Annotated in this window: 46 protein-coding genes and 14 pseudogenes (2 of these 60 only partly in view); 21 read left to right on the top strand and 39 right to left on the bottom strand. The window is 68.4% G+C overall.

What is annotated here, in order from left to right; genetic code table 11:
• Positions 1 to 390, bottom strand: the 5' portion of a protein-coding gene (locus CES90_RS47705) for a TetR/AcrR family transcriptional regulator (protein WP_189788603.1). Its footprint begins 198 nt before the window's first position; 390 of the gene's 588 nt are visible here — the first part of the coding sequence; the start codon lies at positions 388 to 390; its stop codon lies off the left edge, out of view.
• A 631-nt stretch (positions 391 to 1021) separates the two neighbouring features.
• Between CES90_RS47705 and CES90_RS47700 the strand changes: the two genes are divergently transcribed.
• Positions 1022 to 1402: a succinylglutamate desuccinylase/aspartoacylase family protein gene (locus CES90_RS47700; RefSeq protein ID WP_208921731.1), complete on the top strand. Its 381-nt coding sequence runs from the start codon at positions 1022 to 1024 to the stop codon at positions 1400 to 1402.
• 70 nt (positions 1403 to 1472) lie between these two features.
• A complete protein-coding gene (locus CES90_RS50970; RefSeq protein WP_229914424.1) occupies positions 1473 to 2426 on the top strand; it encodes an NAD-dependent epimerase/dehydratase family protein in 954 nt (317 codons plus the stop codon).
• Here the strand turns inward: CES90_RS50970 and CES90_RS47690 are convergent.
• The 4 genes from CES90_RS47690 to CES90_RS47675 form a co-directional block, all read right to left on the bottom strand.
• Positions 2405 to 2833 (bottom strand): hypothetical protein, encoded by a 429-nt coding sequence (locus tag CES90_RS47690; protein WP_189787933.1) that lies wholly within the window; start codon positions 2831 to 2833, stop codon positions 2405 to 2407. The genes CES90_RS50970 and CES90_RS47690 overlap by 22 nt on opposite strands.
• The gene (locus tag CES90_RS47685; RefSeq protein ID WP_189787954.1) at positions 2830 to 2982 is read right to left on the bottom strand and encodes a hypothetical protein; all 153 of its coding nucleotides are present in this window, start codon (positions 2980 to 2982) and stop codon (positions 2830 to 2832) included. The genes CES90_RS47690 and CES90_RS47685 overlap by 4 nt, the downstream gene beginning before the upstream one ends.
• A 449-nt stretch (positions 2983 to 3431) precedes the next feature.
• Positions 3432 to 4376, bottom strand: coding sequence for a prohibitin family protein (locus CES90_RS47680; protein ID WP_229914425.1), 945 nt, complete (start codon positions 4374 to 4376; stop codon positions 3432 to 3434).
• A gap of 339 nt (positions 4377 to 4715) precedes the next feature.
• Positions 4716 to 5675, bottom strand: a complete 960-nt coding sequence (locus CES90_RS47675; protein WP_189787934.1) for an ArsR/SmtB family transcription factor — start codon at positions 5673 to 5675, stop codon at positions 4716 to 4718.
• 301 nt (positions 5676 to 5976) lie between these two features.
• On the opposite strand from CES90_RS47675, the gene CES90_RS47670 reads away from it, so the two are divergent.
• Both CES90_RS47670 and CES90_RS47665 read left to right on the top strand, forming a co-directional pair.
• Positions 5977 to 6633 carry a hypothetical protein gene (locus tag CES90_RS47670; RefSeq protein WP_189787952.1) on the top strand — a complete coding sequence of 219 codons (657 nt, stop codon included), beginning with the start codon at positions 5977 to 5979 and terminating at the stop codon, positions 6631 to 6633.
• A 355-nt stretch (positions 6634 to 6988) separates the two neighbouring features.
• On the top strand, positions 6989 to 7705 hold the full coding sequence (locus CES90_RS47665; RefSeq protein WP_229914426.1) for a LysR family substrate-binding domain-containing protein: 717 nt from the start codon (positions 6989 to 6991) through the stop codon (positions 7703 to 7705).
• A gap of 161 nt (positions 7706 to 7866) precedes the next feature.
• Here the strand turns inward: CES90_RS47665 and CES90_RS52345 are convergent.
• The 10 genes and pseudogenes from CES90_RS52345 to CES90_RS47620 all read right to left on the bottom strand — a co-directional run.
• A pseudogene (locus CES90_RS52345) lies at positions 7867 to 8036 on the bottom strand (DUF4158 domain-containing protein); the annotation flags it as partial.
• A gap of 267 nt (positions 8037 to 8303) precedes the next feature.
• Entirely contained in the window at positions 8304 to 9215 is a 912-nt protein-coding gene (locus CES90_RS47660) for a helix-turn-helix domain-containing protein (RefSeq protein ID WP_189787935.1), read from the bottom strand.
• Between the two features lie 193 nt (positions 9216 to 9408).
• Positions 9409 to 10245, bottom strand: a pseudogene (locus CES90_RS47655) (IS256 family transposase); the annotation flags it as partial.
• Positions 10246 to 10408: 163 nt separating this feature from the next.
• Positions 10409 to 11497, bottom strand: coding sequence for a Zn-dependent alcohol dehydrogenase (locus CES90_RS47650; RefSeq protein ID WP_189785691.1), 1089 nt, complete (start codon positions 11495 to 11497; stop codon positions 10409 to 10411).
• A complete protein-coding gene (locus tag CES90_RS47645; RefSeq protein ID WP_189785690.1) occupies positions 11494 to 12954 on the bottom strand; it encodes an aldehyde dehydrogenase in 1461 nt (486 codons plus the stop codon). Before CES90_RS47645 ends, CES90_RS47650 begins: the two co-directional genes overlap by 4 nt.
• Before the next feature lie 67 nt (positions 12955 to 13021).
• A complete protein-coding gene (locus CES90_RS47640; RefSeq protein WP_189785689.1) occupies positions 13022 to 14311 on the bottom strand; it encodes an amidohydrolase family protein in 1290 nt (429 codons plus the stop codon).
• 54 nt (positions 14312 to 14365) lie between these two features.
• Positions 14366 to 16987: a CaiB/BaiF CoA transferase family protein gene (locus tag CES90_RS47635; RefSeq protein ID WP_229914135.1), complete on the bottom strand. Its 2622-nt coding sequence runs from the start codon at positions 16985 to 16987 to the stop codon at positions 14366 to 14368.
• A gap of 5 nt (positions 16988 to 16992) precedes the next feature.
• Entirely contained in the window at positions 16993 to 17508 is a 516-nt protein-coding gene (locus tag CES90_RS47630) for a DoxX family protein (protein ID WP_229914134.1), read from the bottom strand.
• On the bottom strand, positions 17505 to 17933 hold the full coding sequence (locus CES90_RS47625; RefSeq protein ID WP_189785687.1) for a Zn-ribbon domain-containing OB-fold protein: 429 nt from the start codon (positions 17931 to 17933) through the stop codon (positions 17505 to 17507). The genes CES90_RS47630 and CES90_RS47625 overlap by 4 nt, the downstream gene beginning before the upstream one ends.
• A gap of 23 nt (positions 17934 to 17956) precedes the next feature.
• Entirely contained in the window at positions 17957 to 19132 is a 1176-nt protein-coding gene (locus tag CES90_RS47620) for a thiolase C-terminal domain-containing protein (protein WP_189785686.1), read from the bottom strand.
• A gap of 207 nt (positions 19133 to 19339) precedes the next feature.
• Here CES90_RS47620 and CES90_RS52340 point away from each other — a divergent pair.
• Positions 19340 to 19546 (top strand): annotated as a pseudogene (locus CES90_RS52340) (TetR family transcriptional regulator); the annotation flags it as partial.
• On the opposite strand, the gene CES90_RS50965 reads toward CES90_RS52340, so the two are convergent.
• Positions 19507 to 19662, bottom strand: a complete 156-nt coding sequence (locus tag CES90_RS50965; RefSeq protein ID WP_232791398.1) for a hypothetical protein — start codon at positions 19660 to 19662, stop codon at positions 19507 to 19509. The pseudogene CES90_RS52340 and the gene CES90_RS50965 sit on opposite strands and share 40 nt — an antisense overlap.
• Positions 19663 to 19826: 164 nt before the next feature.
• Between CES90_RS50965 and CES90_RS47610 the strand changes: the two are divergent.
• Together CES90_RS47610 and CES90_RS47605 are read left to right on the top strand one after the other, a co-directional pair.
• Positions 19827 to 20387: pseudogene (locus CES90_RS47610) on the top strand (ricin-type beta-trefoil lectin domain protein); the annotation flags it as partial.
• A 46-nt stretch (positions 20388 to 20433) separates the two neighbouring features.
• Positions 20434 to 20658, top strand: coding sequence for a cellulose binding domain-containing protein (locus CES90_RS47605; protein ID WP_308437944.1), 225 nt, complete (start codon positions 20434 to 20436; stop codon positions 20656 to 20658).
• A gap of 101 nt (positions 20659 to 20759) precedes the next feature.
• Here the strand turns inward: CES90_RS47605 and CES90_RS47600 are convergent.
• Positions 20760 to 21195, bottom strand: a pseudogene (locus tag CES90_RS47600) (cellulose binding domain-containing protein); the annotation flags it as partial.
• A gap of 171 nt (positions 21196 to 21366) precedes the next feature.
• On the opposite strand from CES90_RS47600, the gene CES90_RS47595 reads away from it, so the two are divergent.
• Positions 21367 to 22347 carry a LacI family DNA-binding transcriptional regulator gene (locus CES90_RS47595; protein WP_189788323.1) on the top strand — a complete coding sequence of 327 codons (981 nt, stop codon included), beginning with the start codon at positions 21367 to 21369 and terminating at the stop codon, positions 22345 to 22347.
• A 125-nt stretch (positions 22348 to 22472) separates the two neighbouring features.
• On the opposite strand, the pseudogene CES90_RS47590 reads toward CES90_RS47595, so the two are convergent.
• The 5 genes and pseudogenes from CES90_RS47590 to CES90_RS47570 all read right to left on the bottom strand — a co-directional run.
• A pseudogene (locus CES90_RS47590) lies at positions 22473 to 22693 on the bottom strand (cellulase family glycosylhydrolase); the annotation flags it as partial.
• Positions 22694 to 22789: 96 nt separating this feature from the next.
• Entirely contained in the window at positions 22790 to 24301 is a 1512-nt protein-coding gene (locus CES90_RS47585) for a glycoside hydrolase family 43 protein (protein WP_189788305.1), read from the bottom strand.
• A 39-nt stretch (positions 24302 to 24340) separates the two neighbouring features.
• Entirely contained in the window at positions 24341 to 26476 is a 2136-nt protein-coding gene (locus tag CES90_RS47580) for an alpha-galactosidase (RefSeq protein ID WP_189788306.1), read from the bottom strand.
• Positions 26477 to 26492: 16 nt separating this feature from the next.
• On the bottom strand, positions 26493 to 27149 hold the full coding sequence (locus tag CES90_RS47575; protein WP_189788307.1) for a substrate-binding domain-containing protein: 657 nt from the start codon (positions 27147 to 27149) through the stop codon (positions 26493 to 26495).
• Positions 27150 to 27624: 475 nt separating this feature from the next.
• A complete protein-coding gene (locus CES90_RS47570) occupies positions 27625 to 28206 on the bottom strand; it encodes a GNAT family N-acetyltransferase (protein WP_189788324.1) in 582 nt (193 codons plus the stop codon).
• Between the two features lie 121 nt (positions 28207 to 28327).
• Between CES90_RS47570 and CES90_RS52335 the strand changes: the two genes are divergently transcribed.
• The 3 genes and pseudogenes from CES90_RS52335 to CES90_RS47560 form a co-directional block, all read left to right on the top strand.
• On the top strand, positions 28328 to 28978 hold the full coding sequence (locus tag CES90_RS52335) for a protein-arginine deiminase family protein (RefSeq protein ID WP_373313624.1): 651 nt from the start codon (positions 28328 to 28330) through the stop codon (positions 28976 to 28978).
• The gene (locus tag CES90_RS52330) at positions 28945 to 29424 is read left to right on the top strand and encodes an RICIN domain-containing protein (protein ID WP_408646666.1); all 480 of its coding nucleotides are present in this window, start codon (positions 28945 to 28947) and stop codon (positions 29422 to 29424) included. The genes CES90_RS52335 and CES90_RS52330 overlap by 34 nt, the downstream gene beginning before the upstream one ends.
• A gap of 24 nt (positions 29425 to 29448) precedes the next feature.
• A pseudogene (locus tag CES90_RS47560) lies at positions 29449 to 30060 on the top strand (transposase); the annotation flags it as partial.
• A 3-nt stretch (positions 30061 to 30063) separates the two neighbouring features.
• Here the strand turns inward: CES90_RS47560 and CES90_RS47555 are convergent.
• Positions 30064 to 30492: pseudogene (locus CES90_RS47555) on the bottom strand (transposase); the annotation flags it as partial.
• Between the two features lie 172 nt (positions 30493 to 30664).
• Positions 30665 to 31309 (bottom strand): TetR/AcrR family transcriptional regulator, encoded by a 645-nt coding sequence (locus CES90_RS47550; RefSeq protein WP_189788551.1) that lies wholly within the window; start codon positions 31307 to 31309, stop codon positions 30665 to 30667.
• A 312-nt stretch (positions 31310 to 31621) separates the two neighbouring features.
• Between CES90_RS47550 and CES90_RS47545 the strand changes: the two genes are divergently transcribed.
• The 4 genes from CES90_RS47545 to CES90_RS47530 all read left to right on the top strand — a co-directional run bounded on the left by CES90_RS47545 (position 31622) and on the right by CES90_RS47530 (position 38412).
• Positions 31622 to 32434, top strand: coding sequence for an SDR family NAD(P)-dependent oxidoreductase (locus CES90_RS47545; RefSeq protein ID WP_189788550.1), 813 nt, complete (start codon positions 31622 to 31624; stop codon positions 32432 to 32434).
• A gap of 61 nt (positions 32435 to 32495) precedes the next feature.
• Positions 32496 to 33929, top strand: coding sequence for an amidase (locus tag CES90_RS47540; protein ID WP_189788549.1), 1434 nt, complete (start codon positions 32496 to 32498; stop codon positions 33927 to 33929).
• Positions 33922 to 36951: an aminotransferase gene (locus CES90_RS47535; protein ID WP_189788548.1), complete on the top strand. Its 3030-nt coding sequence runs from the start codon at positions 33922 to 33924 to the stop codon at positions 36949 to 36951. Before CES90_RS47540 ends, CES90_RS47535 begins: the two co-directional genes overlap by 8 nt.
• Before the next feature lie 15 nt (positions 36952 to 36966).
• Complete coding sequence (locus tag CES90_RS47530) at positions 36967 to 38412, top strand: purine-cytosine permease family protein (RefSeq protein WP_189788547.1); 1446 nt, start codon at positions 36967 to 36969, stop codon at positions 38410 to 38412.
• An 823-nt stretch (positions 38413 to 39235) separates the two neighbouring features.
• On the opposite strand, the pseudogene CES90_RS47525 reads toward CES90_RS47530, so the two are convergent.
• The 3 genes and pseudogenes from CES90_RS47525 to CES90_RS47515 all read right to left on the bottom strand — a co-directional run.
• Positions 39236 to 39429: pseudogene (locus CES90_RS47525) on the bottom strand (transposase); the annotation flags it as partial.
• Between the two features lie 65 nt (positions 39430 to 39494).
• Positions 39495 to 39914, bottom strand: a complete 420-nt coding sequence (locus CES90_RS47520; protein WP_189788734.1) for a RacP protein — start codon at positions 39912 to 39914, stop codon at positions 39495 to 39497.
• 2 nt (positions 39915 to 39916) lie between these two features.
• A pseudogene (locus tag CES90_RS47515) lies at positions 39917 to 40219 on the bottom strand (DUF6192 family protein); the annotation flags it as partial.
• On the opposite strand from CES90_RS47515, the pseudogene CES90_RS47510 reads away from it, so the two are divergent.
• Positions 40212 to 40507 (top strand): annotated as a pseudogene (locus tag CES90_RS47510) (transposase); the annotation flags it as partial. The pseudogenes CES90_RS47515 and CES90_RS47510 sit on opposite strands and share 8 nt — an antisense overlap.
• Before the next feature lie 304 nt (positions 40508 to 40811).
• On the opposite strand, the gene CES90_RS47505 reads toward CES90_RS47510, so the two are convergent.
• From CES90_RS47505 to CES90_RS47495, 3 genes are all read right to left on the bottom strand, one after another.
• Entirely contained in the window at positions 40812 to 40979 is a 168-nt protein-coding gene (locus CES90_RS47505) for a hypothetical protein (protein WP_189788733.1), read from the bottom strand.
• Between the two features lie 1163 nt (positions 40980 to 42142).
• Positions 42143 to 43123, bottom strand: coding sequence for a COX15/CtaA family protein (locus CES90_RS47500; protein WP_189788732.1), 981 nt, complete (start codon positions 43121 to 43123; stop codon positions 42143 to 42145).
• Between the two features lie 15 nt (positions 43124 to 43138).
• A complete protein-coding gene (locus CES90_RS47495; protein WP_189788731.1) occupies positions 43139 to 43741 on the bottom strand; it encodes a TetR/AcrR family transcriptional regulator in 603 nt (200 codons plus the stop codon).
• An 83-nt stretch (positions 43742 to 43824) separates the two neighbouring features.
• Between CES90_RS47495 and CES90_RS47490 the strand changes: the two genes are divergently transcribed.
• Positions 43825 to 44526 carry an NAD(P)-dependent oxidoreductase gene (locus tag CES90_RS47490; RefSeq protein WP_189788730.1) on the top strand — a complete coding sequence of 234 codons (702 nt, stop codon included), beginning with the start codon at positions 43825 to 43827 and terminating at the stop codon, positions 44524 to 44526.
• Between the two features lie 117 nt (positions 44527 to 44643).
• On the opposite strand, the pseudogene CES90_RS47485 reads toward CES90_RS47490, so the two are convergent.
• The 8 genes and pseudogenes from CES90_RS47485 to CES90_RS47455 form a co-directional block, all read right to left on the bottom strand.
• A pseudogene (locus CES90_RS47485) lies at positions 44644 to 45246 on the bottom strand (response regulator); the annotation flags it as partial.
• Positions 45239 to 45484, bottom strand: a complete 246-nt coding sequence (locus tag CES90_RS47480; RefSeq protein ID WP_189788729.1) for a hypothetical protein — start codon at positions 45482 to 45484, stop codon at positions 45239 to 45241. The gene CES90_RS47480 and the pseudogene CES90_RS47485, both read right to left, overlap by 8 nt.
• Positions 45485 to 45988: 504 nt before the next feature.
• Positions 45989 to 46288, bottom strand: a complete 300-nt coding sequence (locus CES90_RS47475; RefSeq protein ID WP_189788728.1) for a hypothetical protein — start codon at positions 46286 to 46288, stop codon at positions 45989 to 45991.
• Between the two features lie 574 nt (positions 46289 to 46862).
• Positions 46863 to 47156: a hypothetical protein gene (locus CES90_RS50955; protein WP_229914553.1), complete on the bottom strand. Its 294-nt coding sequence runs from the start codon at positions 47154 to 47156 to the stop codon at positions 46863 to 46865.
• Positions 47157 to 47277: 121 nt separating this feature from the next.
• Positions 47278 to 48426 carry an ISL3 family transposase gene (locus CES90_RS47470; protein WP_229914554.1) on the bottom strand — a complete coding sequence of 383 codons (1149 nt, stop codon included), beginning with the start codon at positions 48424 to 48426 and terminating at the stop codon, positions 47278 to 47280.
• A gap of 371 nt (positions 48427 to 48797) precedes the next feature.
• Positions 48798 to 49562: pseudogene (locus CES90_RS47465) on the bottom strand (glycoside hydrolase family 27 protein); the annotation flags it as partial.
• Positions 49563 to 49649: 87 nt separating this feature from the next.
• Positions 49650 to 51062 carry a non-reducing end alpha-L-arabinofuranosidase family hydrolase gene (locus CES90_RS47460; protein WP_229914551.1) on the bottom strand — a complete coding sequence of 471 codons (1413 nt, stop codon included), beginning with the start codon at positions 51060 to 51062 and terminating at the stop codon, positions 49650 to 49652.
• A 163-nt stretch (positions 51063 to 51225) separates the two neighbouring features.
• Positions 51226 to 53532: a beta-L-arabinofuranosidase domain-containing protein gene (locus tag CES90_RS47455; RefSeq protein WP_189788725.1), complete on the bottom strand. Its 2307-nt coding sequence runs from the start codon at positions 53530 to 53532 to the stop codon at positions 51226 to 51228.
• Between the two features lie 640 nt (positions 53533 to 54172).
• Between CES90_RS47455 and CES90_RS47450 the strand changes: the two genes are divergently transcribed.
• The 4 genes and pseudogenes from CES90_RS47450 to CES90_RS47435 all read left to right on the top strand — a co-directional run bounded on the left by CES90_RS47450 (position 54173) and on the right by CES90_RS47435 (position 56090).
• Entirely contained in the window at positions 54173 to 54916 is a 744-nt protein-coding gene (locus CES90_RS47450) for a 2-phosphosulfolactate phosphatase (protein WP_189788724.1), read from the top strand.
• Between the two features lie 96 nt (positions 54917 to 55012).
• Positions 55013 to 55426 carry a hypothetical protein gene (locus tag CES90_RS47445; protein ID WP_189788723.1) on the top strand — a complete coding sequence of 138 codons (414 nt, stop codon included), beginning with the start codon at positions 55013 to 55015 and terminating at the stop codon, positions 55424 to 55426.
• Between the two features lie 326 nt (positions 55427 to 55752).
• Positions 55753 to 55899 (top strand): annotated as a pseudogene (locus CES90_RS50950) (XRE family transcriptional regulator); the annotation flags it as partial.
• Positions 55881 to 56090: a DUF397 domain-containing protein gene (locus CES90_RS47435; protein ID WP_189788722.1), complete on the top strand. Its 210-nt coding sequence runs from the start codon at positions 55881 to 55883 to the stop codon at positions 56088 to 56090. The pseudogene CES90_RS50950 and the gene CES90_RS47435, both read left to right, overlap by 19 nt.
• On the opposite strand, the gene CES90_RS47430 is transcribed toward CES90_RS47435, so the two are convergent.
• Positions 56065 to 56534, bottom strand: partial view of an LLM class F420-dependent oxidoreductase gene (locus tag CES90_RS47430; protein WP_189788721.1) — the 3' portion only. Its footprint extends 412 nt past the window's final position; the window shows 470 of its 882 coding nt (coding positions 413-882); its start codon lies beyond the right edge, outside the window — the gene reads right to left on this strand; it ends in the stop codon at positions 56065 to 56067. The genes CES90_RS47435 and CES90_RS47430 overlap by 26 nt on opposite strands.

The raw sequence follows: 56534 nt of genomic DNA, 5'->3' as shown, positions 1-56534 counted from the left end.
GACCTCGCTGTAGTGGCTCTGAAGAGCCTCCTTCAGGTGTGGCGTACGCATGGCGAACATGCTCAGCTCGGTGAGCAGCTGATACGAGGCGGACTGTTCGAGCACGGTACGCCAGAGTGCTTCGGCGAGCGTGACGATGGTTTCCTCGAAGCTCGCGTCCGTGGGCGCGGCCCGTGTCACCTGGGCGCTCAGGCCGTGCGTGAGCTGTTCCATGACGGCCCGGTACAGCTCCTCCTTCGTGCCGAAGGTGTAGTGCACGGTCGCCTGCGCCACGCCGAGCTCGGCGGCGATGGCGCGGGTACTGCCGGCGGCGACGCCTTCCCTGGCCATGAGGCCGATGGCCGCCTTGATCAGTTGAGGGCGGCGCTCCGCCGCGGACACATGAGCCATGACGTGATAATACCCGACTCAGTCTGTCGAACAAGTCGCTCGACAAGGACGCTGCCCAAGTCAAAAAAGCTGCCTGCCAGAGGCGGCCGACGCCGTCATCCGACTGGAGAAGAAAACCGGCAACCCGATCCGCCTCGTCCTCACCCCGTGAACCATCACGCCCCCGGAAGTCGGCCTGCCCGCCTTCCGGCGCCTGCCCCGAACCGAGGAGCCCTGGACAGTTCACGATCTGCCACCGCGCGGTCCGTCCGGCCGTCAATGCACCCGTGGCGTTCATCGACGAGTTCAATAAGGTGTTCGGGGTCGAGTAGATCTCGTCGCGTACTGTCCAACTCCATCGAATAGGTCGCCCGGTCCAACCTCCAGCGTCTGCAATTCTGCGACCGGCACTATTCGGCCCGTCGAACACGAGGCCAACTACCACGCAGTGCGTGCAGGCGGGCGGGCTGTCGCGCAGGGAATTCACCACTCAGTCGATCACTCAGCGAACGGCTACGAACGAGTCCGGTCACCAATTCCCGGGCGGTCGAGCCTTTCTGACGATTACATGTGTCGTTGTGACCGTCCCTTTATCGGCTTCCCATACCCAAGGCGGTTTTCAGCCTGCTAGATTGACGTCCGTGTCTCCGAAGTGAAGTCGGGCAAATCCCGCGGTCTCGCGGGCGACCGCGACCCCGCCACCGTGCGCAGGCTGCTCGACGCCCTGTACCGTCTCCTGCACCACCTCGGTGCCATCGAGGCGTCGCAGCACATCAAGCCGCCGACCGTGCCGCCGCGCGAGTGGATCTGGACAGGCGAGGTCGAGTCTTCGGTCGCCGGTCTGTGGTATCCGGACGCGGTCACCGGTGACGAGGTCACCGAGGGACAGACCATCGGCCGCATCATCGACCCGATCGACGGCTCCGAGCAGAAGGTCGCCGCCGTCTCCACCGGAAAGATCATCTACAACATGAACGGACTCTCCGTCCGCCCCGGCACGCATCTCGCCGCCATCGCCACTCCGCACCACTGACGGGTTGCATGCCCGGCCGGGACACGTACCGCCCCGGCAGTGACTCCACTTCTGCCTCGGTGCCCGGCAGATGGGCCTGCGGCACGAATACCTCCGTGTACTCGTCCAGCAGTCGGTCAAAGACTCTGCCAGGTCACCCCGTACTGGCCGCTGCAGAGCGCGCATCGACATCCCGGCGCGCGATACTGCTTTGGTGCTGTTGACGTGGATCGCTGAGGTGGCGGACGAACCATTGGCGCTGGAGCCGGGCGACCGGTGGGTGGAGTGGGAGACCAACACCTGGTCGCTGGGTGCGGCGGACGAGGACAGGAGGTCGTTGTCCGCCGCCGAGGTGGTCGCTGCCTTTGAACGGACTGCTGCTGCCATTCGGGAACGCATTCGCGAGCTGGGCTTTTCCGGAGTGGCGACGTTCTATGTGTGGCACGACGCGCAGGCCGGGCAGCTCCGGTGCTCAACCGGTTCTGTGCCCCCGGATGCGTTGCCGTTCAGCAGCACCTATGTGGCTTCCGACGACCTTGGTCCAGTCGTCGAGGCGTTCCTGGCCGTCGCCGCCGCCAAGGACGGCGGGACATTCAACCTCACCACACCGCTCGACGGATCACTCACCTTCGGCCGGCTGCTCGCCGCCTGCCGCCTGGCAACGGATTCCACGGCCGCCTTCGCCTGGGCGGACGACGGCCTCCTGCACCAGTACGGCATCAGGCCCCTTATGGAGTTGCCTCTGTGGCAGCCAGAACCGCAGGCGTGGACCATGGCAAGCGACCGCGCCCATGCCGCCGGCTTCTCGTGCCGTCCGATCGAGGAGACCGTCCGCGACACCTGGGCGTGGATGTCCACCGGGGACCCCGCCGTGGTCCACCCCCGACACGACGAACACGGAATCGAACCGACGAAGGAGCACCAAGTCCTCAATACCTGGCGGCGCCGAAACGAGTCCCAGCGCCCATCCCGGAGCCAAGCGGGCGAACCAGGAGGACAGCCAGGGTCACCCAGGCCACCACATCACGGCGGGGAAGTTGCGTAGTCGGTCGACCAGGCGGGTTGAGGGAGGGGATGGTGCCGATTTCGGAGCGGCGCTGGCGGGTGATGTGAGGTGATCTTCTTGATGCGGTTCACGGCGCCCTCGGTGCCGCCGGAGATCCAGTGCAGGATGAGGTCGGCGGTCACGGCGTCGAGGTCCCGGAGCATGCGGAGTGCGAAGTTGGTGAGGCCGGGCAGTTGGCTGGCATCGACGGCGTTGATCCAGGTGGGGGGCGTGGTGCCGAGGCGGTTGATGAGGATCTCGCCGAAGTCGCGGACCTGTTCGGCGTCGTGGGGTGGCGGGTGAGCCAGCAGGTGACCTTCCGCACCGTTGGTGGCGGAGGCGGCGCTTGGCGTACTACTTGAGTTCCTGGGCGTCGCTGGAAGCCAGATGGGGAAGAACCGCCTCAAGGCTTCGTGAGCTTCGCGGTCAGCTGAAGACCACAGCTTCCGAGGAGCAGCCCGCACCAGAACGTGTCGTGATGGTGACGGCGGCGGAAGGCGTCCAGTTCGATCGCCTCCACCGGCAGCATCAACGGCTCCTCCGAGCTGCGGAGCACAACTACGACCCTGACGTGACGAGTTCAACTTCTCCGCGAAGCCGATCGCGAAAGCCGACAACCAGGCAGGCGGGCTCATCCTGAAGAGCTTCCATGCCAAGAACCGCATCGTCGACGGACTGGACGACGGCTTCATCGTGACGATCGCCGGCTGAGCCGGCCCGGAGGCGGCAGCGGGCCGATGACACCGCCCCGCTGCTGCCTCCGGGCTTCATGACTGTGCGGGCCAGAACTGCCCGTGGTAGCGCTCGACACCGTGTCCGGTGCCCTCGCCCTCCGACCGGGCCGCAGCGGCGGCCCGGCCCGCGCGGGTGCGCCTCTTGCCCAGGTGCGGTGTGTCACCTTCCTGCTGGAACGACAGAAGCCTTGGACAAGCCCCGTCGTCCCAGGTCAGAAGGCTTTCGCGTTCCTGCCCAAGATCCGGACGCCGCTCAAGCGGAACAGCCAGGCTAGTTCTTGCTGCCGTTCACGATGACCGGCGTACCACCCGAGTCCGTACCGCACGGCACCGCATAGACCGGATTGGCCTTCGCGGCCTCCTTGTAGGCCTCCAGGCACTGGTTGTACAGGACCTTGTCGCTCAGCGACTTTTCGATGATCTTGTTGGCGTTGGCGATGCCCTCCGCCTCGATCCGCTTGCGCTCTGCCTCTGCCTCTGCCGTACGCTGCCCTTCCTCGGACCGCTCGGTGGCCTGCTCCTGCTGGATCTTCTTGTCGATCTGATCCTGCAACTTGTCTGACGGCTTCACATTGCGCAGATTGACAGCAGTTACATCGATCCCCCGCGGCGCCAGGCGCTTCTTGATGAGGTCCTCGATCTCCGCGCCGATCTGCTCGCGGGCCGAGGCGTAGCCTTCCTCACTGGTGTGCTTCGCGAAGACATTGCGGACGATCTCGCGGCTGTCCGGCAGCACCAGCCGTTCTTGAACTGCCTCCTCACTGCCCGCCAGCCGGTACAGCGCGACCGCCTTCGCCGGCACCACCGCCCACTTGATCGTGACGTCCGCGTACAGCACCCCGCCCTGCGAGGAGCGGACCTCAACCACGTCCTTGTCATAGAGGTTGAGATCCACTGGGCGGGTGGAGAAGGACGTGACCTCGGTGAACGGCGACTTGAACTGGATGCCGGACGTCAACGGCGTGCCGACCCTGCCGAAGGTCACCGGCACACCGACCTCATAGGCACTCACGACATGGACACAGGCGAACAGGCCGGCCAGCACACCCCCCACCGCACTGAGCACCGCCCCGAGCTTCCAGCCCCCGCCGTCGCGGCCGCGACCGACGAGAAAGACCACGACCGCCGCTATGAGCAGCAGAATGGACAGCACAAACACAGATATCCCCCTCCGGAAAACGGAACCGCGCCGCCCCCCAGGCAACGCGCAGCGCATCGTAACCAGCCCTGCTCCCTCTCCGGTACGCAGCCCCTGTGGGTAGCCCAGGTTGTTGCGGGCACAAAGGTGCAGCGGCCGATTCCCTTGACATACCCATCGCGACTCCGTCACGGACTCCGAGCAGTACATCGACTGTGCCCTTGCCGACTGGGCATGTAGCACGCCCGGCGACGGCGTAGAACCCGGAGCGCTCGAAGGTCGTCGTGGACCGGTGTGTCAGGGGCTGTCGAAGAGTGTGAAGAGCAAGTCGGAGTTGGCAGGAGCGGGCTGGCTCCTGAGCCGTTGGCCATCCCGGAGTGGGAGGATTCCTGTCCGGCCCCACTGCCGTCCCGAGGCTCACGCCCTCGGTCCGGACAACAGCTCCACCAGTTCGACACCGCGCGTGGTCAGTCGCTGGCGCACCTCGCGACCATGACGCTCCCGCCGCAGCAACCCCGCAGCCTTCAGCTGTTCGCAGTGATAGGTGATGGTGCTGACGCCGACGTTCAGCAGCCCGGCGAGCTCGCTGACGGTCGCCGGAGGCTGCACGGACCGCAGCACGCCCGCCCTGAGCGGTCCCAGCACCTGGGTGAGCGCGTCCTTGCGCGACGGCTTCCTCGCGGGTGCGCCGAGACGTCCCAGACCGGGCAACGGGTAGCTGAACCAGACCAGATCGTCGCGGTCGACGCTGTACATCGAGGCAGTGAAGCCGGACACCACGGGCACCAGCATCAGCCGGCGTCCGGCGAGATCGAGATGCCGGTCGCACTCCCTGTAGGGCCCCTCCAGCGCACCGTCCGCAAAGCGCACCTTGGCGCTCAGCCCGGTCAGCACTCCCTCGAGGCTCCGGCTGACCACGGCGGCCCCGACCCGCTCAGCCTCCTTGCCCAGCAGGGCGTCCGCCCCCGCCCACAGCGGTTCGAGTTCCCGCCAGGCGGCGCGCACCACATCGCGGTACGCGGCGAGGATCCCGGCCGGGTCGTCCAGCACCCGCTGCCACGGTCGCGGCACCCGGTCGCCGAAGCACTGGGCCACCTCGGCCGCGAGACCCTGCGGATCAACGTCCTCCAGACCGGAGAGTACGGCCCGCATGCTGGTCGCGCGCACATCGGCCGTCAGCGCCAGAAGGTCGGGCACCCAGTAGGAACCGGGCCCGAACAGCGGACGCACCACGTCCGCCGCGGCGGGCAGGGCGGTGCTGACGGCATCCCGCCACGGCCTGGGCACACCGTGGCGCGCGCCCCCCAACACCTCGTGCAGTACGGGGAAGAGCGTGGCCCCGGGCGCACGGGCCACCTCGACATGTACCTCGTCCAACGAGCCCAGTAAGAAACGTCTGCCGGCCAACGAGGCACCCCCTGTGAAGTGACTGTTTCCTGCCCGACCCAACACGCGTTCCCTCGGCAATAATCCGGGCGCGCCGTGCTGATCCGGCCCTGCGGCCAATACCGGGGCCGGGAGACGCCGGACGTTTCGAAGGAATCCGAAAGGCTGGAGCGGCGCCCCTGAGGGAAACGAGGCTGAAGCCACGACGAGCCGCCGGCCGGTGCGGACGGTGGCCTGTCGACTGGCGCGCCCGCCTCGGGCCGCCCGAGTGGCCGATCAGGGAGAGACAGAAATGCAGACGAAGATCGCTGGTGTCGTAGGCGGAGCGCTGGTGGCCCTCGCCGTGACCGCCGGTACGGCGTACGCGGGGCACCACCAGACCCACGGTACGCCGACCGGGTCGCAGACGGTCGTCGCAGCCGTGTCCGGGCAGGCAGGCGGTCCCTACAAGCCGGTCCACCAGACAGCAGGGTCCACAACGTATGGCAAGGGCGTGTCAGTGGCAGAAGCCCTCGATGCCGAGTTGGCCAAGCAGGAGCGATCGGCCACCGCCGCACGTGCGGTGTGCTACCGCGCTCATGTGGCCGACTACGGCTGGCTGGGCACGACCTGCAACGGAGGTACCGCAGGGTCGGTGGGACTGAACAAGGCGATCGAAGCCCTGGAGGTCGCGGTAGGCGGAGCCGGTAGGTTCTGCGTCAACGCCCATCTGCGCGACGTCCCCTGCCAGGGCACGCAGTGCGCGGACGACGGCGACCAGCTCACGGTGGGAACGGTGGGCCAGGCCCGCCCCATGGAAGCCTTCGCGATCGGTGTGAGCTCCGGAGCAGTGAACGCTCAGGCCCACGTCCAGAACATCGGCTGGATGGACCCGCAATCCGGTGGAGCCGTCGTCGTGGGTACCACAGGCAGGGCCTACAACCTGGAAGCCATCAAAATCTGGCTCTGATCCTCGCTCAGCCCCGACAGATCGACGGCCCGTCGGTTTCTCCGACGGGCCATGGGGGTTCTATGACGGGCCATGGGGGTTCTATGGATTGATCCCGGGCAGGGCCGCAACCCGGGTGGCGGAGGTGGGCGCCGGGACTGTCAACGGACTTCTGAAGGTGGCGAGTCCGGCACCGTCGGGGAAGTCGAGGCGTTGAAACTGTTGACCCAGCGCGTCGAGGACCACCGCAACGAGCAGCGGTGCCGCCAGCAGCAGCTGGACCAGCCCGCAGACCAGGCCGGCCCTCGGGACTGGTGAGCTCGCATGTTCAGGTGTCGCCTCTTCGCGGCCGAGTCCACTTGGGGCTCGCGGCTGAGTGATCAGCGCGAGCTGGGCCGACCTCGCGGACGGCCTGGCCGCAGCCCGGGCCGTCGGCAGTGGCCGGGTCGGGCGCCTACGGATCGGCTTCGCCGCCTCCCTCGCCCTGACGATCCTGCCCGGCCTGCTGCGCAGCCTGCTGCGCACCTTCCGTCACCAGTTTCCTGGCGTGCACCTGGACATCCACGAGATGACCACCGCTCCGCAGATCGCCGCCCTGCATGACAAGACCATCGACATCGGTCTACTGCGCGAACCCCCCACCGACGAGACAGAGCTCGGCTTCAGGACGGTACTCAGCGAGCCTTTCGTGGCCGTGCTGCCGTTCACTCATCCTCTGGCCACGCAACGGGCCGTACAGCTTGCACAGTTGGCGGACTCGCCCTTCGTGCTGCTGCCCCGCGCAGTCGGCCCGACACTGCACGACCAGATCATTAGCCTGTGCACCGCAGCAGGATTCACACCGCAGATAGCCCAGCGCCCGGTGGAGTGGCAAACCGTGTGCGCCCTCGTAGAAACCGGTCTGGGCGTCTCCCTTGCCCCGGCGAGCACCCGACGCATCCGCCTCAAAGGCGTCGCCTTCCGCAGGATCGAACCCGGCACCGCCCGCACACGAGTGGCCGTCGCCTGGCGCGAGTACGACCATAATCCCCTGGTCACAAGCCTGCTGGCGACCATCAGCCAAGATCCGCCGGACAGGCCCTGCGGTCAGTGACTCATGAGGCGCGGGGCCGAGGGAGGCCCAGATCCACCGGTCGCCGGACCGTTCGAGTGGCGTCTGCCTGCTTGGTCCGTTGGAAGGTCAGGGTCGTGTTGATGCCGTCGATCTCGCCGAGCCATCCCTCGGTCTCGCCGAGCCATCCCTCGGCCTCACCAGATCTGCATCGCCATCCCCAGCCGGTGCACGTCCGTACGACGCGGCGCGATCAGATCGCGGTCGTCATCGTTCGAGGAAGAAGAACCGCTCCAGCTCCGGGCCGCGTGGGCTCCTCGGCGAACGTCCCGTACGCCTCGGCCTGCCACTCAGTCAGAAACTCCACTGGCACGCCGGGACCTTAGTCGCCGGCGACGCCCGTCCAGCGGCCTTTCCGCGAACCCCAGCGGCGCCCCCGAGCGGGCGTGCTAGCCAATCAAGATCAATCTCAGCGGCACTTTCTGTACCGCAACCACTCACACCTGGAGAGGCCCGCGAGTTCCCGGAAACCAAAGGTTCTTCAGCATGAACCCGCGGGCGTGTTGCCTCGATTTCGACGGATGGACCCGTGGGTTCGCGCTCAACCCGCAGGGTCGACCTCGGCGGGATGCGCGGCCGGTCAGGCCTGATCTGCGGCGCACAGGGCCCGCGCCAACCACTCCAACTCCTCGGTCGCGTCGGGCGCCGAATGCTGCCCGCGGACGCGGGCGACAAGCCTGCGGTAGCGCTCCGCCTCTGCTTCGATTCCGGCCTCCAGGCTGCGCAGCACGGCGGCCCGATCGGCGTCGCCGAACAGTTCGGACAGCATTTCGGCCGCCTCCGGTCCCTCGGGGGCGACCCCGCGTTTCCTGACCTCCGCGACGGTCTGCACGACCTGCCTGGCCCACCAGATGGACGCCCCGGGGAGACGGCCCTGCCCCGGTACGGGCGTGTTGAGCTCCATCCACGTGCGCAATCGGGCGCGAAAGACGGGGTCACGCACCAGTTCGGCCAGTTCGATCCAGGCGTCGACCTGCTCAGGTGTGGGATCGTCGGGCAATTCGATACTGAAGGTGCGCATGCGGTCGCGCACGTCCGGGTCGACGTCGAGACCGCCGAACACCTCCTCCTTGAACTCGTCGATGATCTGCTTGCGTTCGGCGGCGGAAAGCCGCGCCAACCGGTTCATCAGTGCTGTCTCCTCAGCGGTGGAACCACGTTTCGCCACGGTGGACAGGACGGCCCGGCTCACCTTGAGCGAGCGGATCTGCGCGTCGAGCGCGGCCACGTGTGCGTTGGCGGCCTCGGCGACCGTGGTCCGACCGCTCAGCACCCGGCACACGTCGTCGAGCCCGAGGCCCAGCTCCCGCAGGGTACGGACCAGCTCGACGCGGGCCACGGACTCGGCGTCGTACAGGCGGTAGCCGCTCGCGGAGCGGGCCACGGGCGGCACCGCTCCCTCGTCCGCCCAGAAGCGCAGGGTACGCACCGGAAGTCCGGTGCGGTGCGCGAGCTGGCCGATGGTGAGCACGTCGGGGTGTTCGTCGTCCATGGGCGAGATCCTGGACCCTCCAGCCGCTGGAGACTCAAGCGCCTCAGTGCGACATCCCGTGAGTTTTCCAGAACTCCGCTGAGTTCCCTCACCACCGCCGGCGCCGACAGCATGCGCCTCCTCGCCTTCGATCAGGCCGCAGATTGATCAGATCGGGAGTAATAGTCAAGACCGGTGGATCAGTTGAGGTTGTTCAGGCTGCGTGAGCCTCGGGGCGTTCGATGAGGTGGCCGCGTTCGAAGCGGGCTCCGGCCCGGACGAGGGCGACGAGGTGGGGTGCGTTCACGGCCCGCCAGCGGGCCTGGGCGGACTCGACGAGCTTGAAGACCATCGCGAGGGCCGCGGCCGCGCTGCCGGCCCCCCGGATGACCTTCGTTCGCAGCCGGACCGTCGCGAACGTCGACTCGATCGGGTTTGTCGTGCGCAGGTGAATCCAGTGCTCGGCCGGGAAGTCGTAGAACGCCAACAGTTCCTCGACGTCGTCGATGATCTTCTTCACCGCTTTGGGTCACTTCGCGCCGCAGGCATGCTCGAAGACGGTGACCGCCTTGAGCGCGTGCTCGCGGTCCTCGGCGTTGTAGATGTCCTGCAGGACCTTGCGGGCACCTGGCTGGGCCGACTTCGGCAGGGCATTGACCACATTGGCCGTTTTGTGAACCCAGCACTTCTGGTGCCGGGCTTCTGGGAAGACCTCGGCCAGGACCTTCCAGAAGCCGAGCGCGCCGACGCCGACCGCGAGCACGGGCGCGCGCGTGCCGCGGCGGGCGCAGTCACGCAGCAGGTCGGCCCAGGACTCGGCGGACTCGCGGTAGCCGTCGGCCATCGCGATCAGCTCCTCGGTGCCGTCCGCGCGCACGCCCATCAGCACCAGGACGCAGGACTTCGCCTCGGCCAAGCGAATACGCAGGTGGATGCCGTCGGCCCAGACGTAGACGTGGTCGTATCCGGCCAGGTTGCGCTCGCCGAATGCCTTGTGGTCGGCCTGCCACTGGGTGGTGAGGCGGGTGACCGTGGCAGGCGAGAGACCGGCCGAGCGAGGGCCTCCTTGCCGGTGGCGTCGATGGTGTCGAGTGCGGTCCGCGCGGTGCGGCGGTCGGTGTCGAAGACGAACCGGGCGGTGCGCACGGTCCACCGCAGACGCGTCGGCCGCACGCACACCGGTCGGGGGAGCGCCCTGCTGTGGGGCGCGCCCGTCAGCAGATGACGCTGCGGATGACCTCGCCCGCCTCCATCGCGCGGAAGGCGTCGTTGACCTCGTCGAGGCGGATCCGCCGGGAGACCGCGGACCCGATGTCGAGCTGTCCGCTCTCGGCCAGCGCGACGAGGTCGGCGAAGTTCCGGCGGATCTGGGCCGATCCGTAGAACGAGCCGATGAGGCGCTTCTCCTGGAGGAAGAGAGGCACGGCCGGCAGGGTGATCGTGGCGTCGGCCGCGGCCATACCGACGACGACCGTGGTCCCCCGGGGGCGGGTCGCGTCGTAGGCCTGCATGATCACATTCGGGTTGCCGATCACCTCGAAGGCGTAGTCGACTCCGCGCCCGCCGGTCGCCTCGCGTATCTGCTCCACCGGGTCGGCACTGCTCGGGTCGACGAGGTCCGTGGCCCCGGCCTGCCGGGCGTGCTCGCGTTTCATCGGGACCGGGTCGACGGCGAAGACGCGCGCCGCGCCCGCGATCCGGGCGCCCTGCATCACGAACTGGCCCACGCCGCCGCAGCCGAACACCGCCACGGTCGCCCCGGGCTTGACCTGGGCGGTCCACAGGGCGGCACCCACGCCGGTGGTCACACCGCAGCCGATGAGAGCGAGCTGCTCGCTCGGCAGATCGGTGCGCACCGGGACGACGGCGTGCTCGTGCACGATCATTTCCTCGGCGAACGTGCCCAGCCCCGACATGCCCAGCGGACGCGACCCGTCGGACCGGGTGACGTGGCCGGCCCCGCTGCCCCCGTACGTCTCGCAGTGGTTGGACTCGCCGCGCACGCAGTACCAGCATTCACCGCACTCGGGGACGAACGACGCGATGACCCGGTCGCCGGCCTTGACCCGCCGTACGTCGGTGCCGACGGCGGTGACGACTCCCGCGCCCTCGTGACCGAGGATCATCGGCGGCGCCCCCGCCGAGCCGGCCGCCTCCGCCGTCGCCCGGAGAACCGACAGATCGCTCCGGCACACTCCACTCGCCTCGACGGTCACCCGGACGTCCTGCGGGCCGAGTTTGTCCAGCGTGACCTCCTCGATGACGAGCTTGGTTTCCGGAGGGGTGAACACCGTTGCTTTCATGACCTGCTCCCGTCGCCGTTGACGCGCGTGCCCTTCGGCACATGCACCGCTTTCTTCTCGATGAACTGCGCGAAGCCCTCGGGGCCGTTCTCCCGGCCGACGCCGGAGGACTTGAAGCCGCCGAACGGCGCGCAGCTCTCCATGCCGAAGGTGTTGACCCCGTAGTTCCCGGCCCGGATCCGCGCGGCGATCTCCATGCCGTGGGCGAAATCGGCGGTCCACACCGTTCCGGAGAGCCCGTAGGGCGTGTCGTTCGCGATCCTGACCGCGTCGCTCTCGGTGTCGTAGGGGATGACCGAGACGACGGGCCCGAAGATCTCCTCCTGGGCCACCCGCATCCGGTTGTCGACGTTGCGCAGCACGGTCGGTTCCACGTACCAGCCGCGGGACAGCCCCTGGGGCCGGTCGCCGCCCAGGACCGCCTGCGCGCCCTCGGAGATGCCGCTCGCGATGTAGCCCTCCACCCTGTCCCTGTGCTGTTCGCTGATCAGCGGGCCGAAGGCGGTTTTCGGATCGTGCGGATCGCCGACCGGCATGGCGGCGATGGCATCGCTGAGAGCGTCGACCACCTCGTCGTAGCGGCTGCGCGGAGCCAGCACCCTGCTCTGCAGGACGCACGCCTCACCGTTGTTCAGGCATGCGGCACCCGCCAGACCCGGCATCACGGTCGGCAGGTCGGCGTCCTCGAGCACGATCGCCGCGGACTTTCCGCCGAGTTCGAGGCTGTAGCGCCGCAGGTCACGAGCGCAGATCTCGGCGACGCGGGTGCCCGTGGCGGTGCTGCCCGTGAAGCTGACCTTGTCGATCCCCGAGTGGGAGACCAGTGCCTCGCTCACCTCGCGTTCCGCGGGCAGGATGTTGACCACACCCGGAGGGAACCCGATCTCCTCCAGCACCTCGCCCAGGACGAACGCGTGCAGCGGCGTAAGGGGATCGACCTTCAGCACGACCGTGCATCCCGCCGCCAGCGCGGGCGCGAGTTTCATGAACGCGATGGCCAGCGGTGAGTTCCACGGCAGGACCGCCGCCACCACCCCGACCGGCTCGCTGCGCACGACGACATCGGCGTACTCGCCCCCGCGGAGCTCGGCGAAGTCGTAGCGCTCGATGAAATCGGCGAAGTAGGTGAGGAGGCCGATGGAGGAGTTGGCCGTACTCATCATGGTGGGCAGGCCGGCCTCGTCGGTGATGACGGTGCTCAGTCGGCTGCCGTGGGCGCGAAGACCGTCGGCCAGCCGTCGCAGGTGCTGTGCCCGGTCGGCCGGCGACAGCCGCGGCCAGGGACCGGTGTCGAACGCGGCACGCGCTGCCGCGACCGCCCGGTCGAGGTCGGCTCGGGACGCGCTCGGCGCCGATCCGACGGATTCCTCGGTACTCGGAGAGATGACGTCCAGGACCCGTGTGGAGTCCGGGGTGACCCAGTCCCCTCCGATGTACAGCCTTTGGAAAGTAGGCAAGGTGCTGTCTCCCGATGGGTGTGCCGGTCCGGGCCGACGGCGGTGTCGGCCCGGACATCGTGATCGGTCAGTCGGTGGGGACGTCGATGTTGTAGACCTTGGCGGCGTTGCCGCTGAGCAGCTTGACCCGGTCCTCCCAGGGCACGTTGTTCTCGCCCAGCGCCTTGGCGATTCCGTTGAGCGGCTGCGGGTAGAGGCAGGTCGGGTGCGGGAAGTCGGTCTCGAACATGCAGTTGTCGATGCCGATGCGGCTGATGTCGTTCAGGAAGTCGCCCTGCGACTCGAACCAGAAGCAGGCGTAGATGTTGCGGCGGAAGTAGTCCGACGGCTTCATCGACAGGTGGTCGACGTTGTTCTCGACGGCCTGGTAGTCCAGGGCGTCGAGGATGAACGGGATCCACCCGACACCGCTCTCGACGGAAACGATCTTGAGGCGGGGGTGGCGGTCGAGCAGACCCGAATAGATGATGTTGGAGATGACGCGGGCGTTGTAGATGTAGAGCATCGTCGAGCCCAGAGCGATCTGCGTGTCCCAGTCCAGGGACGGCCAGGGGCTGCTGCCGGCGTAGCTGGTCTGGGAGACGCTCGCACCGATGTGGAAGTTGACGGACAGATCGAGACTCTCGCAGGCCTCCCAGAACGGCGCGTAGTACGGCTCCGAGAGGTCGGGGTGGCCCTGGTTGTGCGGGTCGGCGTTGGTGTTGATGCCGTGCAATCCCAGGTCGTGGATGCGCTGGACCTCGGCGACGGCGAGGTCGATGTCCCACCACGGGGTGATACCGAGGCCCATGATCCGGCCGCCCGACTGCTCCTGCATCTCGGCCATGGCGTCGTTCCAGATCTGCAGAACCGTCAGCCGCAGTTCCGGGTCCTGGATCTGGGCCATGGCCTGGCCGCCGAACCCGACCGCGTTGGGGTAGAGGATCTGACCCCAGATGCCGACCTCGTCCATGAGTGTGAGGCGGGGCTCCACCAGGCTCGCGGCCGGCGAGACCTCGGTGAGCGGCCAGTGGACGAAGTCCGCGCCCCTGACTTTCTGGCCGGACTTGTTGATGACGCTGGCACCGCCCGCGAAGCCGAGGGGGATGTCCTCCCCGGCCATCCAGACGGGGGACGTCTCGGAGTCCTCGGTGTTCTTCGGGCGGAACACGCCCATCTTGGCGAGCTCGGAGTTCTTGACGTGGACGACCCGCGGGACGAGGTCCCTGTACTTGGACGGTGCCCGGGAGGTCCACAGGTCACCGGGCTCGGTCAGGTGTGTGTCGACATCGATGATCTTGATGTCCTTGATCGATTCCAGCAGGGGGTGGTCCCGGTCCAGCGGAAGTTCACTGTTGATGTCGTTGGTGACGGTCATGTCTGTGCCTTTCGCAAGGGTTGGTCGGGTGCGAGGGGGCGGCTGTGTCCGGTGTCAGATCACCCCCTCTCGGGAGCGGTCCTCGATCTCGTCCGGAGAAAGGCCGAGCAACTCGCCGTAGACGTAGGCGTTGTCCTGGCCGTAGTTCGGTCCGCTGCGGTCGAACCGGCCGCCGATGTAGGCGGGTGTCTCGCTGAACCGGACGGGGACCTCCTTCACCGGCCAGTGGCCCATCTCGGCCTGCTCGACCTCCACCAGCCAGTCCAGGTGGGCGAGTTGGGGATCGGTCTCGTAGCGGTCCTGGGCTGTCTGGCAGACCCCGGCCGGTACCCGCGCGGCCTGGAGTTCCTCCATGAGCTGGAACGGTTCCCACTTCGCCGTGGCCGCCGTGAGCAGCGCGTCGAGGTGGTCCTGGTGCGCCAGCCGGTCCTCCAACGTGATCAGCTTGGGGTCGGCGGCCCACTCCGGCACCCGGAGCACCCGGGTCAGGGCGAGCCACTGCTCCTGGTCGAACGCGGCGATCGCGATCCACTGGTCGTCACCCGCTGCCGGGTACACGCCGTGCGGGGCCGCGGGCAGGTACGGCGACCGGTTGCCGTAGCGGGACCAGGACCGGCCGTTGACCGAGTGGTCGAGGACGGCTGTGCCGGTCAGGTAGAGGCCGCACTCGACCTGCGAGGAGTCGATCCAGCAGCCCTCGCCGGTGGTCCGCTTGCGGTGGAGGGCGGCGGTCATCGCGGTCGCCATCTGGTAGGCGCCGAACCAGTCGAGGTAGGAGTAGCCGATGCCGGCCGGTGCGTAGGGTTCAGGAAGTCCGGACATGTCGGAGATCCCTGACATGGCCTGTGCGGTCGGGCCGAAGGCGCGCAGCCGCTGGTAGCGCCCGTGCTGACCCATGCCGGACTGCTGCACGTAGATGATCGAGGGATTGAGCTTGCGAAGCTCCTCGTATCCCAGCCCCATCCGCTCCATGGTCCCGGGGGAGAAGCCCTCGACGACCATGTCGGCGTCCTTGATCAGCTCTTTGAGCAGGTCGAGGGCGCGGGGGTCCTTCAGGTTGAGGCTGATTCCCCGCTTGCCCGCGTTGATCTCCATGAAGGCGCCGCTGCGGTTCACGCTGGTCGTCGGGGACGGGACGATCGGCGCCTGCGCCTGGTCGCGCTCCGCCCGGCCTCCGTCGGGCAGCATGCCGAGGCCCAGACGCATCCCGTCCAGGCGGGACAGGTGCTCGACCTTGATCACCTCGGCCCCGTGGGCGGCCAGGAACCGGCCGGCGCCCGCACTGGCGAGGAACCAGCTGAGGTCGATGACCCGGACACCGGCCAACGCGAAGGGCTTTCCGTGCTTGCTGAGCACCGGCTCGGCCGCGGTCCCCACCGGTTTGTCGGCGCGCGGGGTGGGGGAGAGGGTTTCGAGGCCGGCGAGCACCTCGGCGGTGTGCTCGTCGAGGAGCGGTGCGCGGGGGCCGTCGCGCCACGGCAGGCCGGGGCTGTACCACTTCGCGCCGATCTCGGTGAAGGTCCTGCCGATCTCGGGGTGTTCCACGTCGATGAAGGCGCCGCGGTCCCGCCAGTGCTCGTCGGCGACGTTCTCCTCGGGCCGGCGGACGGGCGCCCAGGCCATCCCGGCGGCCTGGCCCTCCTTCCACAGGTCCTTGTCGAAGGTGAAGCCGGCGACGAACCGGTCGACGGCCGCGTTGATGTGGTGCTTGGTCTCCGCCCTGGCGAGCACGGCCGGGTCGTCGTACTTCTCGTCGAGGAGGTCACCCTCCATCCCATGGGGAGCGAGCACGCGTCCGATCGAGGCCGCGCCGGAGGTGAAACCGGGCAGGTAGGTCCGGTACGGCAGGACCCAGCGGCCGTCCTTCGTCCGCGAGATGCCCGGAGTCGTCGCGGCCGCGCCGGTGCCGGAGGCGGCGGACTCCTCCCGCCGGCCGAAGGAGTGACGGCACGTCAGACGCTGGTGCGGCGTCCTGTTGTAGATCCAGTCCGGCAGATCGGTCTCGGTGTTCTTCGAGACGGCCTCGTGCACGGCCGAGGACAGCGCCTGCCCCACGCCGGTATCCAGCCGGTAGCAGAGCGCCACCATGATCTGCGCGGCCATGATCTCCCCGGTGATGTGGTACGCATGCCACATCTGGGGTGCCACGGGCGGGGTGTCGTAGGTGCCGGTCGGGTCGGGGTCGTACCCGCAGTTCATGACCACACCGCCCAGGGCCAGGTGGATCAGATCACTGCCCACGTAGTCGGCCCACGGGCCGGTGTCCCCGAACGGGCTGATGCGGGCGTACACCAGGCCGGGGTTGGCACGGCGCAGCTCCTCGTACCCGAGTCCCCGCTCGCGGAGGTAGTCGCGGTGCCGGGTGTCGAGCAGGACGTCGGTGGTCCGCACCAGCCGGGAGAACTGCTCGCGTCCCTCGGGGGTTTCCAGGTCGAGGACGATCGCACGCTTGCCGAAGTTGTAGTGCCAGAAGTGCAGACTGCGGTTGGGGTCGGGCCGGTCGTCGACGAACGGCCCGATTCTGCGGGTGCGTTCGCCGCCGAGGGGTTCGACCTTGATCACGTCCGCGCCGAGGCCGGCGAGGATCTTCCCGCAGTACTCGCCGAGTTCGTCGGCGATCTCCACCACGCGGACGCCGGTCAGGAAGCTGCCGGTCTCGACATCTGGTTCGGTCACCGTTGTCATCCTTTGTGTGGTTCGGGGCGCCAGAAGGCCGCCAGGGTCATCACGCCCGCGGCGACTCCGATGCCGGCCGTGAGGGCGAGACCGGCCCAGCCGTCGACGTGCGTGTCGACGTGGTGGTCGACGGACCAGCTGCCGGCTCCCAGCGCTCCGAGTGCGCAGGAGGCGACGATGATCATGAGGACGTACTCATAGCCCTCGCCCGGCCGGAAGATGAAGAAGCCGTTGCGGAGGTGGTTCGTCACCAGCGCGACGAGCATCGTGCCGACCACGGCGGCGGCCGCCAGCGGTGTGAGCAGACCGAGCACGAGCAGCAGGCCGGCGCCGAGTTCGGTGGCGGTGGCGACGAAGGCGTTGAGACGGCCGGGGCGTACGTGGATGGACTCGAACCAGCGGGCGGTGCCCGCGATTCCCCCGCCGCCGAACGCGTGGTTCCAGCCGTGCGCGATCATCGTGCCGCCCACCGTCAGACGCAGCAGCAGCGCGGCGATGTCCGTGCCCACCTCGGCGCTCACCGGACCGCTTCCCGTGCGGCCGGGCGGCGGAACTGCGGCACCGTCCAGCCCACGTACTCCTCGAAGCAGACCTCCAGCGCCTCGCCGATCGTCAGCGTCGCCGGATCGGCCCCGACGACGTTCGAGACCATCCGGACGCCCTCCTCCAGATCGACGACGGCGATGACCGCGGGGCCGTCGAACCCGGGTGCGGGAGGGTGGTGCAGGACCGTGTAGCTGTAGAGCGTGCCGCGGCCGCTGACGTCGCTGACCTCCCAGTCGAGCGAGTGGCACTCCGGACAGGCGGGACCGGGCGGGTGGCGCAGCGCGCGGCACGCGGAACAGCGCTGAACCGCCAGCCGGCGTTCGAAGGCGGCGTCCCAGAAGAACCGGGTGTCGGGGTTCGCCGCCGGGCGTGGGCGACCCGCCGTGGGGGCCTTGGTCATCGTGGTCGGCTCCTTCCTGCCGGTCATGCCGTCCGTCCCAGGACGACTCCACTGGTGGGGGCGTGCGAGCCGCCGGTGACGACGGCGTGCGCCGCGCCGGTGACCTGGTTCACGGCGGTGCCGCGCAACTGGCGTACCGCCTCGGCCAGTCCGTTGAAGCCGTGGATGTACCCCTCGGACAGCTGGCCGCCGTTGGTGTTGGTGGGGATCACACCGTCGATTTCGGTGCCGCCGTCCCGGACCAGACCGGGGGCCTCGCCGAGGCCGCAGAACCCGAGTGCCTCCAGCTGCATCAGCACCGCCGGACTGAAGTGGTCGTAGAGAATGGCGAGGTCCATGTCACCGGGCCCGAGTCCGGACTGGGCCCACAACTGGTCGCCCATCACCCGCGTCTCGGCCGCGACGGCGAGGTCGTCCCGGTAGAGCGGAGCCACTCCGTACTGCCGCGGGCCCACTCCCATCGCCGCCCCGAGCACGGCGACGGGTGGTTGGCGCAGATCCTTCGCGTGGTCCGGCGCGGTGAGGACCAGGGCGACCCCGCCGTCGCTCTCCTGACAGCAGTCGAAGAGCCGCAGCGGGTCCGCGATCATCCGCGACGACTGATGGTCGTCCAGGGTGAGTGGCCGGTCATGGAAGAAGGCCTGGGGGTTCTTGTTCGCGTAGGCGCGCTGTACGACGGCCTGGCGGCCGAAGTCCTCCGAGGTCGCGCCGTACTCGTGCATATAGCGGCGGAAGCTCGGCGCGAAGAACGCGGCCGGCGTCACCATGCCGAAGGGAGCGGCCCACGACATGGTGACCGCCGCGGCGGTGGCCGCTCGGTCGCCGGCGTAGCGCGACGGCTGCCCGAACCGTCCCTGCGAGCGCTCGTTCATCGCCCGGTAGCAGATGACGGTCCGCGCCCTGCCGGTGGCGATCGCCATCGACGCCAGCGCGAGGGTGCCCGGCCCGCCACCACCGCCACCGGCGGTGCGCGCGAAGAAGGTCAGCGCGTCGAGTCCGAGGTAGTGGGCGACGGCCGGCTCGTCGTTGTCGTCCATCGTCATGGTGACGAGTCCGTCGACGTCCGAGGGGTCGAGGCCGGCGTCGGCGAGGGCGAGGGTGCATGCCTCGAGTGCGAGCCGTAGCTCGCTGCGGCCGGAGGCTTTCGAGAACTCCGTGGATCCGACGCCGACGATCGCCGCCGAGGGAGGGTGGGTCATGAACCGGCTCCTACTTCGTCGTAGGACGTTTGAGTGACATGGCTGAGCGTGCTGTCGCCAGCACGGAACTAGGAAACGACGCAGTGCCTTTTCCTAATTGACTCCAGCGAACACGTGCCGGGTGCGCTTGTCAATGGGCTGCGCGTGCAGGGCGGTTCGGGCGCTTGACGCGAAGGGCGATGGAGACTCTACTTAGGAAAAGACATCATGTCGTTTCCTAACTGTGAGGTCGAAGCTATGACTGTGTCGAGTCAGGACTGTGAGGTCGAAGCCATGACTGTGCCGAGTCAGGAAAGGGCACGTGGCCGTCCGTTGGACGCCCACCGTGAGGCCGCTTTGCTGGACGCGGCGCTGGAGCTGCTGTCCGAGGTGGGTTACGAGCGGTTGAGCCTGACCGAGGTGTGCCGCAGGGCCGGGGCCAGCACGAAGACGGTGTACCGGCGGTGGACGAACAAGGACGAGCTGATGACGGCGGCGCTGCGCCGTGCGGGGGTGCGGGCGGTGGACGAGCCGTTCGAGGTGGTGGCCACCGGGTCGCTGCGGGGTGATCTGCTGGAGAACCTGCGGGCATCCGCCGAACTGCAGCTGCAGTTCTCGCCCCAGTACGCGGCCGGGCTGCTGGTCGCCGCGTCCAGCGGCAGCGACGCCGGGCGGATGGCCCGGGAGCTGTTCCGCGTCCATTACGCCCGTCGAGGGCACCACGACCGTCACCACCACGGCCGCGCAGGTCGGCCTGTCCGGCAGCTCGTTCACCCTCACCGACCTGTGGACCGGCGGCACGTCCAGCACCTCCGGGCAGATCTCGGCGAGCGTCCCCGCGCACGGTGTCGCCGTGTTCAAGATGACCGGCGGCAGCCCGCTGGCCGCCACCACCGCACGCCTGCGCGGCACCGGGTCCGGTCGCTGCCTGGACGTGGACCGCGCCTCCACCGCGGCCGGGACGGCGACGCTGATCTGGGACTGCCACACGGCCGCCAACCAGCTGTGGACCACCTGGGCCGGAGGCGAGATCCGCGTCTTCGGCGACAAGTGCCTGGACGCCTACAACCAGGGCACGACCAACGGCACCCGTGTGATCACCTGGCCCTGCAACGGACAGAACAACCAGAAGTGGACCGTCGGCTCCGACGGATCGATCCGCAACGTCCAGAACGGGCTGTGCCTCGCCGTCAACGGGGCGGGCACCGCCAACGGAACCCCGCTGGTCCTGTGGACCTGCAACGGCCAGGCCAACCAGAAGTGGACCCGCGTGTGAGGGACCGCGATTCACGAAGTGAACGAAGAGTTCATGATGACCAGGACTGGCGCGCGACCAGGGCGATAACACCCCGCGCACGGCTGTCGAATCCGCCGCGAGCCCCAGCTCCGGTTGCGGCGTGACGGCCAGGAACGTCGTCTCCCACAACGCCACCATCGTTCCAGGCGCGTCGGTCGACATCGGCTTCCAGGCAACCCACATGGGCAACACCGCCCCGCCGAGCTCCTACACCCTCAACGCCACCGTCTGTGCTGTCACGGGGAGTTGAGCAGACGGTCTGTCTTCTTGGTGCGATCCGTGGCGAGGGCCCTCGCCACGGATCGCTGTCAACGGCGCCGGACGGCACGGAAGCGTCCGGCGCCGGTCACGTCACGTCTTGGCGCAGGTGCTCCCGTTCAGGCTGAACCCGCCCGGCGCGGCGAAGGTGCCGCTGTAGGTGCCCTGGAAGCCGAAATCTGGCTGTCTCCGGCGGCGATGCTCGCGCTGTGTGTCAGGCCGCTCGCCGTGACGGACGCCGAGGACGGGGAGACGGCGGCGTTCCAGGCGCTGGTGATGGGCTGGCCGGAGGGCAGGATGAAGGCGAGGCGCCAGTCGTCGACGGTGCCGAACCGGTGTTGGCGACGGTGACGTTCGCGGTGAAGCCTCCCTGCCACACGTTCGTGGTGTACGACACCTCGCAGGTCGTGGTGCCGCCCGGTCCGCCACCCGTGTTGACGGTCGACTAGAACGAGTTCACGGTCAGCCCCATGCCGTTCTGCCAGGGTTCGAAGCCGGCCTGAACGCTGGTCAGATACCAGTTGCTCTGACAACCCTGTGGTGTGGCGCTGTGTCGAACGCACTACGTGGCTTCCACGGCGAGGTGCGAGAATGGCGGCGGCAGCAGGCGAGGGGATGAGGAAGGGCGACCGTGCCGGACAACCGAGCGGGAAGACCTTCGACGGAGGACCACGGTGAGGGCGGCGGGGGACCCGCATCGGTGACGATCGCGTACATCGCCGAGTCCGCGGGCGTCTCGGTGCCAACCGTGTCGAAGGTGCTCAACGGCCGGTCGGGGGTGTCGGACGAGACCCGGGCCCGCGTCGAGGAACTGATCCACCGGCACGGTTACCGCAAGCCCCCGAAGAGCCGCAGCAACGTCGTGGAGCTGGTGTTCCGCGAGTTGGAGAGCATGTGGGCCGTGGAGATCATCCGCGGTGTCGAGCGCGTGGCCCGCAGGAACCGGATCGGTGTGCTGGTCTCGGAGTTCGGGCTTCATGACACGGTGGGCATGACCATCGACGACACGGTCGGCCGGCGCCCTCGATGCGTCCTGTCGGTCGCGCAGCTCTCGGAAGCCGAGCGGGAACAACTGGCGGCGAAGGGCATCCCGTTCGTCGTCTTCGACCCGATCGACGAGCTGCCCGACGACGTGCCGTTCGTGGGGGCCACGAACTGGAGGGGCGGGCAGGCGGCGACCCGGCATCTGGTCGGCCTGGGGCACCGGCGCATCGCCATGATCAGTGGGCCTGATCACCCCTTCTGCCTCGCCCGGCTGTCCGGCTACTTGTCCGCTCTCGCGGAAGCCGGCCTGTCGACGGAACCTGACCTGGTGGTGAAGACCCAGCTCATGCGCGAGCACGGGTACGCCGCGGCACGGGAGCTGCTGTCCCGCACCGATCGCCCCACCGCCGTGTTCACCGCGAACGACATGCAGGCGGTCGGTGTCTACCAGGCCGCGCGTGAGCTCGGGTTGCGCATCCCGCACGATCTGAGTGTGGTCGGCTTCGACGACGTACCGGCCGTGGCCTGGATGGATCCGCCCCTGACCACGGTCCATCAGCCGCTGGCCGAGATGGCGACGGCCGCCACCGAGTTGGCCTTGGCGCTCGGCCGGGGTGAGGAAGTGTCGCAGGTGGGGCTGGAGATCGCCACCACTCTGACCGTCCGGGAGAGCACGGCCCCGCCGAAGGACGAGTGAGGCGACCGCGCGGAAGGCGGGTGCCCTGGTTGCCGGGGAGGTGGCAACCAGGGCGAGGGGCCGGTCGGTCAGGAGGCGGGTGTGACGCGAGTGCCGGTGACCGAGTCTCCGGACTTCTTGACGTGTTACATGAGCTTTTCGCCGCTGTAGAAGTGGAAGGTCAGTGTCACGAGTTCGCCGTCGCGCAGCGCGTCCAGGAACTCCGGCCTCAGGATGATCGTGTCGTTCGGGTAGTCCGGCGAGACGGACTTGTTGAACTCCTGGTACGGAGTCCAGTCGGTCTGGCCGGCGTTGCTGCCGTCACGTACCTGGCCTCCATGGTGGCCAGCACGTCACCCTTGTACTGGGGGGTGGGTCGTGCGGGTGGTCCGATCCGGGGGCAGGCGGCGACGAGGCGCCACCGCCTGCCACTGCCGGCGGTGCGGCAGGGGAGTGGGCCGGTTCAGCTGTCCAGAGGCTCGTAGTCGAACCAGTCGAAGTGGACGGTGCCTGCAGCCGCGTACACGCCGATGACCCGGCCCGTGAAGCCGCCGGCGACCTCGGTCGACAGGTAGCGGCCGTCGAGGGCCGCGAGTTCGGTGAACGTGCCGTCCGCGGCCTCGACCCCGAGGGAGACGACGTCGGGTCCGGTGCACGGCCCGTGCGGAGGCGGCGGGTCGGTGATCGTGACACCGAGGACCACCGGCTCGGCGGGCACGGTGCGTTCGGCCACGACCGTGCGCAGGGAGCCGACGCGCGCGATCACGCGTACCTCCGTGCCGGACGCCTCGATCGCGTAATGGTGCCGCTCGTCCAGCCGGACGGCGAGGCCGCCGCGCCCCTGCTCCGGGTCGACCAGGGTGCGCGCCCGGCAGGTGAGGTGCTGCTGGCGGCGGCCGGTGAACACCACGTCGGGCTCGTCCAGGGAGCCGCCCCGCGCGTGCAGCGTCAGCCATCCGGGGCGCTCCTTGGTGGTGCAGAGCTCGGCGGGGCGGTCCCGCACAGAGATCCAGGTCGGGCCCAGTTCGCTCAGCTCGAAGTCGTCGCGGCGGTCTTCGGCGGAGGCGGGGGAGAGCGGCCAGGGGAGCGCGGACAGGTCCAAGGTGACCTCGCCGACGACCGGCCAGCCGTCCTCCCAGGTCACGGGCGCCAGGAAGGTCTCCCGGCCGAGCACGTGCCAGCCGGGCGTGCCGCCGCCCGGCCGTACGCCCAGCAGCACCATCCACCATGAGCCGTCGGGTGCCTGGACCAGGTCGGCGTGGCCGGTGTTCTGGATGGGGTGGTCGGTGCCCCGGTGGGTCAGGATCGGGTTGGCCGGGCACGGCTCGAACGGGCCGCCCGGCGTACGGCCGCGGGCGATCGAGACGCCGTGGCCGCGCTCGGTGCCCCCCTCGGCGATGAGCAGGTACCAGTAGTCGCCGATCCGGTAAAGGTGAGGTGCCTCCGGGGCCTTGGCGCCGGGCCCGCCGGACCAGAGCCTGTGCGGTGTCCCGTATGTTTCCCCGGTCGTCGGGTCGATACGGACCTGCGACACCCCGGCGACAGTGCACCAGCAGGTCCCGTCCTCGTCCCAGGCCAGGTCGGGATCGATACCGGGCACGCCCGGTGCCGGGATCGGATCCGACCACGGTCCGGCCGGGTCGGTCGCTGTGACGATCAGATTGCCGCCGCCCTCGCTGCAGTTGGTGACGATCAACCAGAAACGGCCGTCGTGATGGCGCAGGGTGGGGGCGTAGATGCCGCCCGAGGACGGCATGGAGGCCGGTAGACGCAACTGCTCCGGCCGGTCCAGGGCGTTCCCGATCTGCCGCCAGTGCACCAGGTCGCGGCTGTGGAAGAGGGGTACGCCGGGGAAGTACTCGAAGCTGGAGCAGGCGAGGTAGTAATCGTCGCCGACCCGGCAGATGCTCGGGTCAGGATGGAACCCCGGGAGCACGGGGTTGGCCGCGCGGGCGGGCCGGTTCTGAGCGGGCACTTTTGGTCGTCCTTTCGTCACGTCGGCAGCAGGACGGCTTCAGAGAGCGTCCGGCTCCGTACGGGTGATGCGGAGCAGCGCCGCGGAGGGCGCGGTGGGCAGGGTCACGGTGAGGTCGGCGGTGTCCGGGTGCCAGACGGCAACGGCCTGACGCGCGGCGGGGTACAGCACCTCGACACGGGCCGCGCCGCCCGCCGGTTCAGGCAGCCGGAGGGTGGTCGTGGCCGCACCGCCCGGTCGGCGCCAGACGGTGAGGTAGGTGGTGGCGGGGGTGTGCAGGGCCAGGGCGATCCAGGGGTCGTCCCAGGCGGGAAGGCCGAGTGGCCAGGACGGTACGGCCCCCGGCAGGTCGGCGCGGATGGCCTTGTACACGGCTACCGCCTCATGGACCAGAGCGCGGGCCTCGGGCTCCAGTTCCGGCAGGAGGCCGGAGAGGTGGATGCGGCCGAGGAGGGCGTTCGCCATGGTGAAGGCCACCTCGTCGAGGGAGTCCTCCGGCCGCGGGTAGGCCCACACGGCGCCCTGTTCGGGAGTGACGGCGGTGGGTGCGGAGGCGGCGATGGGCGCGTAGAGGTGGAGGTTCTGCTGGTCGCTGGTGGACTGCAGTTGCAGCCGGGACAGCAGGGCGTGGTCCCAGCGCATGCCGCCCGAGGAGCAGTTCTCCACCACCAGGTGCGGGTAGCGGTCCAGGATGCCGTCCAGCCAGTCCAGGTGGGCGCGGTTGTGGCCGAGCAGGCCGGCGCCCGGGGTCTCACCGGGGTGGGCGCTGGTGCCGGAGCCGGGGTCGATGTTGTGGTCGAGCTTGAGGTAGCCGACGCCCCACTCGCCGACCAGGCGGTCCACGACCTGGTCCAGGTGGGCGCGGGCGGCGGGATGGCGCAGGTCCAGGTGGTGCCGGCCGGTCTCCGTGAGACGGACGCCGTCGCGGCGGAAGAACGCCTCGTCGGGCAGGGACTTGGCCATGGGGCTGTGCACGCCGATGACTTCCGGCTCCAGCCACAGGCCGGGCACCATGCCGCGTTCGCGGATACGGTCCAGCACCTCGTGGATCCCCTTCTCACCGGGGAAACGGGAGGCGGCCGGTTCCCAGGCGCCGACAGTGGTCCACCAGCCGCCGTTGTCGCCGTCGTACCAGCCCGCGTCGATGACGAAGTATTCGGCGCCGGCCTCGGCCGCCGCGTCGATCAGGGGCAGCAGCTTGTCGGTGGTGGGGTCGCCCATCAGGCAGTTCATGTAGTCGTTGAAGATGACGGGCAGACGCCGGTGGTCGGCGTGCGGGCGGCGGTGGGCGCGGCGGTAGCGGGTCAGCGCGGCGAACGCGGCATCGGGGCCGCCGTCGGCGCTGAAGGACAGGGCCACGGGTACGGTGCGGAAGGCGGCGCCGGGTTCCAGGGGGTGCCGCCAGCCGTGGTGGGTGTCGGTGGGGCCGAACAGCGCCACATAGGCCGCCCCGTCGTGCTCTTGGCACTCCCAGCGCCAGCCGCCGCCGTTGTGCTCGATCTGCCATACCCAGGTGCGGCCGGAGCGCCGGTCCGTCAGGCCGCCCATGGGCAGGTGTCCGCAGCTGGACCAAGTGCCCTGTCCGGTCAGTTCGGCGCCGGCCTTGCCGTGCCCGTACTTCACCCGTCCGCTGAGGGTGGGTGTGCTCCGGCGCATCGGCTGTCGCTGCCAGCGGCACTCGGCGAGCCAGTCGTTGTCCGCCCACAGCAGGTCGGCGGCGTCGACGGCCGCCGGGTCCTGCGGGGTGAGGCAGCCCACCGCGAGCGAGCTGACCGACTCCAGGTGGAGCGTGGACGGCCCTTCATTGCGCAGGATCACCTCGCTGCGGAGCACGGGGATGCCGTCCGGCGACCGGTAGGTCACCTCCGCGGCCAGCCCGGTTTCCGGGTCGTGGAGTTCCACGGTCAGCGTGTGCCAGTCGCCGTCGCGGGCCGCGCGGTGGGCCCGGTGGCGCAGCCGGTCGCCGAGAGCGGTCCCGATCAGGCGGCTGCCCGACCAGCTGCGGCCGTGACCCGCGGCCGTCACCTCCACCAGAGGCAGGGACGCACCGGGTTCGCTGCCCGCTTCGCCGGGCGGCCCGAGATACGTCAGGCGGGCGCTGCCGTCGTCGCCGAAGACGAGCTCGAGATGCAGGGCCTCATGACCCCAGAGGAAGCTACGCTGTTCGTTTTCCATGGTGTCCTTTTCCAGGTCAGTGGCCGCGCAGGACCGCGCAGCCGCCGGGCGGCAGTTCGTGGGCTGTGGTGCCGGTGAGCAGGTCGTGGGTGGGCCGCGGCAGCGGCACGGTGCCCGTGGCGTGGTTGATGAGGACGTCCCAGCGGCGGCCGTCCGCCGCGCGCCGGGTGACGGCTTCGACACCGGCGGGCAGGCCGGGTACGTCAGGTTCGACACCGCCTTCCTTCACGAGCCGGCCGACCAGAGTGCCGTAGTCGGCGTCGTCCAGGCGGGTGGAGAGGTACCAGCCCTGTCCGGTGCCGAAGCGGTGCCGGGTGAGCGCGGGGCTGCCCGGGACCGCCACGCGGCCCAGTTCCCGCGTCGGGCCGGACACGGCGGTGAGGGCGGGAGCGTGCTGCTCGGCGAGCTGCTCCGGGCACAGGGCCACCACCGAGGCGTCCGCGGGCACGGACCGCCCGCTGCTGTGCAGCGGGCTGAGCAGCGGGCCGATCGCCGCCTCGTTCTGCACCACGAAGCCGGTGGTGCGTGGGCGGTCGGCGAGGATGCGGGCGAGGGGCCCGGCGGTGCTTTCGAACGTGCCCTCGCATGAGATCCGGCGTGTGCCGTTGAGGACGTAGCTGACCGTGCTGGACGAGGCACCCGCGTGTCTCGCCACGTCGAAGATGGTCACCATGGGTGTGTCGAGGTTCCTTCCTGGCCATTGACCAGCCCTTGATCGCCCGGTGAGCACACCGGTCCGGAAGTGCTTCTGGACGAACGGACAGACCATCAGCCGGCGATCACCGCGGTCACGGTGCGGGAGGTCGGCGGGACGACGGACCACAGGATCCGCCAGTCCCCGGCGCTGTCGAGACTGCCGCGCTGACGAAGCTTCTGCGGTTCAACTCATGACTCATGGCGGCGGCCTTCCCTTGGCAGAGTTGTCGAAGCGCTTCACCTGGCAGGTGAAGGTAACGGACGAGTTTCGTGCGAAACAAGGGCCACTGCAGTGAGAAACTTTCTTTTCTCGGCGCATTGACCGTCCGTTAAGAGCGATGGAGCCGTCGATGCGCTTCGACGCTCACGCTTCGGAGTCGGCTTCGCGCCGGATGGCCATGAAACTTTCCTCCGTCGCACGGCCGAGCACGGGGCATGAGGGGCTCAGCGGGTCAGCGCACCCGCCTTGACATGAAGAGAGCCTGCTCACCGGCCGATGCAGTGCCGTCGTAGAGCGTGGTGTCCAGACCGCAGAAGGTGAACCCCAACCGGAGATAGGCACGGATTGCGGGAGCGTTGATATTGGTGACCTCAAGCCACACATGCCTCGCCCCGAGCTCCTTCGCGATATCGAAGGCGTGATGCATCAGGGTGCGCCCAACCCCCTTGCCCCGCCACGCCGGTGCGACCTCGATGTCGCAGATGGTCAGCCGTGCGTTCCACGGATCGAAGGAGGTCTCGATGAATCCACACAACTCATCCCCGTCGAAGGCGACAACCGTTCGGCTGAGCTCGGGATCGCCGTCATCATCGTCACTGCCGTCCTCATCGGGGAAGGCCTTGTGGATCGGAGGGGCCACCGGCGTCTCACGGATCCTGAACTCGCCGCCCGCCAAGGTCACTTCGAACACGGAATCCGTTGTGAACGACCCGTCCAGCCCCGCCAGAGCCTCATCGTCCTCGCGTCGCGCCAGCCTGTAGACGACGGTTCCCACCACGCCGAGCACAGCCTCCTCGTCTGCGGGCCTCTTCATGACACGACCGTAGTCCGCCTCCAGCAGCGACGATCGGCTTCCGGCCGGCAGGGGCTCGCCGTCGCACGACCGGACGCTGCCGCCTTCTCCGCGGTCGGTCACCGACGACAACGCGGCAGACGTGCGTACCGGGCACCGCGACGCCGGCATGTTGGCAGAGCCTCAAGGCGGCGACAGCGTTGGCGATCGCCTTGGCGGCCGTCTCCGGCACGGCTGCCGGCTGCCTGCGCACACGGGCTTCCTCAAGGCCCAGCAGGCGCAGGACCCGCTGGTGCTGGAGACCGGATGGCTAGGCGTCGGTCACGTGGACGAGTTCGTGCAGTTCCTGCCCGCCGACACCCCGCGCGGCTGGAAGATCGGCATCGCCGACCCGGAAGGCGGGCTCGCCCTGCTGCGCAAGGCGCAACGCGACGGGCACGGCCACACGAAGGCGTTCTCCATCCCGCGCTCCTACGCCGACGACCGCGTTCTGACGATCGACCAGGCCCTGTCCGACCGGCAGTTGCTGAAGTCCAACGCCTACGCGGTCCGGAAGATCAAGGAGAACCTGGCGCTGCTGAAGCGCGAGACCGGCGTCACGGACGCCGAGATCGTGAAGATCCCGGCGATGTACGTCGACTTCGGTGACTTCCCCCGGAGCGCAGGACCCTGCGGTCATCGCCTACCACCCCGGCGCCGTCAGCGGCGTCACGCTGACCCCCCACCACCTACCTCGCCCCCAAGCAGTGGGGCCCGGTCATCGGCGGCAAGGACATCCTCGCCGAGGCGGTGACCAAGGCGTACGCCAAGGCCGGCATGCGGGTGCGCTACCTGAACGACTGGCGCACGCACCACGTCGGCGGCGGCGAGGTGCACTGCGGCTACCGCGGTGACCGGGTCGGCCTCTACACCTACAACCCGGGCGGCACCGGCCACGTCGACATCGACTCGGTGCAGTACACCATCGCCCCCACCAGGGCCTACACATGCGTCAGCGTGCGCAGCGGCAAGGTCGCCGACGTCTACCGCGCCTCGAACGCGGACGGCGCCGCCGTGATCCAGTGGCCCGACAACGGCAGACCGAACCAGCACTGGGCCTTCCAGTCGACCTCGGACGGCTACCACACCATCACCTGCCTCCACAGCGGCAAAGTCCTCGACGTCGCCGGGTCCTCCACGGCGGACGGCGCCACACCGGCCGAGACCAGACAGCGGCACCAACACGCCCTCGCGGCATAACGAACGAGTGTCCAAGATCACGGGGAAACTTCAATCGACAGGGAAGTCGAGCGTCTGCACGGCGCGCTTCGCGCTCCGTAGATGCGCCATCTCCCCCTGGTCGAGGAGGCCATGGGACGCCAAGCACTTGCGCTGCTACGGCAACTGGAAGCCGCGTGCGCAAGCGCCGATGACCTCGCCGAAGCCGCAGTGCGGGCGTTCGAGGCCCACGCTGACGCCGAGATCATCACCAGTTTTCCTGGACTCGGCCCGCTCAGCGGGGCCCGAGTTCTAGCCGAGATTGGCGACGACCGGACTCGGTTCGCCGACGCCAGAGGTCTGAAGGCGTACGCGGGATCCGCTCCCGTCACCAGGGCCTCCGGCAAGAGCGTGTCCGTCGCGGCCCGCAGAGTGAAGAACCAGAGGCTGGCCGGCGTCGGCTACATGTGGGCTTTCTCAGCGATGGCCCACTCGGAAGGAGCGCGGGCCCACTACGACCGTCGGTGTGAGGCCGGAGATCGCCACACGGCCGCACAGAGGAACCTCTTCAACCGGATGATCGGCTGCCTTCACCACTGTCTTTCTCACCGCGTCCCGTTCAACGAGGCTGTGGCCTTCCCAGCCTCTCAAGAACCCCGCCTCACCCTGGCCGCTTGACTCCTTCTTCGCATCGGATGTCTTCTTGCCCGCATCCGTGCCCTGGCTCGTGGCGGGGGCGCTGGTGGAGGTCTTCACGCTCTGCGCGTCGATCACGCGGGCCGACGGCTCCGCCCTCCGCCCCTCCTTCTGCCTCACCAACTCCCGCAGCAGGCCGTTGAGCTGGGCAAACACCCCTTCCTTCTGCCACTTCGCGAAGTAGCCGTAGACCGTCTCCCAGGGCGGGAGGTCATGCGGCAGGTGGCGCCACTGCACGCCGGTGCGGTCCACGCAGAGGATCGCATTCATGATCTCGCGCAGTTCGTGTTCGGGCGGACGCCCGAAGTCCAGGCCCCGGCCGCGGCGCTCAAAGCGCCAGGCCGCCAGGACCGGCTCGATCAACTCCCAGCGGGCATCGGACAGATCACTGGGATACGGACGTCGCTCACTCATGACCTGGGCGTACCGCCCCGAGCCGAGTGCGCTCAGGCGTGCGTCTTCGACCGGTCGGGTGTCCCGGGTTCTGCCGCTGACCGCGTTCGTCGGCGGTGAGTGGCAGGCGAGATCAGCGATGCCGCCGAGCCACACGGAGAGGTGTCGTTCGTTCGGACTGCCGGGATGGGACCTACTGCCGCGCGGCGTTGCCGCGGAGCCCGAGCTTTGTGATCGTGCGGCGGAGTGCGGTGCGGATCGCCTGCGTCGTCGACGGGTCGAGCGGTGTGGAGAGGTGGTCGATCTCCAGACCCGCGATGACCGAGAGAATGATCTCTGAGTCTGTCTCGGGATCGTCCGAGCCGAGCCGGCTCGCGACATGGCTGACCTGGATCTGCAGCGCCTGGCGCCACGCCCGCGAGACACGTTCGAGATCCGGCCTGCGGGTTGACTCGATCAGGAACTCGTACTCCGCGACCAGGCTCGTGCGTGCCTCGGTCAGCCCGTGGTGGATGAACGCCGTGAGGTGCTCGGCGATGTCGTCGGCATGGTCGCCGTTCTCGACACCCGCGAAGGCGGCGAGGACCCGGTCCGCCTCCCGGCGCGTGTGCAACTCGAACGCATCGAGGATCAGATCGTCCTTGGTCTTGAAGTAGTAGCCGAGAGCTCCGAGCGGCAGCCCCGCTTCCGCCGCGATGGCACGCATGGACAGCCCGGCGAGTCCCTTGTTCCCGATGACCCGCAGGGCTGCTTCGAGGATGGCCGCTTTGCGGACCCCGCCGCGCTCGGTCAGGACAGGGGTGTCTCGTTGCTGGGCGGACTCGCCGGGCCGGCTCATGAATGTCGTCGTCCTTCTCGCCTGTGGGTGACCGCCGGGCGTCGCACGACGGCAATGGCCGCACGGTAGCAATCGGGGGGCAACCTGCCTGTGTGGTGCGCCGCGGCATCCTGTCCCTTGACCGTTGGAACTGGAACGAACGTACCACTCAGATCAAGAAAAGTCGGCCACCCTGCTCGGATCCGTAACGGTTCAGTTCCCTTGAAATGCAGGTGAACTGACCATTGCCGCGCAGCCTTGATTCCCCTACTGTGACGAACGTTCAACTCAGTCACGCCATGAGGCGTCCAGGGATTCGAGGGTGAGCACCACATGAACCCGACCAACGCCGACGGCCGGCCCGTTGCGGTCATCACCGGGGTCGGCAGTGCATCCGGCATCGGTTTCGCCTGCGCCAAACGGTTGGCCGACGACTACTCGTTGCTGATCACCTCGACCACCGGGCGGATTCACGAGCGGGTGGCCGAGCTAGCGGGGAGCTGCCCCGTCCGTGGGGTCGCAGGCGATCTCACCGATCCCAGGTTCGCCGAGTCGGTGGTGGCCGAGGCGCTGGATGCCTTCGGCCGGATCGACGTTCTCGTCAACAACGCCGGCATGGTCTCGGTGGCCGAGCCCGAAGACCCGTCCAGCCTCGCGACGGCCTCCGACGAGCAGTGGCGTTCGGCCCTCTCGCGAAACCTCGACACCACGTTCCACATGACCCGCGCCGCGCTCCAGCCGATGCTCGACCGAGGGTACGGCCGGGTGGTGAACATGTCGTCGCTCTCGGGTCCGGTGATGGCCTACAAGGGCGACGTCGCCTATCACACGGCCAAGGCCGGCCTGATCGGTCTCACCCGCTCGACAGCCATGGACACGGCCTCACGGGGCATCACGGTCAACGCCGTCGCGCCCGGCTGGATCGCGACCGGGGGACTCGACGAGCATGTCGACGCCCTCGGGGCGGCAACGCCGGTCGGTCGTGCCGGGCGTCCCGATGAGGTGGCCGCACTGGTGGCGTTCCTGGCCTCGCCGGAGTCGTCCTATGTCACGGGACAGCTGTTCGTGGTGGACGGCGGCAACTCCATCCAGGAGGAGCGCGGACTGAGCCCGGCAGGCGGTCCCCTGGCGCTGTTCGCGCAGTAGCCCGCTATTCGCCCATTTTTTCTAGTTTGCCTGTGCTGCCCATCGCCAAGAGGAGCGAAGGATGGACCTGAACTATCTGTCGGCCGACGAGATGCTGGGGGCGTTTCGGCGGCGCGAGCTGTCCCCGGTGGAAGTCCTGGACTCGCTGATCGAACGGGTCGCCAAGACCAGTGAGGTCAACGCGGTCGCCGAGGAGATGTTCGACGAGGCCCACGATGTCGCGCGGGCCGCCGAGGCCAGGTACGCGGGGAAGGGCCCGGCGCCCCGGGCGCTCGAAGGCGTCCCGGTCGCGGTGAAGGAGGAGATGCCGATCGCCGGCAGGTCCCATCGTTTCGGCTCCCTGCTGACCGAAGGCAACGTCGCGACGCAGACGCAACCGATGGTCCAGCGACTGATCGACGCCGGTGCGGTCCTGCACCTGCGGACCACGACGCCGGAGTTCTCGATCGCCGTGACCACCCACTCCGAGCTGTGGGGCGTCACACGCAATCCATGGAACCTCGACTACAGCCCCGGCGGTTCGTCGGGCGGCTCGGGTGCGGCACTGGCTGCCGGACTCGCCCCACTGGCCACCGGCTCCGACATCGCGGGCTCCATCCGGGTTCCGTCGGCTCTGTGTGGCGTCGTCGGGTTCCGACCCCCCTACGGACGGGTGCCGTCGCTGCCGCCGCTCAGTCTCGACACCTACTGTCAGGACGGGCCGATGGCCCGCACGGTCACTGACTGTGCTCTCTTCCAGAACGTCATCGCCGGACCGGACCCCGTCGATCACGTCTCGGTACCTGCTGCTCCACCGCTCCCGACGACCTTCGGATCGTGTGCGGGACTGAAGGTCGCGCTCGCGGTCACCATCGGTGACTTCCCCATCGTCCCAGAGGCGGCGGCCAACATCGAGCGGTTCGCGAGCGCCCTGCGGGACGCCGGAGCCGAGGTGACGCCGGTCGAGATCCCGATCACCCGTCAGTCGATCATGGCCACTGCTATGGCGCACTACGGCCTCCTCCTCGGGCCGTCCGTATTGGAGTGGGCGCCGGCTGACGACCCGCGCTGGTCCCGGAACGTCCTCGATGTCGTCGAGGCGTGTGGGGCAGCCCTGGAGAACGTCGGCGCCCTGGGGATCGCGGAAGAGGAAGGCCGCATGCACGCCGTGCTCGCCGAGATCTACCGCGACCACGACGCCATCATCTGCCCGACCATGGCCACCACCGGCTACCCGGCGGACGCCACGTCCGCGGAATCCGTCGAGCTCGCCGTGGGCGTGCAGTTCGCCAACCTCGTGAGCCAGTGCCTGACCCAGCTCTTCAACATCGCGAGCCGCCATCCGGTCCTCAACGTGCCCTCGGGTCGCGCGGGCAACGGGGTGCCGACCGGCGTGCAGATCGTCGCCCGACCGTTCGACGATCTGACCGCGTTCCGCCTCGGGGCGGCCGCCGAAGCACGTCTCGGCCTCTGGAGCGACCCGGACTGGCGGCCGAAGCTGGGGCACCATGGCTGAGGCACAACGGTCGTTCACCGACGAAGGCACGGTGGACGTGGCCGCCTCAGCCGCCCCCTTCACCGGCCCGATGCTGTCGGAGCAGGACGCGACCCGCCTCCTGCGTGAGGAATGGGGAATCACCGGTCGGCTCACCGACCTGGGGAGCACCCAGGACCAGGTCATGCTGGTCGAGGACGACAGTGACGGGCGCCGATACGTCCTGAAGGCGACCCTGGCCGAGGGCGGTGCTGAGGCAGTCCACGCCGAACACCTGGCGGTCCGTCACTTCCGGTCCCTGGATCCGGGTCTCGTGGTGCCGGAAGCCGTCCCGACGCTGCAGGACCACGACCTGGTCGACCGCACCGGGCTCCGCGTGCGGCTGTTGAACTGGGTTCCGGGCGCACCGCTGGGCTCCGTCGCGTACCTCTCGCCGACGGCGCTGCGCGGCCTTGGCCGACTGGCCGCGAGATCGGTCACCGCACTCGCCGGGTTCGACCACCCCGGGCTGCACCGCCACTCCTTGTGGGATCCGCGCCACGCGGTCCATACCGTGTCCGGGCTCACCGATCACTTCACGGGCCCGGAGAACGCGCTCATCGATCAGGCACTCGCTCCGGTGGCCGAGCTCGTCGGCGGCGGGACCGCCGGGCGACTGCCGGAACAGGCCGTGCACACCGACATCCACGAGTACAACGTGGTCGGTGACTTCGATGCCGACGGAGGGTTCGTCCCGACCGGGATCATCGACTTCGGGGACCTGGTGTGGACCTGGCGGGCCAGCGAGGTCGCGACGCCGATGCTGGCCGCCGTCGCACGTGCGCCCGAGGACCCACTAGGGGCGGCGCTGCCCGTCCTTGCCGGATACCTCGATCGGCTGCCGTTGGCCGAGGCCGAGGCGGACGCGGTCTGGACGCTGGTCCGTGCGCGTGCCGCGCTCTGCGCGGCGCTCCAGACCGTCGCGTCGCACCAGGATCCGGATGACGAGGGGGCGGCCAAGGTCGCCGCCGAAGACTGGCGGGCGTTGCGGGCCGTGGTGGAGATCGACCCGGCGCTCGCCACAGCGGTGGTGCGCCAGGCCTGCGGTTTCGGCGCACCGGAGACCGACCTGGCCGATCTCGTCGCCCGGCAGTCGCCGAGCCCGATCCTCCGCGACCAGGAGTTCGGTCCGCTCCGGCCGGTCGATCTGAGCGTCGAGTCGGAGCTGTTCTCGGCGGGCAACTGGCTGGATGGCGCGGCCTTCCCCCCGCTCGGATCCGCCGCGGAGGTGGCCGTCGGGCGCTTCGACGAGATCCGCCTCGGTGAGCCCGACCTCACCGACCAGGCGCCCGCCACACTGCACCTGGGTGCTGACCTGCTCGTCCCAGCCGGCACCGCGGTTTACGCTCCGCTCGACGCCACGGTGGTCCGGGCCGATGCTCACGCCGTCGTGTTGCAGAGCCGCGTCGACACCACAACGTTCTTCGTCCGGCTCGCCGGAGTGGCCTCGCACTTCCCCGTCGGGCACACCGTGCGCCGTGGTGCCGAGGTCGCGCTGGTCGCACCGTCGGCCGGCCCGCTGCCTTCCCACGTCCACGTGCAGCTCGGGCTCTCACCCGACCTGCCGGGCTACGGCCGGGTCCGGGACCGTGCGGCCCTCCTGACGCTCTGTGCGGACCCGTCACCGCTCGTCGGGACGCCCACCAGGGCGGAGCACGCGGAAGCGGTCGAACGCGTGCATGAGCGCCGGGCCAAGTACGTGGCCGGCGCCCAGTCGACGTACTACGAGACTCCCGTGCAGATGGTCCGGGGCTGGCGGCACTGGCTCTACGACAGCGCGGGCCGACGGTACCTCGACCTGATCAACAACGTTGCCGTCGTCGGGCACTCCCACCCCGCACCCACCTCGGCGGCGGCTCGGCAGATGGCGTTGCTCAACACCAACTCCCGCTTCCTGTACGACGCCATGGGTGAGTACGCGGAACGGCTCGCCGACACCCTGCCCGAGGAACTGCACACCTTCTTCTTCGTGAACTCGGGCAGCGAGGCCGTCGATCTCGCCGTCCAACTGGCCCGTGTCTACACCGGGCGTCGCTCGGTGGTCGTCATCGAAGGCGCCTACCACGGCTGGACCTCGGACGTGTTCGCGTTGGACACGCTTCCCCATGACCGCCCGCGTTGGCGTGAGGAGCTCGACGAACACGTCCACGTCGCCGAGACGCCCGACCCGTACCGGGGACGGCACGGTGCGCGGGTGGAGCCGTATCTGGAGTCCGTGAGGCGAGCCTGCGCCGAAGCCGGCCCGGGCGGTGGCGTGGCCGCGTTCGTGGCCGAGCCCCTGCTCGGCAGCCAGGGAGGAATCGTGCCGCCGCCGGGGTACCTGGCCGGCGCCTACGCCGCCGTTCGCGAGGCGGGCGGAGTGTGCATCGCCGACGAGATCCAGGTCGGGATGGGGCGGACCGGGTCGGCCTTCTGGGCGTTCGAAGGCCAGGGCGCGACCCCCGACATCGTCGTCGCGGCGAAGGCGACCGGCAACGGACATCCCATCGGTGTCGTGGCGTGCCGGCCCGAGATCGCGGCGGAGTTCGGCCGACGAGCAGGATTCTTCTCCTCCACCGGCGGCGGCCCGGTCTCGTGCCGGGTCGGTACGGCAGTCCTCGACGTCCTGCGTGACGAACGCCTGCCGGAGAACGCGCGCACGGTCGGTACGCACCTCGGCGCAGAGCTCAACGCCCTGGCCGCACGCTTCCCCGAGATCGGTGCAGTCTATGGGGAGGGCTTCTACCGCGGTGTCGACATCGTCGAACCGGGCGCGGACAAGAAGCCGGCACCCGCCGCCGCGACCCAGATCTGCGAACGCATGCTCGAACTCGGTGTCGTCATCCAACCCACCGGAGTCGAGCTCAACGTCCTGAAGATCAAGCCACCCCTCTGCTTCGACAACGCGGCAGCCGACTACTTCCTCGCCCAGTTCACCCGAGTGCTCGAGGAGCGGGCACAGTCCCGCATGGCCATGACCCGATCGGTTCACCGGCATCCCACGACCACGCAAGGTTGCCCGTGAAAGGAATGAGAGCCCATGACCGGAACACCCACCACTGAAGCCGGGATCGAACTGCATCACGTCGATCCGGTGCCCGAATCCCACCGAAGAGGCCGCCCCCGCGACCTCTTCCACGTGTGGTTCGCCTCCAACCTCAACGTGGGCAACGCCATCTTCGGCGCGATCATCTACTCGGTTTGCCGCAACATCCCGCTGGCGCTGCTCGCCGCCGTCATCGGGAACCTCGTCGGGACCGTCCTCATGGCCCTGCACTCGATCCAGGGCGCCAGGCTGGGGATTCCCCAACTGATCCAGAGCCGCGGCCAGTTCGGATACCTCGGCGCCCTGGTACCCGTCGTCGTGGGGTCCGTCATGTACGTCGGATTCACGGTCTCGGTCTCGCTCGCGGGCGGTATCGCGCTCAAGGTGGCCACAGGAGGGCGGATCCCGCTGCCCCTGGCCATCTGTCTGATCGCCGCGCTGAGCGTGCTCCCCGCACTGATGGGAAACCGAGCCATCCACGTCGTCGCCCGCTACGCGACGTGGCCGCTCGCCATCAGCCTGATCGTCGTCAGCGGCTACACGCTCGTCCGAGGGGGTGACGTGGCGGCGACGTCCGGTCCGGTGTCGCTCGCGTCGTTCCTCGCCGGCACCGGAGTCGCCGTGACGTTCGCACTTACCTACGCCACCGCCGTCTCGGACTACTCTCGCTACCTGCCGAGCGACGCGTCAGGCCGGGCGGTCTTCTGGTGGACGGCGGCCGGGGTGTTCCTGTCGTCCACCTTCTGCTGCGTCGTCGGTGTGCTGCTCGCGGCCAAGTTCGCTGCCGCGGACGTCTTCCAGAGCACCAGTGCCGCGCTCGGCGGTGGCGCCCTCGCCACTGTCGTCCTGGTGGTGACCGCGCTGGGCCTGGCTGTGACGAACATGCTCAACCTCTACGGCGGGATGTTGAACCTGATCACGGGCCTGTCGACCTTCGTCAAGATTTCGAACTCGTTCAGGACCCGTGCGGCGATGATGCTGCCGACCCTCGTCATCGGTCTGGGCCTGGCCGTCACGGCCTCACAGGACTTCACCGGCAATCTGACGGCGTTCCTGTCGTTCCTGCTCCTGCTGCTCATTCCCTGGGGTGCGGTGAACCTCGTGGACTTCTACCTCGTCCAGCACGGAGAGTACGACGTCCCCGGCATGTACATCCGCAGCGGAAAGTACTGGAGCGACCCGGCCACATGGACCCACAACGGGGTCAACCTCAAGGTCCTCATTGCCTTCGTGGTCGGCGTGGTGTCCGGCATTCCGGCCATGAGCAACGCGTGGTACGTCGGGCCCATCGCGCGACACTTCTCCAACGCCGACCTGTCCTGGATTCCCGGCATGGTGGTCACCTCGGTCGTCTACCTGGCGCTTGTCCGCGTCGGCCGCGGCGCCCGTGGAGAGTCGTTCACGGCAGTCGCGAGTCGGCACCAGACATCTCCCCTGTGACCAGAACTCCCAGCTCTGGTGCCCAAGCCTGACCTGCGTCTCGGCCCGCCGGAGTCGAGCATGGGTGACGCACCGGGCATCGCCGACCACCTCCGCCGGCCGGCCGAATCCGCCTCAGGCACGCTCAGGCAACAAGGGACTCGAGCAGTGCGGCAACTGGGCCTGGGGCGGAGATGATGCCGTCATGCCCCCCTGGGAGTTCTGCGAACTTCCAGTGAGGCCCGTGCAACGTGAAGTTCGCAGGTCAAGGGTCTGGTGTGAGGGGCGAGCGGATACTCATGCCGGTCGTCGGCGGGTGTCCACGGCGAAGATCGTCTGCCGTGGCGGCCGTTGCTTTTGCCGTTGCCGTTGCCGTTGCCGTTGCCGTTGTCGGGTTCTGCCGTGCCGAGGACCGTGCCGCTCTTACCATCCGTCACCGGGGCGGTAGGGGGATGTCGCGGGGAGGGCGTTGGTATGCAGGAGCTGGAGCGGATCACCAGCTCGCCGGACTGAACTGGACGTGCTGGCCGAGGAGTTGGCCAAGCAGCCGCAGGAGGTCCGGGCGGCGGCGGTTGGTGAGGCGGGTGATCAGGCGTCGGATCTCGGCGAGGCTGAGGTGGATGAGCTGGGAGGATCCGTTTCTGCTTGCTCGGTTCGGTCTGGCTCGCCTCGGTCTGGCCCGGTCGGGTTCGGCTCGGTCCGGTTCGGTCTGGCTCGGCTTGGCTCGGTCTGGCTCGGCCTGGCCTGGTCGGGCTTGGCTCGGTCTGGCTGTCGGCGGCGGCTGAACCTGGGCTCAGTCAAGATTTCCGTGAAGCCGATCACGGGACCGGTGGCAGGCGTCGCCGAGAGCCCTCCACTTGCAGCCAGTGTCCACGACATAGCGAATCGCGTCGACGACCTCGCGGCGAGGGTGCTTCTCCGGCCGGCCGCCGCGGCTGGTGTCGCAGGCCGGTGTGGGCAGGCCGGTGTGGGCAGGAGGGGTTCGAGCAGGACCCATTCGGCGTTGGTGGTGTCCGAGGGATAGCGGCGGCGACGCATGGCAGTTGACTTTCCGCAGTGCTGCGGGGGCCGCCCGCCGTCCGGGCGGCCCCCGCGGTGACCGGTCAGGAGCTGTTGATGAGGTCGAGGGTGGATTCAATGGAGTTGAGCTGGGCGGTGATGTGCTTGACCCACTTGTCGCCCGGGTGGGCGGAGGCATGCGGGGCGACGGTGCCAGTAATGAGCCGGCGGAACTCGGTCAGCTTCTCCCTGATCACGGCCCGTTCGTGTGCCTCCAGGGCGGCCCGCTCGGCACCGAGCTGGTAGCCGTTGGCTCTGGTCCAGATCAGCGGCGGCCAGCCCTTCTCCGTCGCCTGGTCCTTCAGGGCCGCAAGCCCGGACCGCACCTGACTGGGGGACAGATCGCTCGCGCGTACCAGCTGAGGGAACAGCAGACCGGCGGGTCTGGCCTCGAACAACACGAACCGGACGGTGTCCGCGTGCCGCCGGGCGGCATCGCCCCGCCGCCGCGAGGCTCGGGGCATGCCTACTCGCCCTTCAGCATGCGGGCCAGTTCGTCGTCCATGTCGACCTTGCCGGTGTCGACCGCGGTCTCGATCCAGTCCAGGGTGGCCCGAACCCGGGCGACGTTCTCGTGCACGATGGTGCGTTCGTCGTCGTTGAGGGTGCGGTCGCGCAGGCCGGGGACGGTACGGCCGGCGGCGGCGACGAAGGAGTGGCAGGCGGTCACCAGGTCCAGGAACTCCACAGTCCGGTCGATGTGCCTTACGGCCGGGGCAACGGGGCTGGTGCGTTCGAAGTCCTCGCGGGCTTGTCGGCTTCGCTCGTGGGAGGCGGCCTGGGCGGAGTTCGTGCCCTTCCTCCAGTTCGACGTGGAGATCGCAAGATCGTCTGCACCACCAACGCGATCGAGAGCATCAACGCGCGGATCCGCAAGGCCGTCCGAGCCCGGGGACACTTCCCCACCGATCAAGCCGCTCTCAAGTGCGTCTACCTGGCCGTCATGAGCCTGGACCCGACCGGCACCGGACGCAAACGCTGGACCATGCGCTGGAAGGCCGCACTCCAAGCCTTCGACATCACCTTCGACGGCCGGCTCACCGCCGGACGCCGTTGAAAACATCCGACCGAGTTCCACCGTTCGCTACACATACCCTTCGGCCCATCGGTGGCTTCTTCTGCAACTGGACCAGGGGCGTTGCTGGGGGAACGGGCCGTCGACCGGCCGCAGACCCGGACTATGCGAGTCGCCGTACGCCCTTGGGGGGATCCCATGGAAGCTCTGTTCAACGTCGTACCCATCCTCCTGATTCTCTTCGCGCTCGGGCGTGAGCAGACACCAGCGGCCGCTGAGCGGCATCCGAAGTCTGGGCGTGCCGGAGCGGGCGGCGGATTCTCCGTCGCCCGCTGTGGTGTTTGGTTCAGCAGGTGATGTACGCGGAGTTCGAAACGTCGACGCCGGTGCTGGTGTCCACCAGGATCACGCGGTACTGATGGGTGCCACGCAGACAGGGAGTGGAGAGTACGCGCCAGCTGCTCCCGGTCCAGGTCGTGGAGGATTTCAGGGTGCTGTCGGCGTAGAGGTACATGCGGAGCCGCGTGCCGCTGGAGCACGATCCTGCTTCGGTTTCGCCGTATACCCGTGTTCCCGTCTCGTAGGGCCTGTATGCCCGAAGACTGCTGCAGGCGGTCGCCGAGGCGGCCGCCGAGCTGGCTGGAAGGAAGGCGGCCGTGGCCGCCGCTGCCGCGATGATGGCGACGCCGGCCGTTCGGCGGGAAACGCGCATGTGTGTTTTGAGCATGAGGGCTCCAGAGTTGGTGATGTGGCGTCAGTTGCTGAGTAGCCCGACAGAGTTCTTCGGAGTGACGTTCAGGCCGCTCTCGAGGGCTGGTCTGCGCGTCTTGCGACTGGACGGGCTGGTCAGAGCTTGCTGGAGCGTGCCGGGTGGGATCAATGGGAGTTGGCTGTCCCGGACAGCTGGCGCCTTGTCTGGCCTGGTCAGGGGTTTGTCCGAGTTCTGTCCGGGACGTGTATGGGCCGCCCGTACGACGGAGTTGACCGTGCCTCCCCTGCCCAGGGCTGGTCTCCAGGATCAAAACTCGGCCGCACGGCCGGCCAACGTCGACCGGGTGTTGTGCGGCGTCATGCCCGTGCAACAACTCCGGGCGGAAAAGATCGCCGACGCTGCCGGTACATGGCAGGGGGTCAGCTGGCGTGGGTGACCTCGATGACCGTGTTCGGGCAGCCGTCGAGGCCACGCCATGTTCGGGATGCTGTCCAAACTCGCCGAACTCCAGCGCGAGCTGATTGTGGCGAACACGGACGACGGGCTCGCCTATGCGCGGGCCCGCGGCCGCGTCAGCGGGCGCCGGCCGAAGCTCACGGCCGACCAGGCCGAGCTCGCCCAGCAGTACACCGAGATCCTCCTCCTGGCGGACACGCCGCACCTGAGCGACGACTTCGCGACGATCGCCCGTACTCCGTGTGGATCACCTACCGCCCAGCTGGGGGGCCGCGGTCTCCGGCTACCGTGTCCTGGGCAACCCTTTCTGACCTCGCGCGCCATGCCAAACAGCCGCCGTATTCGTGACACCGCGCACGAACCCACGGCCGCACGCCGGGGTTCGTTGTTTCGATCAGACCCGTCAGCCACTCGGGAGTGGCCTCCGTCGAAGGGTTCGCAGGGCGCTCACCGCGCACTTGGCCGTCGTGGTCGGCGTCGATCCCGTGCCGGAACCTGTAACCCGGCTGTCAGGCGTGGTACGGAGGCGCCGTTGCCGTTCGGCAGGCGATGTCAGGCGACGCCGGTCCGGTAGTGCACAAGTGGGTCCAGGCTGTTGCGATGAAGATCAGTCCTGCGCCCAGCATGTGTAGTGCGACCAGAAATGGGGGCACACCGGTGTGGTACTGGACGTAGCCCAGTACGCCTTGGGCCACGATGAGTGCGATCGTCACGATGATGCCGCGTTGTACCCGCTTCGGAGCGTGGAGGGCGTGGGCCGTGACGGCGGTGGCGAGGGTGAGGCCGAGCAGGAGGTATACCAGGTCGGCGTGTACCTGGGTGAGCGTGTCCGGATCGAAGGGCAGCCGAGCTGCTCGCGGGTCGCCAGCGTGCGGACCGGTGCCGGTCACAAATGCGCCGACGACGAGGACGGCACTGGCGGTGGCCAGCAGCCCGCCGGTGAGCAGTCGTAGTCCGTGGCGAACTGTCGCTGTCCGTGGGCCGGCGCCGTCCCGTGTGCGGCGCAGCAGCGCGGCGGCGGCGAACAGGATCGGGAACGAGATCAGGAAGTGCAGGGCCCGCACGTAGGGGTTGAGATCGGTAAGCACCAGTATCCCACCGATCAGCGCCTGCGCGGGCACTACCAGTGCCTGTGCTCCGGCCAGCCACAGCCATGCTTTCGGGGACGCGGACCGGGTTCGAATCGTGGTGGCGACCAGCGCGATGGCCACCAGCTCGAGGACGACGCCGATCAGGCGGTTACCAAACTCGATGTAGCCATGGACGCCCATCTCGGGAGTAGTGGCCAACGAGGCCTCGGTGCATCGTGGCCAGGTCGGGCAGCCCAGTCCGGAGCCGGTCAACCGCACCACCCCACCGGAGACCAGGAGCACGACATTGAGCCCCAGCGACGTCGCCGCCAACTGGCGCACCGTTGCATAGCGGTGACGAGCTGGAGACGAGCGGCCACGATTGATTGCCGAGCACATTTCGGCTAAGTCCTGTTTCACCGGGTTTTCGACTCCTTAACTCAGCACGGCGGCAACGAGGGTGCGCCTGAGCCATGCTTCGTAGTCTTCGTGGGACCAGCCGGAGTCCACGACGAGGCTGTCGTGGATCCCGGTGCTCAGCAGAGCGACGGCGATGTCCACAGCCTTGGGATCGACACCGTGTCCGGTACTGCGGACGCGCTCGATGACCATCTCGATGCCGAGCCTGTTTCGTCGAGCCCCTTCCGCCTGTGTGGCGGCGATTTCTGGGGCGACTGCGGCGCCGGAACTCAGCATGGTGACGATGTCACCACAACGCTCCCGGACTTGGCTGCTGGCCCTGGCCAGCAGTCCAAGGAGCTCGACGGGGTCTGTCATCTCCGCCGCCTCGGCCATCAGGTCCGGTAGGCCTGCCTCCTCGTCCATCAAATCGACCAGCCCAGTAAGAACGCCGGCCTTGGACCCGAAATGCGTGTAGATGGTCTGCGGCGCGACGCCGGCTTCCTGCGCGATCGAGCGGATGGGCGTGCGGGCGTAGCCGTGTTCGGCGAACAGCCTGCGTGCGGCAGTGAGGATCGCGCGCAGCGTGAGTGCCTCGCGCCGATCACGGAGTCGAACGATCCCTGGCAGATCTGGCATGTATGCTCCAATTTAGAACGTCGTTCCAGTCTATGGAACGATGTTCTCGACCTTATCAAGTGGCGACTGTCAGGGAGAAGCGCATGAAGCTCGTGGTTTTCGGGGCGAACGGCCCCACCGGACGGCTCGTCACCCAGCGGGCACTCGACGAGGGGCACACCGTGACCGCCGTGACCAGACGGCCCGATGCCTTCCCGATCGAGGGGCAACGGCTGCGGGTGGCGGGCGTGGACGCGCTGGACGCGGCAGCGGTGGACGAGGTGGTGGCCGGACACGACCGTGTCGTCTCGAGCCTCGGCGTCCCCTACACCCGGGAACCGGTCACTGTCTTCTCCCAGAGTGCGCGCAACATCATGGCGGCGATGAGCCGACATGGCCTGCGGCGACTGGTGTGCGTGACCTCGATCGGCGTACACCCCGAGCTCCCGCCCGAGGAGAAGTTCTTTTTCCGTAAGGTGATCGGGCCGATTCTGCTGGCCATGGGGCGCCCTCTGTACGAGGACGCGCGCCGCATGGAGGAGATCGTGCAGGCCGCCGATCTCGACTGGACGATCGTCCGCCCGTCCGGACTGTTCGACGCCACGACCGTCACTGACTACCGCATCGCCGTCGCGCCACAGCGGCTGCCCGGCATGTTCACCTCCCGCGCCGACCTGGCCGACGTGCTACTGCGTGAGGCCGCAGACGACCGGCACGTGCGCGCATGCATCGAAGTGATCACCACCCAGGGCACCCCGAACTATGCCACCGTGTTCCTGAAAGAAGCGCTGCACATTGGTAAGTAATCCGGTGCCGGGACATGGTTCGTGGGGTGGAGCAAGCGTGCACGGTGGGAAATGACCTACGGCAGCGTGGGAACCGATCTCCGCTGAGAGGTGAATCGGCCAAGGTTACGGACTTCCGTCGGTGCCCCCACGCTGCGCCTGTGCCTTTTTGAGGTCCGTCTGGAGCCGCTCGACTTCCAGCCGGAGCTCGTTGCGCTCGGCAATGAGGCCGGAGATGTCCGGGTGTGCCGCCGCGAGCTCGTCCGCCCGCTTCTGCTCCGCGATACGGTCGGCCTCAAGCTGGTTGAGCCGCGTCTCGAGGTCGGCGATGCGCTGCGTCCGGTCCAGCAGCGCATCGCCCAGGACGTCGCCGCGGACGCTGGATCGCCGGGAGACCCGGTCAGCGTCGGCGAGCTGCTGCTCAAGGATCTCCACCGCGTGCTTGGGCGAGGACGCGGCGTCCACGGCCAGTCCGTACAGGCCTCGTACGAGCTCGATGGCCTCGGTGGTGACCGCGGTTCCCCGGTGCTCGGCAACGTCCGCGAAGAGGTCGCTGATCATCTGCCACGGCGGTAACCGGGTGCCGTTGAGGTAGCGCGAGACCGTGCCCGGGTCGAGTCCGCGGCGCGCGGCGTACCGTCGGACGGACACCTGCAGACCTTCGAACAGCTCCCGCAGGGCCTGGGCGAGCGCGCGTGAGGCGTCGTTGAGGTCGTCTCCCAAAGGCCGCAGCTCAGCCACTGTTCTCCCCCTCACCGGCGCCGGTGCCCGCAGGGGCCGGCGGCTGGAGCGTGGGCCTGTCGGAGTCGATCAGACGGTTGAAGAAGGGGACGGCGATCCCCGCGACGGCGAGGCCCGCGAGCACGCTGCGCGGCGTCCCTTCCCCGGACAACGCCGTCAGTCCGCCCGCTGCCGCGTCGGCGAGCAGGGCGAGCAGGAACACCAGCGTCGATCTCAACGACAGCAAAGGGCGGTCCATCACGTACTCCGATCATTCAACCCGCCGCAGCGGAACGGGACTTGTCACCCGTCCAGCGGACTGCGGGAGGGGAAATCCAGAATGAGGGAACCTCAAGGTGTTGCAGACCGTGATCGGCGGACAGACGCGACAGAGTGTTCGGCTGCAACACCCCATGGGCCCGCCTGCGGGGTGTTGCGGCTGGTCACGAGAATGGAGCCATCGAACGTTGCCTCGTGTTGCTGTGCACCGGTGCTGACTCTGGCAACACCGGTGCACAACCGTGGAGTGATCGCTACCCGGACGCCGTGCGTTGAGCGGCGTCCGTATCTCGCACACCTTCCCGGTCCTCGCAGTCCGGGCGGTACGACACGGTCGTGATCTTCGTACCGGTACTGGGTCAAGTGTCGCCGGAGATCCGTCTGCCGGTCACTCTTGCGGGAGGTAAGTAACACTGCCGTACCGTTGTCCCCGCCGGGCAAGGGGCGAGTGGGATCGAGGCTGGACGTGGCCGGTCCGTATGTCTCAGGTTCCTTCCTCGCCACTGTTCGGTCCGCCTCCTGGACGGCGCAGAGCCTTCACCGCGAGGGCCAGGGCCACCACGGCACCCAGCGATCCGGCCAAGGCCCCCACGATCGTGATGGAGGTGCTCGCCCATCCGAAGACCTTGCCGGGCCAGGACAACGGTCCGGAGTCGGCGTCCGGTGTGTCCGCCTCGACGGAGCCACCGTTGACGGACTTCTCGAACAACACGGTGTCCGTATCGAGGTAATAGGCCGTCACGGTCAAGTCCAGGGAAATGGTGCCGGACTTCTTGGGTGTCACCCGCCACGTCCAGGTGGCTGTGTCGTCTTCGGCCAGGACGCTCTGACGCGGTGAGGACAGCGCACGGCAGGTGACGCCTTCCCCAGAGCAGTGCAGTCGTGCTCCGATCTCGGCCCCGGCCCGGACCTCTGTCCTCGTTCCTGAGGTTCCACCAGCGGCCGGTTGCCAGCCCCCCCGTGATGGTGGCCCGGAACAGGGCAGTGTCACCCGCTTTCAACTCGATCTTCTTGGCCTCGGTGTAGTCGAGCCTGGCCCGGAACAGGTTCTTGCGCGCCTTGTCCAACTGCTCGATGTACTCCTGCTGCTGGTTGCCTACAAGGGGCGGGGCCGGGGGCGCGCCGCCGCTGCTGAGGAACAGGAAGGTGCTGGCGGCAATGGCCGCCAGCACGGTCAGCGCTAGCCCCGCTAACACCAGCAGCAACCTGCGTCTGTGCCTCGCGCGCGCTTTCGAAGCGTCCGCCAGGGCTAACCAGTCTGACCAGTCCGGACCGTCGGCAGGGGAGCGAGACATGGCACAGCACTGTAGTTGGCCTGCGCCTGAACCTGGGCTCAGTCAAGATTTCCGTGAAGCCGATCACGGGACCGGTGGCTTCATAACTCTGTGTCGTCGGCGGTCCGCGGCGACGAGCAGGACTCGCTTGCGGAGCAAGGGGAGTCCTGCTCGTCCTGCCATCTGCCGTTTGAGCAGCTTGATGTCCGTCACCCGGCCCTCGACGCAGCCCGAGCTCCACTCCGTGCTGAGCCCCTGAGCGACGGCGTCGAAGTCGGTCAGCAGGCCGTCGGCGAAGCCGCGGAGCCCGTGGTGCTCGTCCGCGCGGGCGTCGGCGATCCATTCGGGCAGTCGGCTCGCGCTGCGGATGGCCATCATCGCGGCGAAGGACCGGACATGTCGGGTGCGGCCTCAAGTTCGGGGCAGCGGGACAGAATTGCCTTGAGTTTCTGCTGATCGTCGTCGCTCAAGCGGTCGGGATTCCGGGTGATCCATCCGGTCACCTTGCGCACCCCTGGGTGGGCGCGGTGGGGGCGGGGTGCCGGCCGGTGCGCGGCGGAAGCGGCGGAGGTAGTCGCGGACGACGGAGTAGGAGCCGGTGAAGCCGCGTTCCCGGAGTTCGGCGTGGAGCTTGGCGATGCCGCTGGAGGCCGCCCGCGCGGGCGGCCCCGCTGGTGTGTCCTTCGTTCCAGCGTCGGTGGAGATAAGGCTTGTAGGGGTCCAGGGTGCTGGGGAGGTTCTGCCAGCGGCCGGTGGCGAGTTCCTGCCAGGTAGCGGCCCGGGCATAGCGCCGGACGGTGTTGCGGGCCAGGTCAAGGCGGTGGGCCACAGCCCGGACACTCAGGCCCTGGCCGAGGAGTTCGTGCACGGCGGTGTGGTGCTGCTGGACCCGGGCGGCGAGCCGGCCTGCGTGCGAGACGGGCGGGCATACGACGTCCGGCCCCGATTCCGGGTCGGGATCCGGCTCGCGCAGGCAGGCGCTGTGCTTGCTGACCAGGTGTTTCACCGCTTCGGCGAGGTTGTGCCAGATGTGCCAGAGATCGGCGATCTGGACCGCATCGGGGGCTGCGGAGCGGGCGCCGTCGGCGAAGGCGCCGCCCCGGTCGCGGCAGATGATCTCCACTCCAGGGTGTTCGGTGAGCCAGGCGGCGAAGGTGGCCGCCTCCCGGTCCGGGAGGAGGTCGATCGGGGCGTGAGTCTCGCAGTCCACCAGCACAGTCCCGTACTTGTGCCCCTTGCGGGTGGCGAACTCGTCGACCCCGAGCACCCGGGGCGTCCCAGCTGGCGGATCAGGCAGCGCCATGACCAGTCCCAGCAACGTGGTCCGGCTGACCGGCGCCGGCAGCCGGGCCGCCAACCGCTCGCCGGCCCGGCCCGCCAGAGCCACCGAGATCGTACTCAACAGGTCCCTGAGCTGCGGGGTTCGACGCTCATAGCGCACCGTCAATCCCTCGACCTGCTCGGCGAAGGTTACCCGGCCGCACCCAGGCGCATCGCAGAACAGACGGCGGATGGTCAGCTCGATGCACACCTGCCGGCCGCCGACTGCGCCATCCGCGAGACGGCGCTGGTATCCGCTGTGCCGTCGCAGGGACGGTGCACCGCAATCCGGGCACGACGCCGGAACCGATCCTGAGGTTCTCGCCACAATGCGTAACACCCCGTCCTCGGCACTCACTTCCTCCACCAGCACCCCGCCCAGGTGCGGTAACACCGTCTTCAGTAGCTCCCCACACTCTCCGAGTGTCGTGGCATCAGTGACGGAGCGTCACCGGCGCACGGAAGCGTGATCGGCTTCACGGAAATCTTGACTGAGCCAGAATTCAGGCGTCGCCGAGACTGGCTCGGCTTGGCTCGGCTTGGCTCGGTCCGGCTCGGCTCGGCTCGGCTCGGTCGGCTCGGCCTGGCTCGGCTCGCTCGGCTCGGCTCGGCTCGGCCTGGCTCGGCCCGGCTCGGCTCGCTCGGCCCGGCTCGGCTCGCTCGGCTCGGCTCGGTCGGCTCGGCCTGGCTCGGCTCGCTCGGCTCGGCTCGGCCCAGGACGTTGCCGACGCCCATCGGATAGCTGTTGGTGTTGTTGTTCTGCCAGATGTCGAGCAGGTCCTCGGTCGTCCGCCACACGTCGGCGACCTCGCCCCAGTTGTACTTGTCACCGGTGGGGGCGTGGAAGCTGTTGGAGTTGATGCTGTAGACGATCGGCCGCCCCGTGGCACGCAGGGCGTCGCGCATGATGGTGAACCGCGCGACCTGCTCGCTGAGGGTGCCGCTGCCGGAGCACCAGTCGTACTTGAGATAGTCCACACCCCACGAGGCGAACGTGGCGGCGTCCTGGGCCTCATGGTCCTTGCTGCCCGTGCGGCCAGGGTAGGTGCCCACGCCCTGCGCGCAGGTGACCTCGTTGGGCGCCTGATAGATGCCGAACTTCAGGCCCTTGCTGTGGATGTAGTCCCCGAGCGCCTTCATGCCGCTGGGGAACTTGGTCGGGTTGGCGCGGAGGTTGCCTGCCGCGTCGCGCTCCGGGTCGAACCAGCAGTCGTCGACGACGACGTACTGATAGCCCGCGTCCCTCATGCCCGAGGACACCATCGTGTCGGCGGCCTGGCGCACCTGCGCCTCGGTGATCCCGCACCCGAAGCTGTTCCAGCTGTTCCACCCCAGCGGCGGGGTGAGCGCGGGGCTGCCCGGTGCGGCCTCGGCGGTCGGGCCGGCGGAGGCGGTGACGCAGGCGGTGAGCGTCAGCGCGGTGGCTGTGAGGAGACGCAGCAGTCGTCTTTGTATGGGAACCATGGGGGGTCCTTCCTGGGAGACAAGGCGGAAGCAGCTTGTGACCGTGCCTGACAGGCACGGTCACAAGCTGCTGGTCGTGCGCGCGGGTCAGCGCTGCAGGGTGAGCAGACCCGGCCGGTACGGCAGTTGTATGTAGGGGGTGTTCGGCGGGACGGAGCCCAGGCCCTGGTAGAGGAACTGCAGGTTGCAGGGGTCGATGGTCATGGTCTGGTCGGGGTTGTTGCGGACCAGGTCACCGTGGCTGATGTCGTTGGTCCAGGTCTGGTTGGTGTTGACCTTGCCGGCGAAGGGGTTGGACTCGGTGGCGGCCTGCGGGGTCCATGGACCGTTCAGGCTGGTGGCCGTGAACGAGCGGAAGAAGCGGTGCTCGGTCGCACCCCGAGCCTCGACGATCATGAGGTACTGGTTCTGGCCCTGGACCTTGTAGACCTCCGGCGCCTCGAACAGGTTCTTCACCGTGTCTTTCATGATCGTCTTGTACGACGAGCCGAAGCTGGCCGGGAAGTTCCCGATCGGCATGGTCGACTGGTAGATCTCGCCGTTGTCACCGGCGAAGAACATGTGCATGTTCTGGCCGTCGCCGATGATGGTCGGGTCGATCGCGCTGCCGTTGGGGACGCTGCCGGTGAACAGCGGCTGCGCCGCGGACCAGCTGTTGGGGTTGGTGGGGTCGCTGGAGGTGCGGTAGACGAAGGGCCATTGGGTACCCCACCCATTTGAGGTCAGCACCCAGATGTTCTTGGGCGCGAAGTAGAACAGTTTGGGAGCCACCGCGCCCTGGCTCATGCCGGTCTGGGTGGCCGACGCCATGTCCGACCAGTTCGTGAAGGGACTGAACGCCATCGATCTCCACGACGATCCGTCAGAGTAGGTCGCGTAGACCAGGTGTCGGCCGTTGTGCGTCACGGTGGTGAAGTCCTTCAGCGAGGTCCACCCGTTCGCCGGCTGCGCCAGCGGGCCGGTCGAGGTCCACCGGTACGTCGACGGAAGTGGACATGTGCCGCTCGGCGGTGCGGACAGGCCGGTCCACTTCTGGTTGTTGCCGCCGGTGCAGTTCCAGAGCTGCACCGCCGTGCCGTTGGCCGTGGCGCCGCCCGAGACGTCCAGGCACAGCCCGGACTCCACGGCGACGATCGTGCCGTCGGAGTTGACCCGCCACTGCTGGTTCGTACCGCCGTTGCAGGACCAGATCACCGGCCGGGTACCGGCCGTGTTGGCGTGGCCCGGAACATCGAGGCACTTGTTGCCGTACACAGTCAGCTGGTTGTTGTCCGTCAGCGTCCACTGCTGGTTGGTCCCGCCCCAGCAGTCCCAGATCTGCAGGTTCGTGCCGTCGGTCTGGCTGGCGTTCGGCACATCGAGACACCGACCGGAACCGACACCGCGCAATTCGCCGCTGGTGGCCGCCTGAGCAGGGTTGGCGACGAGCGTCGCCGCCGAAGCGACCAAAGCCGCGAGCAGCACGGAGAGGTGTCTGAGGCTGAAAATACGTCTGAGCACGTGGACCTCATTCCTTGGGTGAGTGGTTCCGGTTGGCCCTGTCAGAGGCTGTCCGGACTGATGTGCTGCGACCCGACCCGTCGTTCGGCATGCCGAACGACGATCGAAGCGTCGAGCGAAGTGAAGGGCGGAGAGCGACCAAGACCTGGTTCCGGGGCGGATCTCAGTTCCTCACGATGCGCCACCGGTTGTCGGCGGTACCGTCGTCCGAGTCCTGGACTGCGAACGCGCCCACAGCGGTGGAGTTGTTCGCGATGGCGAGCAACTTGCCGCTGTTCTCGTTGCGGATCTTGTAGGTCCCGTCTCCCTGGTCGAGCAGCGTCCATCTGTGGTCGGCGGTGCCGTTGTCCGACCACTGCAGGACGGTCGCGTCGTCCGCCGTGGACATGCCCTGGACGCCGAGCACCTTGCCGCTGTGGGCATTGCGGAAGCGGAACCCGTTCCCGTCGGTGATCATGTACCAGTCGTGGTCGGCGGTGCCGTTGTCCGACCACTGCAGCGCGCGGCCACCGTCGGCCGTGGACATGTTCTGGATGCCCAGCAGGAGACCGCTGCCCACGTTGACCAGACGGACGCTGCCGCTGGCGTTCCAGTAGACGGTGTAGTTGTGGCCGTGCGCGTCGTGGAAGGGGCCCAGGTTGACGGTGGAGCCGTTGGCGGTGGCGGTGAAGGCGAGCGAACTGCTGCTGGTCCGTGTGATCGACGACGTGTTCAGTGTCGGGAGGGAGCTGAGCGCGGAGTTGCCGTAGTTGCCGGACAGGACCACCGGGCCGTAGGTGATCGCGGCGACGTTGGTGTTGTCGTTGGCCCCTCGCATGACGATCCGCATGGGCATGCGGACGGTGACCGTGTCGCCGGAGCTCCAGGAGCGGCTCAGGGTGGCGTAGCTGCCGGGGTTGGTGGCGATGTTCTGCTGCGTGCCGTTGACGCTGATGGTGGCCCCGGTGGTCCAGCTCGGGATGCGGATGCGCATCGCCCAGGTTCCGCTGACGTTGCCGGTGACCTGCAGGGTCGTGGTGTCGCTGACGGGGTAGGACGTGGTCTGGGTGACCGTGATTCCGCGCTCGGACCAGTTGAGCACCGAGGGCACGAACAGGTTCACGATCAGGGTGTTGTCACTGCGGTAGTAGATGGAGTCCATCAGCCTGGTGTGCATTTCCAGGCCCGTGCCCTGGCAGCACCAGAAGGTGCCGTAGTCGGTGCTCCAGGTGCCGCCGCCCCACGCCGGGCCCACACCGCGTCGGCCTCCTGGGTTGAGCGGGGTGAAGTAGGTGACGTGGCCGTGGTTGTCGGCCGGGTTCTGCTGGCCGATCATCTGGTTGAGCCATGCCCGCTCGTAGTAGTCGAACAGTGCGGCTCGGTTCGGGTCCAGCGCGAACAGCTCCCGGGTGAGGAGGAGCATGTTGAAGGTGTTGCAGCTCTCGCACGTGTCATTGTTCAGGAAGCCGGCGATGGCGTTCGGGGCGCGGAAGTGCTCCGCCTGGCTGTTGCCGCCGATGGCATAGGTGTGCGAGTTGACGGTGAAGTTCCAGGCGTTGGTGGCGATGTCCCGGTAGCGGGTGGTGCCGGTGGCCTTGTACTCCCGGGCGGCCCCGATCCACTTGGGCACCTGGGTGTTGGCGTGCAGTCCGTTGAGCCGGTCCTGGTTGGACGCCAGCGGGTCGAACACCGCGGCGTGGTCGAACCGCTGGGCGGCGGTGAGCCACCGCGCATCGCCTGTCTGCTGGTAGAGATCGGTCAGCACGGCGTTCATGCCGCCGAACTCGGTTCCCAGCATGGCCTGCATCTGCTGGCTGGTCAGCCGGCCGGTGCGCCAGTCGACCCATCCCGCCAGGGCGAGCAGCACGTCCCGGGCCTGGGTGCTGCCGATGTGGCGCCATACGTCCAGCAGGCCGGCGAGGGTCTTGTGGATGGTGTAGTACGGCACGTTGCCGTTGCTCAGGGTCCGCTGCTCGAGAGCGGTGAAGTCGGACTCGGGGTAGCCGGAGAGGTACCCGGCGTTGAAACCGGCGGCGCTGTTGTTGGCCTGGCACTTGGCCAGCTCCGCGACCATGTAATTTGCCTTGTCCCGGCAGGTGGTGTCCCCGGTCACCGCGTAGAGCTGTGCCCATGCCGTGAGGAAGTGTCCTTGGGCGTGGGTGCGGAAGGGGAAGTTCGGCGCGTCCCAGCCGCCGGTGGCGGCCGCGCCGTTGGTGGACAGCCGGTGGTTGGCGCGGAAGTTGTACAGCAGTCGGTCGACATCGACGAACCGCAGGTAGTTCTGCGTACGGTTCTGGTTGTCCAGCCAACGGCTCGCGGTGAGCCGGACCTGGTCGAGTCCGAAGGGGTGCGCCAAGACCCCGATGTCGGCCCTTGCGGGCGGGATCGCCGCGTGGGCGGGAGATGCGCCAATGAAGGACCCGGTGGCAGAGGCGGCGGCGGTGGCCCCGGCTATTTGCAGGAGGCGCCGTCTGCTGACGGAGGAAGACATCTTGAACCTTTCGGTGACGAGAAAGGGATTGCTTGGTCGTCAGTGCGTTCGCTCGCATGACCGACGGTCGGGTGCAGTACGTCAGGGGCTTGTCTGCTGCCGACGTGGCGTCATACGTGGCAGGCCGACGACATCACAGCGGGAGCCGTTGGTGGCGGCCACCGTCCCGGCCGCCATCCCGGCGAGAACCGATGCGCGTGCGACTCCTCCGGCACTGCGGTTGGTCCTGTTCGCTCGTCGGCCTGGGATTCATAGGGGTCTCGGTCCCAACAGCCCTCTCCACTGACACATGGGATGGATTAACGGACATGAATGTTGCCTCTGTCTAGTCTTGCGACACGAAGACTTTGTTACCTGCGAGTATGTGTCCTGCTCGCACTCTGACGCCCAGTCAAACATTGGAGTGCAAAGAGGAGTGTGAGGAGTGCGAGAGCTGGATAACTTCAGCTCAATACCTGCGCTCGAAAATCCCGGCCAAGGAGTGGCAGCAGGCGATGAACCCCACCGGCGGGCGCCACCACCCCTGAGGGGGTGCCACTCGCCGATGTACAGAACGGCGTTGTGACCAGTGGGCCCCACGCCGTTCCCACAAAGGCGCCGAGCGCCGGAAAAGGCTGCTGAAACACGCGATCATGACCGGATGGACACTCGTTTCCTTGGCATCGCCGAGCTGGTCGAAGCCCCGTCCGTGGCGGTCGTGGTCGACGTCATGCGTGCTTTCACGGTGGCTGCCTGGGCCTTCGCCCAGGGGGCGGAAAAGATCGTTCTTGCTGAGTCGCTGGACGAAGCCCTGGCGCTCAAGGCTCGCCACCCGGATTGGGTGGCGCTCAAAGACGGTCCGCCCGCGCCCGGGTTCGACACCGTCAACTCGCCGGGCCTGCTGCGGTCCACTGACCTTGGCGGACGGACCGTTGTGCAGAAAACCACGGCAGGGACGGTCGGCGCCCTCGCGGTCAAGGAGGCGTCGCTGGTGCTGTGCGCCGGCTTCGTGGTGGCGGAGGCAACGGCTCGGCTCCTGCGGGCGCGCAAGAGCGACAGTGTCACGTTCGTGGTGACGGGCGAGGACGGGCAGGCCGCTGAAGACCTGGCGTGTGCCCAGTACATCGCTGCGAGGGCCACCGGTGCCGGGACGGATGCTGCTGAGTTCCTCCGCCGCGCTGCCGAGTCGCGCGCCGCCGCCGAACTGGCGGACGGCATACGTCAAGGAGTCCATCCTGACGACGTCGCACTCTGTCTTGAGCTCGACCGGTTCCCCTTCGCCATGGCGGCGACCCTGGAAAGCTCGCTCATGGTCCTGCGCCCGTGCACCGTGCCTTCGCTGACCGACGACGCCCCCGATCCGAGCGCTGGTGAGGGTCGACCCATACCTACCGGAAGTCGGTGATCAGTCTTGTGGCGCAGTACCCGAACGCGACGTATTACGCCTTCCGTACCTGAGAGAGACGGCTACCGCTCGTGGCGGCGCCGCCACGGCCTGCTCATGGTGGTGCTCTGCGCGGTGCTGGTGACCTCGTGTGGCGGCGGGGGCGACGAAGAGGCGAAGTTGCCGAACCTGGCGGACCAGGACCGTTTTCTGCGCGATTATGTGGAGCTCCTCAACGAGTCGGACGAGACCGGTCTGGCCCGACTTCTCGACGCCCACCCGCAGGGCGACAAGGACGCCCGCGCCCGGGTCAAGGCGTACGGTGGCCAGGACTGGGATGTCCGATGGAGCCGCATCTCGGAGTTCGAGGGTGTGTGGAGCGTGGACCTGACCGGCACCGCACGTGCCGAGGGCAGGCCCGTCCGCCTCACCGAGACGATCACCTGGGAGGACGAGCACTGGGTGATGGCCCCGCTGCCGGGTGTCGTACCGAAGCCGTCGAACGCGGCGGACACCGAACCACCCGGGTAGGCCTTGCGCGCGGCTCCGAGCAACCGGAGTGGGTGAGCGTTCCCGGTGCGGAGTGTCAGTGGCGGTCCGTACGCTCGGTGGTATGGAGGGGGACGAGCTGTGCGAGGAACCGAATGAAGGACTGCCTGATCGGGGGCGCGGCGCCGAGGTCTGGCAGCGGCTGAGCACGTACGCCTATCTCAGTGCGACCTAGCGCCTGGAGTATGTCGCGGTGATGCGGGTGTTCTGCGGCACGCTGCTCGCGGATCTGGCCGTACCGGACGTGCTCGACAAGTTGGCGCGCTTGAGCGGATCAGCACCCTCTTCGTACAGTTCGCCGAATTCGCCGGGGCGAACTCATTGAGGAATCCGGCCCGGTTGTGCGGTTGCAGGAGACGCACGATGCGGTGCGCGGCCTGGCGCTCACTCCCGCTGAGTCGCGCAAGTTCATCCTGCGGATGTTGGAGGAAGTACCGTGCGATCCATCGATCTGAGTGCCGCCTCCTGGCGCAAGAGCAGCTACAGCAACCAGGACGGCGGTGCCTGCGTCGAGGTCTCCGACGACTTCGCCGCCATCGTCCCGGTACGCGACAGCAAGGTTCCGCGCGGTCCGGTGCTCGTGTTCCGGACCGCCGGCTGGGCCTCCTTCGTCTCGGCGGTCAGGGGCGGGCAGTTGGGCGACTGACCCCCACCACCTCCGCCAAGCGCCCCCACGCCCTCCTCGGCGGCGCGTCGTCCGGTCGTTCGTCGATGATCTGCAGGGCCACATGGTCCGCCCCCGCCGAGTGGAACTCCTCGGCACGTGAGCGGATCCGGTCGTCGTCGCCCCAGGCGTACACCGCGTCGATCAGGCGGTCGCTGCCGCCGTCCGTGAGGTCGGCGTCGGTGAAGCCGAGGCGGAGGAAGTTGTCGGTGTAGTTGGGGAGGCCGAGGTAGAAGGAGAGGTGGGCGCGGGCGAGGGAGCGGGCGCGGGCCGGGTCGGGCTCCGGGATGATCTTCAGCTCCGGGGCCAGTAGCGGCCCTTCGCCCAGGATCTCGCGGGCCTCGGCCGTGTGCTCCGGCGTGACCAGGTACGGGTGGGTGCCGGCGGCCCGGTCGCGGGAGAGGCGGAGCATCTTCGGGCCGAGCG

Source organism: Streptomyces capitiformicae (genome assembly GCF_002214185.1).
Taxonomy (GTDB): Bacteria; Actinomycetota; Actinomycetes; order Streptomycetales; family Streptomycetaceae; genus Streptomyces; species Streptomyces capitiformicae.
The sequence above is the reverse complement of the archived record's forward strand: the minus strand, read 5'-3'. Positions and strand labels throughout refer to the sequence as shown.

What these genes read in the sequence shown, in the direction of transcription:
- CES90_RS47545 (WP_189788550.1), top strand. Translation starts at nt 31,622, where the DNA reads ATGAACCCGACCAACGCCGACGGCCGGCCCGTTGCGGTCATCACCGGG.
- CES90_RS47490 (WP_189788730.1), top strand. Translation starts at nt 43,825, where the DNA reads ATGAAGCTCGTGGTTTTCGGGGCGAACGGCCCCACCGGACGGCTCGTC.
- CES90_RS47445 (WP_189788723.1), top strand. Translation starts at nt 55,013, where the DNA reads ATGGTGGTGCTCTGCGCGGTGCTGGTGACCTCGTGTGGCGGCGGGGGC.
- CES90_RS47680 (WP_229914425.1), bottom strand. Translation starts at nt 4,376, where the DNA reads ATGCGCTGCGCGTTGCCTGGGGGGCGGCGCGGTTCCGTTTTCCGGAGG.
- CES90_RS47640 (WP_189785689.1), bottom strand. Translation starts at nt 14,311, where the DNA reads ATGACCGTCACCAACGACATCAACAGTGAACTTCCGCTGGACCGGGAC.
- CES90_RS47505 (WP_189788733.1), bottom strand. Translation starts at nt 40,979, where the DNA reads ATGTACCTCTACGCCGACAGCACCCTGAAATCCTCCACGACCTGGACC.
- CES90_RS47535 (WP_189788548.1), top strand. Translation starts at nt 33,922, where the DNA reads ATGGCTGAGGCACAACGGTCGTTCACCGACGAAGGCACGGTGGACGTG.
- CES90_RS47620 (WP_189785686.1), bottom strand. Translation starts at nt 19,132, where the DNA reads ATGACCCACCCTCCCTCGGCGGCGATCGTCGGCGTCGGATCCACGGAG.
- CES90_RS47670 (WP_189787952.1), top strand. Translation starts at nt 5,977, where the DNA reads ATGCAGACGAAGATCGCTGGTGTCGTAGGCGGAGCGCTGGTGGCCCTC.
- CES90_RS47625 (WP_189785687.1), bottom strand. Translation starts at nt 17,933, where the DNA reads ATGACCAAGGCCCCCACGGCGGGTCGCCCACGCCCGGCGGCGAACCCC.
- CES90_RS47540 (WP_189788549.1), top strand. Translation starts at nt 32,496, where the DNA reads ATGGACCTGAACTATCTGTCGGCCGACGAGATGCTGGGGGCGTTTCGG.
- CES90_RS50955 (WP_229914553.1), bottom strand. Translation starts at nt 47,156, where the DNA reads ATGATGGCCATCCGCAGCGCGAGCCGACTGCCCGAATGGATCGCCGAC.
- CES90_RS47480 (WP_189788729.1), bottom strand. Translation starts at nt 45,484, where the DNA reads ATGGACCGCCCTTTGCTGTCGTTGAGATCGACGCTGGTGTTCCTGCTC.
- CES90_RS47530 (WP_189788547.1), top strand. Translation starts at nt 36,967, where the DNA reads ATGACCGGAACACCCACCACTGAAGCCGGGATCGAACTGCATCACGTC.
- CES90_RS47650 (WP_189785691.1), bottom strand. Translation starts at nt 11,497, where the DNA reads ATGAAAGCAACGGTGTTCACCCCTCCGGAAACCAAGCTCGTCATCGAG.
- CES90_RS47450 (WP_189788724.1), top strand. Translation starts at nt 54,173, where the DNA reads ATGGACACTCGTTTCCTTGGCATCGCCGAGCTGGTCGAAGCCCCGTCC.
- CES90_RS47550 (WP_189788551.1), bottom strand. Translation starts at nt 31,309, where the DNA reads ATGAGCCGGCCCGGCGAGTCCGCCCAGCAACGAGACACCCCTGTCCTG.
- CES90_RS47575 (WP_189788307.1), bottom strand. Translation starts at nt 27,149, where the DNA reads ATGGTGACCATCTTCGACGTGGCGAGACACGCGGGTGCCTCGTCCAGC.
- CES90_RS50970 (WP_229914424.1), top strand. Translation starts at nt 1,473, where the DNA reads ATGGGCCTGCGGCACGAATACCTCCGTGTACTCGTCCAGCAGTCGGTC.
- CES90_RS47570 (WP_189788324.1), bottom strand. Translation starts at nt 28,206, where the DNA reads ATGAAGAGGCCCGCAGACGAGGAGGCTGTGCTCGGCGTGGTGGGAACC.
- CES90_RS47580 (WP_189788306.1), bottom strand. Translation starts at nt 26,476, where the DNA reads ATGGAAAACGAACAGCGTAGCTTCCTCTGGGGTCATGAGGCCCTGCAT.
- CES90_RS47520 (WP_189788734.1), bottom strand. Translation starts at nt 39,914, where the DNA reads ATGCCCCGAGCCTCGCGGCGGCGGGGCGATGCCGCCCGGCGGCACGCG.
- CES90_RS47660 (WP_189787935.1), bottom strand. Translation starts at nt 9,215, where the DNA reads ATGGACGACGAACACCCCGACGTGCTCACCATCGGCCAGCTCGCGCAC.
- CES90_RS47495 (WP_189788731.1), bottom strand. Translation starts at nt 43,741, where the DNA reads ATGCCAGATCTGCCAGGGATCGTTCGACTCCGTGATCGGCGCGAGGCA.
- CES90_RS47455 (WP_189788725.1), bottom strand. Translation starts at nt 53,532, where the DNA reads ATGTCTTCCTCCGTCAGCAGACGGCGCCTCCTGCAAATAGCCGGGGCC.